The sequence below is a fragment of the Paracoccus sp. C2R09 genome, from assembly GCF_018860625.1.
In the GTDB taxonomy this organism is placed as follows: Bacteria; Pseudomonadota; Alphaproteobacteria; order Rhodobacterales; family Rhodobacteraceae; genus Paracoccus.
On record NZ_JAHKQB010000007.1, the window covers coordinates 333,536 to 389,826 of the forward strand.

A 56,291-nucleotide genomic window follows, 5' to 3' on the forward strand; every position below is an offset into this window, starting at 1 on the left:
GCGTCTCGGCCTTCTTGGCACGCGACCGGCGCTTGGGCTTCGGTGCCTCCTCGGTCGGTGCGGCCTCGGCTGCGGGCGTGTCGGATGCAGGCTCGGCCTCGACCGCCGGTGCTGCGGGCGCTTCGACAGCTGCCTCAACAGGCGCTTCCGGGGTTGCCTCGGTGGTCTGCTCCGCTGCCTTCTCCTCGGACTTCGACGAGGATTTGCTGCGGCTTCTGCTGCGGCTGCGCTTGGGCTTCGGGGCTTCGGCCTCGGGGGCCGGGACCGAGGCCGGGGCTTCGGCGGCGGTTTCGGTCTCGACCTCGTCCTCGGCGGTCACGCCGGCCTTGGGCCACAGATCGACCAGCATGAATTGCGGGACGTGATCGCCCATGCCCTTGACCGGAGCGCCGCGATCGCGGCCGCCCTCGCGGCGGTTGCCGCCACGGCCGTTGTCGCGATTGCTGTCGCGGCGGTCGTCACGACCGTTGCCGCGGCCATTGTCGCGGCCGTTGTCGCGATTGCTCTCGCGGGGTTCCTCGCGGCGCTCGGCGGCCTGCGGCTTGGGCTGTTCCTCGGCGCGGTCCTGCTTCTGCTCGGGCTGCTCGTCGCGGCGGCTGCCACGGCGGCGGCTGCGCGTGCCGCCGGACTTGCGCTCTTCCTGGCGATCCTCGGATCGTGCGTCGCGCACGGGTGCGGACGAGGTCTGGAAGCCTTCGGGGGTCTCGGCACGGGGCAGGGTCATCTTCACCAGCGATTCAATGGCGGTCAGGTATTTCTCGTCCGAGGGCGTCGCGATGCTGTAGGCGGTGCCCAGACGACCGGCGCGGCCCGTGCGGCCGATGCGGTGGACATAGTCCTCGGCATGGCTGGGCAGGTCGTAGTTGAAGACATGGCTGACGGCCGGAATGTCCAGCCCGCGTGCGGCCACGTCCGATGCGATCAGCAGGCGCAGCCCGCCGTCGCGGAAGGATTCCAGCGTCCGGGTGCGCTGGCTCTGATCCAGGTCGCCATGGATCGGCGCCGCGTCATAGCCGTATTTCTTCAGCGACTTGGCGACGATGTCCACGTCGGTCTTGCGGTTGCAGAAGATGATGGCGTTAGTCAGCTTCTCGCCCTCGGCGTCGATCAGGGCGCGCAGCAGGTCGCGCTTCTGCTTGGACACCAGGTCGCGGCGCGGGGGCGCCAGTTCGACCAGCCGCTGCGTGATCGTCTCGCTCGTGGTGGCCTGACGGGCGATCTCGATGCGTTCGGGCGCGTGCAGGAAGGTGTTGGTGATGCGCTCGATCTCGGGGGCCATGGTGGCGCTGAAGAACAGCGTCTGGCGCGTGAAGGGCGTCAGCTGGAAGATGCGTTCGATGTCGGGGATGAAGCCCATGTCCAGCATGCGGTCGGCCTCGTCCACGACCATGATCTGCACGCCGGTCAGCAGCAGCTTGCCGCGTTCGAAATGATCCAGCAGGCGGCCCGGCGTCGCGATCAGCACGTCGACGCCGCGGTCGATCAGCTTTTCCTGTTCGCCGAAGCTGACGCCGCCGATCAGCAGCGCCTTGGTCAGGCGGGTATGCTTGGCATAGGTGTCGAAATTCTCGGCCACCTGGGCTGCCAGTTCGCGCGTCGGGCACAGCACCAGGCTGCGCGGCATGCGCGCCCGCGCGCGGCCCCGGCCCAGCATGGTGATCATCGGCAGCGTGAAGCTGGCGGTCTTGCCCGTTCCCGTCTGCGCGATCCCCAGCACGTCGCGGCCTTCCAGCGCGGGCGGGATGGCACCGGCCTGGATCGGCGTCGGCTGCTCATAGCCTGCCTCGGCGATGGCCTTCAGAACCTTGGGGTCGAGCTTGAGATCGGTGAATTTGGTCATTCGGGGCTTTCCACTGGGTCGCACCCGCAGGCGCGTCGCGTTCCATGTCGCGGCGCCGATCCGTTCGAGGCGCCGATCTGATGGGACGCAATTCCGCACGCCCCGCCTTGCTGCCTGTCGGATACAGGCCCGGACCCCCTAGAACAATGTGTCCCAAAGGTCAATCTTTTGCGCCGCATCACGTGACATGAACGCCATTTCGGGAACTTGCCGCGATGATGGTGGTTCCAAGCGGGGCCATTGCTATGATGGTTTGAAACCATGGGGATGAATGCAATGGCGATCGAGATGACCGGTGGGCTGAGCCCGATGCAGGCCTTTGCCGTCGTGGGCGCCGCGGGTGTGGGCGCGCAATGGCTGGCATGGCGATTCCGCATGCCGGCGATCGTGCTGATGCTGGCGGTGGGCCTGCTGCTGGGGCCGGTGACGGGCATCTTCGTGCCCGAACGCGACATCGGCGATCTTGTCGAACCCATGATCGCGCTGGCCGTGGCCGTCATCCTGTTCGAGGGGGGGCTGACGCTCAGCTTCAAGCAGCTGGCGGATGCGCGGCCCGCGGTCAGGCGGCTCGTCTATCTGGGGGCGCCCCTGGGGTGGCTGTTGTCGGCCCTGGCGCTGAAATACGGCGCGGGGCTCAGCTGGGCCAGCGCCGTGGTCTTCGGCGGCATCATGATCGTGACGGGCCCGACCGTCATCGCGCCCCTGCTGCGGCAGGCCAAGCTGATATCCCGCCCCGCGCAGGTCCTGCAATGGGAGGCGATCGTCAACGATCCCCTGGGGGCACTGGCCGCCGTCCTGGCGCTGGAGGTCGTGCTGGTCCTGAACACGGGTCTCGGCTGGGGCGATGCGGTGCTGCAGCTGGGGCTGGGGATCGGTTTCGCGACGATCGTGGGCGGTCTTGCGGGCTGGTTCGTGGCGCGGGCCTTCCGGCTGGGCTGGGTGCCCGAATACATGAAGGTGCCGCTGCTGTTCGTGCTGGTCATCATCGTCTTCGCCGTGTCCGATGCGCTGCTGCACGAATCCGGTCTGCTGGCCGTGACGGTGATGGGCCTCGTGATCGCCAACAGCAATCTGCCCAGCTATCACGAGCTGCACCGCTTCAAGGAACATGCGACGATCCTGCTGGTCAGCGGCGTGTTCATCCTGCTGGCCGCGGGCATCAAGTTCGAGGACATGGCCCTGCTGGGCTGGCGCTCGGCGCTGTTCCTGGGGCTGGTCGTGCTGGTGGCGCGTCCGCTGACGGTGCTCGTGTCGCTGATCGGGACGAACCTGCCGCGCAACGAACGCCTGCTGGTGGCCTTGACCGGCCCGCGCGGGGTGGTGCTGGTATCGGTCGCGGGGATCTTCGGCGAAAGGCTGGTCGCCGCGGGCTTCGAGGATGCGGCCCAGATCGCGCCGCTGGCCTTCCTTCTGGTGCTGGTCACGGTGATCCTGCACGGTTTCGCGCTGAAACCCCTGGCCAAGCGGCTGGACCTGACCTCGGGGGACAAGCCCGGCCTGATGATCGTGGGCGGATCGCTGTTCGCCACCGGCCTTGCCAAGGCGCTGGAGAAGGCCGAGGTCAACGTGCTGGTCACGGACACGAACCGCGACCATCTGCGCACCGCGCGGGCCGCGGGCGTCAGCACCTTCTATGGCGACATCCTGGGCGAGGCGGCCGAGAACAACGTCGAATTCATCGCCTTCTCGGCCATCCTCGCGGCGTCGGACAACGATGCCTACAACACGCTGGTCGCGACCGACCTTGCACCCGAATACGGCCGAGAGGCGATCTGGCAGCTGGCCCGCCACAAGGAGGATCGCGCCCGCCACGCGCTGCCGAACCAGCTGGGCGGGCAGACCGTCCGCGGCAACCGCACGCTGGCGCAGTATCTGGACCTGCTGGCCGAGGGCTTCATCTTCCGCACCACCCGCCTGACCGAGGAATACACGCTGGAGGACTGGCGCGCCGCCCGCCCCGAGGCGATCCCGCTGGTCATGGTCCAGGGCTCCGAGATGTGGTTCATCCACGAGGATGAGGACATGGTCGGCAAGCCCGGCACGCGCATCGTGTCGCTGCTGCCGCAAGAGACCGCCGAAAGGCTGGCGGCCGAGACGGAATCCGCACCGGGCGACAGCGGCCGTGCCGTGGCCCGCGCCGAGGCCGAGGCCGTGCGCCGCGGCGAAGGCAACGGATCGGTCCCCGGCGGCCAGCCCCGCCGCACCGAGGTCGAGGAGGTCGCCGAAGGCGCCAAGGACGATCCCGACCTGATCGAGAGCAGCGAGGACGGCGGCAGCGATGACGGGGGCAGCGAAGACGGTTCCGGCAAGGGCTGAAGGGCCGCGCCGGGCCGCAGGCTGTTGACCTTGGCGGGCGGCAGGCGCTAATCCGCGTGGGTCAATCAGGAAGCCAAGCATGAACCTCTTCACCGATCTCCGCGACCGCGTCATCCAGGCGCTGGACCAGATGGTCGATGCCGGCGAGCTGCCGCAGCACCTCGACTATGCCAACGTGACGGTCGAGCCGCCGCGCGATCCGGCCCATGGGGACATGGCGACCAACGCCGCCATGGTGCTGGCCAAGCCCGCCGGGCTGAAGCCGCGCGACATCGCGGACCGTCTGGCCGCGCGGCTGACCGACGACCGCATCACCTCGGCCGAGGTGGCGGGGCCGGGCTTCCTGAACCTGCGGCTGGCGCCGTCGGTCTGGCAGGGCATCGTGCGCGACGCGCTGGTGCAGGGGGCCGATTACGGGCGTTCGGATATCGGCGCGAAGCAGAAGGTGAATGTCGAATTCGTCAGCGCCAACCCCACCGGCCCGATGCATGTGGGCCATGTGCGCGGCGCGGTCTTCGGCGATGCGCTGGCGAACCTGCTGGATTTCGCGGGCCATGACGTCACGCGGGAATATTACATCAACGACGGCGGCGCGCAGGTCGATGTGCTGGCGCGCTCGGCCTATGAACGCTATCGCGAGGCGAACGGGCTGGAGCCCGAGATCCGCGAGGGGCTCTATCCCGGCGATTACCTGATCCCCGTGGGCGAGGCGCTGAAGGCGAAATACGGCGACAGCCTGCTGGATCGTCCCGAATCCGAATGGCTGGCCGATATCCGCGAATTCGCGACCGAAGCCATGATGGAGGAGATCCGCCAGGATCTTGCGGCACTGGGCGTGCGGATGGACGTCTATTCCAGCGAGAAGGCGCTTTATGGCACCGGCCGCATCGAGGCCGCGATCGAGCGTCTGCGCGGCATGGACCTGATCTATCGCGGGGTGCTGGAGCCGCCGAAGGGCAAGCTGCCCGAGGATTGGGAAGAACGCGAGCAGCTGCTGTTCCGGTCCAGCGCGCATGGCGACGACGTGGACCGTCCGATCCAGAAATCGGACGGGGCATGGACCTATTTTGCGCCCGACATCGCCTATCACTGGGACAAGATCGACCGCGGTTTCGACCAGCTGATCGACGTGTTCGGCGCCGATCACGGCGGTTACGTCAAGCGCATGAACGCCGCCGTCAAGGCGCTGTCGAACGGTCGCGTGCCGCTGGACGTCAAGCTGATCCAGCTGGTCAAGCTGTTCAAGAACGGCGAGCCGTTCAAGATGTCCAAGCGTGCCGGCACCTTCGTGACCCTGCGCGACGTGGTCGAGGAAGCGGGCGCCGACGTCACCCGCTTCATCATGCTGACCCGCAAGAACGACGCGGCGCTGGATTTCGACTTTGCCAAGGTGCTGGAACAGTCGAAGGACAACCCCGTCTGGTATGTGCAATACGCAAGCGCCCGCGTGAATTCGGTGCTGCGCCGCGCCGCCGAGGCCGGGATCGAGGCGGGCGATGCGACGCTGATCGATGCCGATCTGTCCGTCCTGTCGCATCCGGCCGAACTGGACCTTGCCCGCAAAATCGCCGAATGGCCGCGGCTGGTGGAACATGCCGCCCGCGCACACGAGCCGCACCGGGTTGCATTCTTCCTGTATGAGATCGCCTCCGAGCTGCATTCGCTGTGGAATCGCGGCAATGACGACACGTCGTTGCGCTTCCTGCAGGAAGGCGACGTGGCGACCAGCCAGGGAAAAATTGCGCTGGCGCGGGCCGTCGGCGTTGTGATTTCGGGCGGTCTCGCTATTCTTGGCGTCAGTCCGGCGGAAGAAATGCGCTGAGGAACAGCCTCCGCCGCCGGTCTTACCAAGGCAGTCAATGAAATCCGGGCAAACCGGCAGGCAGGCAGACATGGCAGTGATGGATTTCCGCGAAGGCGGCTATGTGTTCTCGCGCCACAAGGTGAAGCGCGAATTTTCCTACGACCAGGCGAACTGGCGGGGCGACGGGGCGGCAGGCGATGCGGAATATCCCGCAGGCGCTGGCCCCGACGGCATCGGCACCCGGGTGGCGCGGCTGACGCATTATGTCGGCGCGGTGGCATCCGTCGGGCTGATGATCGGCCTCATGGCCTGGGGTTGGGAACTGGTTTCGCGCGACGTTTCGGGCGTGCCGGTCATCCGTGCCATCCAAGGCGAATCGCGCACCACGCCGGAAAATCCGGGCGGCCAGCTGACGAATCACACCGGGCTTGCCGTCAATTCGGTCGCAGCCGGCGAGCAGGCCGGCGCGCCCTCGCAGGTGGCGATCGCGCCTGCCGCCACCGATCTGGCCGAGGATGATGTTGCCATGGGGCAACTGGGTGCCACGGCCCGAGAGCCCGCGAACCCGTCCGAGACCCAGCTGAACTTCGACGGCGAACCCGTCGTGCCGATGTCCGATGCCGAAGCCCGCGCCCTGGCCCAGGCCGAGGCCGCGCAGGCCGCCGAACGCGCATTGGCCGATCAGGCCGTGAACGAGGCCGCGATCATCGACGCGCCCGCATCCGAAGGCCCCGTGACCGCCGTCGTCACCGACGAGACCGGCGCCCCCGCGCAGGCCACCGCCATCGCCGAGGCGCTTGCCCAGGCGCAGGCCGAGGCCAGCCCCGGCGTGCTTGTCGCTTCGACCCGGCCCGCACCGCGTCCGCGCACCACCCGCGTTGCCGCGGTGACCCCGACCACCCGCACCGACGCATCCCCCGCACCGGCACCTGCCGTCGCCGCCGAGCGCCCCGCGCCGGAACCCGCCGCCCAGCCGGTCGCCGCGGCAACGGCCAGCGGTCCGGTCGTTCAGGTCGGCGCATTCGACAGCGATGCGATCGCGCAGGGCGAATGGCAGCGTCTGGCGGGCCGTAACTCGGGCCTCTTTTCCGGCAAGTCGCCGGTGATCCAGCAGCACCAGTCGAACGGCCGCACCTTCTGGCGTCTGCGCGTGGCGGGCTTCGGGTCGCTGTCGCAGGCACGAGAGTTCTGCTCGGCGCTGAAATCGTCGGGGACCGACTGCCTGGCGCTGAACTGATCCGATGACCAGCGCCACGATCCTGGGCGGCATCGCCGGCACGACACTGACCGCCGACGAGGCCGCCTTCTTCCGCGAGGCCGACCCCTGGGGCTTCATCCTGTTCGGCCGCAATGTCGAAAGCCCCGATCAGCTGCGCGCCCTGACTGCCGCCCTGCGCGACGCGGTGGGTCGCGAGGCCGTGATCACCGTCGATCAGGAAGGTGGCCGCGTCCAGCGCCTGCGCGCGCCACATTGGCGCAACTGGCCCGCGCCGCTGACCCAAGCCGATGCCGGGCCGCGCGCGATGTGGCTGCGGTATCACCTCATGGGGCAGGAACTGCGCGCAGTCGGGATCGATTCGAACTGCGCGCCGACGCTGGATGTCGCGCAGGATGCGACCCACCCCTTCCTTCTGGATCGCTGCCTGGGGTCGGACCCTGCCGTGATCGCGGGGCTGGGTCGCGCGGCGGCCCAGGGGCTGCTGGATGCGGGCGTCCTGCCCGTGGTCAAGCACATGCCCGGCCATGGACGTGCGCAGGCCGACAGCCATCACGACCTGCCCGTGGTGGATGCGGATGCCGACGACCTGTCCGGCCTCGATTTCGCCCCCTTCCGCGCGCTTGCCGACCTGCCCATGGGCATGACCGCGCATATCCGTTTCACCGCGCTGGACGACCGGCCCGCGACATCCTCGGCCAAGGTGGTCGATCTGATCCGACGCGATATCGGCTTCGACGGCCTGCTGCTGACGGATGACATCACCATGAATGCGCTGCCGGGCAGCCATGCCGACCGCGCCCGTGCCTCGATCGAGGCGGGCTGCGACATCGTCCTGCACTGCAATGGCGACGTGGCGCAGATGACGCCGGTGGTGGAGGCTGCCGGCCCGATGGGCCCCGATGCCCGCCGCCGCGCCGATGCCGCGCTGGCGCTGCGCCACGCCCCGCAAAGGGCCGACATTCCCGCCCTTCTGGCCGAGTGGCAGTCGCTGACCGGCGCCATCGCTTGACAGAAGGGGCGCGGGGGCGGGACGCTTCTGACCGTCCCGCCCCGCGCCTTGCAAGGATCGTTCATTGCCCCGACCCCGCGTCCCCCATCTGCGTCCGGTTCCGGACCCCGATCACGACCCCGATGCCGTCGCGCAACGCCGCGCGGACGAGGCGCTGATCGTTGATGTCGAGGGTTACGAGGGGCCGCTGGATCTGTTGCTGACCATGGCACGGACCCAGAAGGTGGACCTGCTGAAGATCAGCGTCCTGAACTTGGCCGAACAATACCTGACCTTCGTCGAGGAAGCCCGCGCCCTGCGGATCGAACTGGCGGCGGATTACCTGGTGATGGCCGCCTGGCTGGCCTTCCTGAAATCGCGCCTGCTGCTGCCCCCCGACCCCGAGGCCGACGGCCCCTCGGCCGAGGATATGGCCGCGCATCTGGCCTTCCAGCTGGAACGGCTTGCGGCGATGCGCCATGCGGCCGAGCGCCTGATGGGGCGCGACCGGCTGGGGCAGACGCGCTTTGCCCGCGGGGCGCCCGAAACGGTGACGCGCGCGCGGCGCACCGAATGGCAGGCCGGGCTGATCGACCTGATGCGCGCCTATGCCCGGCTGAAGACCAAGGACGAATTCCGCCCCTATGCCTTCGACCGTACCGACATCTTCACCATGGAGCAGGCGTTGGAGCGTCTGCGCCGGATGATCGGTTTTGCCGGACAATGGACCGATCTTGCGGTCTTTCTGCCCGATGGCTGGTCGTCGGACCCCGCGCGGCGTCGCAGCGCCACCGCCGCGACCTTCGCGGCTTCGCTGGAACTTGCGCGGCAGGGCCGGTTGGAGATACGCCAGTCCGACACGTTCGCGCCCATATCCTATCGCGAAAGAAGCCATGACGACCGCCCCTGATCCCGCCGATTTCCCGCCGCCGCCCATGGACGAACAGGAACGCATGGTCGAGGCGATCCTCTTTGCCGCCAGCGCGCCCATCTCGATGCGCGAACTCTCTGCGCGCCTGCCGCGGGGCTGCGATGCCCCCGAGGCCGTGGCGGCCCTGCGTCGCAGCTATGCCGGGCGCGGCGTGGTGCTGGAACGAATCGGCGACGGCTATGCCTTCCGCACGGCGGCGGATCTGTCCTTCCTGATGCAGACCGAAACGGTCGAGGCCCGCCGCCTGTCCCGCGCCGCGATCGAGACGCTGGCCATCATCGCCTATCACCAGCCCGTCACCCGCGCCGAGATCGAGGAGATCCGGGGCGTGGCCGTCAGCCGCGGCACGCTGGATCAGCTGATCGAGATGGAATGGGTGCGCATGGGCAGGCGCCGCCAGACGCCGGGACGGCCCGCGACCTTCGTCGTCACCGAAGGCTTTCTCGATCATTTCGGGCTGGATTCGGCGCAGGATCTGCCCGGGTTGTCCGAATTGCGCGCGGCGGGGCTTCTCGAATCCCGCCCACCCTCGGACGGGCTGGCCGCACCCCTTGTTCCGACCGAGGACGAGGACGATATTGAGAACGGTGATCCCGCCGAGGATCTGTTCGAGGATGAGTGAGGGGATGCGCCGATGAACGTGAACCAGCTGGTGAACATGTTCACCAAGATCGTCGCGCGTCGTGCGATGAACTGGGGGATCAACAAGGGCATGAAAGGCCTGTCCCGCAAGGGCGGGGCGCAATCCGGCAACGTCCAGCAGCCGGGTCAGCAGGCCGACCTGAAGAAGCGGATGCGCAGCTTGCGTCGGATGACGCGCCGCTGAGGCTTTGCTTTGCCGCCCGCCCGCGCTAGGGCAGGGTGATGGAGCAGAACGATCTCGAAATCTTCCTGGTGGCGACGCCGGGACTGGAAGCACCGCTTGCCCAAGAGGCGGCGGCGCTTGGCTGGACACCCGAACAGCAACCCGGTGGCGTGACCATCCGCGGCGGCTGGCCCGATGCCTGGCGCGCAAATCTGTGGCTGCGCGGCGCGACGCGCGTTCTGGTGCGCATCGGCGGTTTCCGCGCGATGCATCTGGCGCAGCTGGATAAGCGCGCGCGCAAGTTCCCCTGGGCCGATATCCTGCCCCGCGACCTGCCGATCAAGGTCGAGACGGTCTGCCGCGCCTCGAAGATCTATCACGCGGGGGCCGCCACGCAGCGGATCGAACGCGCGATATCCGAGACGATGAACATGCCCGTCGGTGGCGAAGGCGCGATCGTGGTCAAGGCCCGGATCGAGGATGACCTCGTGACCTTCAGCATCGATTCGACGGGTGAATCGCTGCACAAGCGCGGCCACAAGGAGGCCGTGGCGAAGGCCCCCATGCGCGAGACGATGGCCGCGATGTTCCTGTCTCAGATGGGCTTCGACGGCAGCCAGCCCGTGCTGGATCCGATGTGCGGTTCGGGCACCTTCGTGATCGAGGCCGCCGAGATCGCATCGCGCCTGGCCCCCGGCCGCAGCCGCGGCTTCGCCTTCCAGCGGCTGGCGAATTTCGACGCGGATGCCTGGGCGGCAATGGCCCCGCCCGAGGCGCTCAAGGCACCCCAGCAGTTCTTCGGATCGGACCGCGATGCGGGTGCGATCTGCATGTCGCAGGCCAATGCGGAACGCGCGGGCGTGGCGGGGACGGCTCGTTTCCGCAGCTGTTCCATCGCCGATCTGCAGCGCCCCGATTGCGCGCCGGGCATCGTCATCGTGAACCCGCCCTATGGCGCGCGGATCGGGAACAAGGGGCCGCTGTTCGGCCTGCATGCCGCCATGGGCGAGGTGTTCCGCGAACGATTGCAGGGCTGGCGCATCGGCATCGTCACCAGCGAAGGGGGGCTTGCCAAGGCCACGGGGCTGCCCTTCCAGCCGCCGGGTCCGATCGTGGCCCATGGCGGGTTGAAGATCCGCCTGTGGCAGACGGGCCCGATCTAACGGAACTGCTTGGCCAGCTTCAGACCCTGGCCCTGGTAATTCGAAGCGATGTCCTGACCGTAGAGACGGTCGGGACCCGCCGCCATCCGCTCATAGATCAGCCGGCCGACCACCTGCCCGTGTTCCAGCACGAAGGGGGCCTCGTGGCAGCGCACCTCGAGAACGCCGCGGGCACCGCGTCCCTGTGCCCCGATGCCGAAGCCCGGATCGAAGAATCCCGCGTAATGGACCCGGAATTCGCCCACCATCGCCAGATAGGGGGCCATCTCGGCGGCGAAGCCCGCGGGGATCGCCACCGATTCGCGGCTGACAAGGATATAGAACGCGCCGGGATCCAGGATCAGCCGCCCCTCGGTCGTGCGCAGCTCGTCCCAGAAGTCGCGGGCGTCATAGGCGCCGATGCGGTCCAGGTCGATCACGCCGCTATGGGGACGGGCCCGGTATCCGACCAGATCGCCCGTCGCCGCACGCAGATCGACCGAGAAGCCCAGCCCCTGATCGATCAAGGGCGGCGTATCGCCCGTCAGCGGCTCTTGCGCATGAAGCGCCGCAAGGTCCGCGTCGTCCAGCACCGCCTGTCCCTGACGCAGGCGCAGCTGGTTCAGGCGCATCCCCGGCCTGACCAGGACCGAGAAGCTGCGCGGGCAGATCTCGGCATAGAGCGGGCCGTCATAGCCCTCGGGCAGGCGGTCGAATTCGGTCCCGTCATCGGTCACCAGGCGCGTCAGCAGGTCCAGCCGCCCGGTCGAGGATTTGGCATTCGCCACCGCCTGCACGCCCTTGGGCAGAGTGATCCGTTCCATCAGCGGCACAAGATAGACGCAGCCGCGTTCCAGCACTGCGCCCTCGCTCAGGTCCATCTGATGCATCTGGAAATCGGCCAGCCGCTCCGTGATGCGTCGTCCACGCCCGGCAAGGAAGCTGGCCCGCAGGCGATAGGCCCGCTGGCCCAGCCGCAGGTCCAGCGATGCGGGCTGAATCTGTTCGGGAATGATGGGACGGTCCGCCGTGATGGCGCCGCCATCGATCATGGCGTGTATCTGATGGTCGGGCAGAACACCGTTCATCGGGGGATCCCTTCTTGGCGGAAACGAGAAACGCCCACCCCCGCAAGGGGATGGGCGTTTTCGAAGTGGTCGGGCCGGCGAGATTCGAACTCGCGGCCTTCCGTCCCCCAGACGGACGCGCTAACCAGGCTGCGCCACGGCCCGACGCGCATCGTATAGAGCGATATGAAGGGGATGCACAAGGCCTGCGACGCGGAAATCTTCATCAAAACGTCGAACTTGTTCAGCCAAGCCGGGTCAGCGCCCGATGCGCCTGCCCAAGCGCCTGCGAAAGCCCTGCGTGACGCATTTCCGACGGTCCGATCATGCGCAGCTTGCGGGCCAGATCGCCCAGCCGCGCCAGCCAGACCGGCTGCGCGGCTGCGAGCGCCATTGCGGGCGCCATTGCTGGCGCCGGTTCGAAGAAGTCCTCGGTCGGCTGCGTCGCAATCGGCGCGGCATCGTCGGATTGCACCGGGGTTTCGGGTTCGGGCAGACGCTCGGGTTCCGCTTGGGGCTCAGGTTCGGGCAGGGGGGGCAGGATGCGCAGCGTACCGCGCGCGCGGACGGCCTCGCCCCGGTCCACGGCGATCTGCTTTTTCGCGCCGCGGATCGTCAGCCCGTCGTCGCGCAGCAGCGCGCAGATGCCTGCCGCAAGGGCCACGTCGGCGGGGCGATAATATCGCCGCCCGTCGGCACGCTTCATCGGCTTCAGCTGACTGAACTGGGTTTCCCAATACCGCAGCACATGGGGTGCGACTCCGATCAGGTTGGCGACCTCGCCGATCGAACGGAATGCCTCTGCACCTTTCTGCATGCGGTAATCGCTGCCTTATCGTTTGTTGCCGGCGGCAACGCGGTCCTTCATCAGATGCGAGGGCCTGAAGGACAGCACCCGCCGCGGCGTGATCGGAACCTCTTCCCCGGTCTTGGGGTTGCGGCCGATCCGTTCGTTCTTGTCGCGCACCGAAAAGGTGCCGAAGGAAGAGATCTTGACCTGTTCGCCACGAACCAGCGCATCCGAGACATGGTTCAGCACGCTTTCGACAAGCTGTGCGGATTCGTGACGCGACAGGCCCACCTCGCGGAATACCGCTTCGGCAAGATCCATCCGGGTCAGCGTCTTGTCGCCCATGATCAGTCCTCTTGAGTAGGGGGAAGGATGGTGCTGTTTCGCTTGCCTGTCAACGAGAAGGGCGGGGAAATCGTTCCCCGCCCGATACTTGTCGCTCTATCCGAGGGGGCTCAGCCTGCGCAAGCCTCGATTGCGGCGAGGTCCGGGCCGTTCGGGGTGCGGCCCAGGTTGAACGGGGCCGAGGCATCGCGCCACGAGGAATAGTCCTGCAGATAGCTCAGCTGGCTGGCATAGACCTTGGCCGAAAGCGGGTTCTCGCAGGCCACTTCCTGGATCGTCTCGTTGGCCATCTGCTGAACCTGTTCGAGCGCTGCATCGTCGAGGCGCGTGATCTCGGTCCCGGCTTCCTGGAACTGGGCATAGGCTTCGGTCGCGCGCTTCTCGGTGAAGGCCAGCGACCACAGCAGCGTGGCGTCGGCCGCGATCTGCAGCCGCTCGCGGGTCTCGTCGTCCAGAGCGTCCCATGCGGCCTTGTTGATCATCACCCCGAAGATCGACGACGACTGGTGCCAGCCCGGCGTGGACCAGTATTTCGTGACCTGCTGGAAGCCGCCCGAGAAATCGACATTGGGCGTCGAGAATTCAGACCCGTCAATCACCCCGCGTTCCAGCGACTGATAGATCTCGCCGCCGGCCATGCTGACCTGGTTGCCGCCCAGCTTCTCCAGCAGCTTGCCCTGTTCCAGGCCCGATAGGCGCAAGCGCAGGCCCTGCAGGTCGTCCAGCGTGCGGATCGGCTTGTCCACGGTGCGGAAGCCCGATTCGTTGTTCGTCACGCCATAGGGCAGATAGACCATGCCGAACTTGCCATAGACCTCGTTATAGAGATCCGCGCCGCCCCATTCTTGGATCCAGTTCACGTAATCGACCGCGTTGAACAGGCTGGCCGTGGTGGCCAGGGGCGAAAAGGCGCTGTCGCGGCCCGCCCAGTAGCCCGGCCAGTCGGCGCCCGCCTGGATGGTGCCCGATTCGACGGCGCCGAAGACCTCGCCCGCGGGAACGAGGCTGCCGCCCTCGTAGAACTCGATCGTCAGCTTGTCGTCATCGACCAGCTTGTTGGCCAGATCGACCCAGTGCTTGTCCAGCTCGATCAGTTCGAGGCTGGAGGGCCATGTGGTGGTCATGGTCCAGTTTTCGGACAGGGCAGGCGTGGCGGCGGCCATCGCGATGCCGGCGGCGGTCAGCAGGTGTTTCATCTTTCTCTCCTCCGTTGGTATGTCGTCAGCCGTAGATCGCGGCGGGCAGCCAGGTGACCAGCGCCGGGAACAGGATGATCAGCGCGCACATCAGGATCACGAGGCCGATGAACGGCAGCACGCCCATGATGATGTCGCCGGTGCGCACCTCGGGGGGTGCGATGGCGCGCATGTAGAACAGCGCATAGCCGAATGGCGGGGACAGGAAGCTGGTCTGCAGGACGACGGCCATCAGCACGACGAACCACAGCGGGTCGATCCCCATTTCCCCCACCAGCGGCAGGAAGATCGGGAAGGACAGCAGCACGATCCCGGTCCAGTCGAGGAACATCCCCAGGATGAACACGACCAGCAGCATCACCGCGATCAGCGTATAGGGATCGTCGGCCAGCCCGCGGATCAGGTCCTGGCTGGCGCGCAGCCCGCCCGTGATGTTGAAGACCCCGGTAAAGGCCGTGGCCCCCACGACGATGAACAGGATCATCGCGCTGGTCCGGCCCGTTTCCAGCAGCGCCGAATAGAAGGTCGCCCATTCGAAGCGCCCGCGTCCGATCACGATCAGCAGGGCCAGGACCGCGCCGATGGCGCTGGCCTCGGTCGCGGTGGCGATGCCTGCCAGAAGCGAGCCCAGGATGCCCAGGATCAGGATCAGGGGCGGCACGGCCTCGACCAGCAGCATCCGCCACATGGCGCCGCGGCTGATGCGTTCCTCTTCCGCGATCTTGGGGGCCCATTCGGGTTTGACCCAGGCGATGACGGCGACATAGACGGCATACATGACCCCAAGCGCCAGCCCCGGCATCATCGCCCCCGCGAAAAGCTGCCCGACCGACAGGCCCGGCGCATAGGAGGCCATGAGGATCAGCATGATCGAGGGCGGGATGAGGATGCCCAGGCAGCCCGACGCCCCGATCAGCCCCGTGGCCAGCCGCTTGTCATAGCCGTATTGCAGCATCGGGCGCAGCGCCATCGTCCCCATCACGGTGATGGATGCCCCGATGATGCCCGTGGTCGCGGCCAGCAGGATCGAGATGAAGACGACCGCAAGACCCAGGCCCCCGGTCACGCGGCTCATCAGGTGGCGCAGGGCCTCGAACATGCGATCGGTCACGCCGCTGTCCGACAGGAATCGCGCCATCAGCACGAAGAGGGGGATGGCGATCAGGACGTAATTGTCCAGCACATCCCCGAAGATGCGGTTGATGACGATGCCCAGCACCATCGGCTTGCCCGCGATGAAGGCGCCCAGAACGGCCGTGCCGCCCAGGACGAAGGCCAACGGGTGCCCCAGGAACAGCCCCAGCAGCAGCAGCCCCGACATGACCAGGGCGATGGTTTCACCGGACATCGGGCACCTCGTTCTCGTGGATATGGGGTGCGCGGTCCAGGATCAGCTTCAGCACTTCGGAGATGCCCTGGATCAGCAGCAGGACCGCCGCCACGAACATCGCCATCTTCAGCGGATAGACGGGCAGCTGCACCGCGCCATAGGTAAGTTCCCCCTGGTTCCACGAGGTCATCGCGAAATCCCAGCTGCGGCGCGCGAAGATCCAGGCGAAGGGAAAGAAGAAGATCAGGTATCCCAGAACCTCGGTCCAGCGGCGCAGGCCGGACCCCATGCGCGATGTCAGCAGGTCCACGCGCACATGGGCCTGATGCCGCAGCGCGTATCCGCCCAGCATGATGAAGTAGAAACCGTAGAGCTGCTTGGTGACGTCGAATGCCCAGCGGGTCGGTTGACCCAGCACATAGCGCATGAAGACGTCATAGATGATGATGGCTGCGAAGAGCAGGGCAACAACGGACACCACGCGCCCGACAAGCTCGTTCACGCCGTCGATCAGACGGACAATCGGCAATGTAAGGACCCTCCCCAGAGTCTGCGGCGCCATGCTGCACCTGCATCATCCGCAGTTTTGAGGAAGGGTGATCCTGTGTCAACCGCCCGACTAGCGGAAAATCATTCTGAATGTCGGAAGGATGCCGCGCCTTACCAGCGCAGCACGACCGATCCCCAGCTGAGACCGCCGCCGATGGCCTCGGTCACGATCAGCTGGCCGGGCTTCAGCCGCCCTTCGGCATCTGCGATGGACATGGCCAGCGGGATCGAGGCGGCCGAGGTGTTGCCGTGATCGGCGACTGTCAGCACGACCTTGTCCAGCGGCAGGCTCATCTTCTGGGCGGTGGCGCTGATGATGCGCAGATTGGCCTGATGCGGGATCATCCAATCCACGTCGGACCCGTCCAGCCCGGCCTTCTCCAACGAGGTGTGGGCCGTCTTGGCCAGCTTGTCCACCGCGTGGCGGAAAACCAGGTTGCCCTGCATCCGCAGCTGCCCGGCGGTGCCGGTGCTCGACACGCCGCCATCGACATAGAGCAGTTCGCGATAGGTGCCGTCGCTGTTGAGATCCGAGGACAGGATGCCGCGGTCGGTGTTCTCGCCCGCCGCGTCCTGCGCCTCGAGGATCAGCGCACCCGCGCCGTCGCCGAACAGCACGCAGGTCGAACGGTCCGTCCAGTCCATGATGCGTGAGAACGTCTCGGCCCCCACGACCAGGATGCGGCTTGCAAGGCCCGAACGGATCATCGCGTCCGCATTGGCCAGCGCGAAGACGAAGCCCGCGCAGACGGCTTGCACGTCATATGCGAAGCCGCGCTTCATCCCCAGGCCGGCCTGGACCATCGTCGCCACGGCGGGGAAGGTAAAATCGGGGGTCGAGGTCGCCAGCACGATGCCGTCCAGATCCTCGGCCGTCAGGCCCGCACGTTCCAGCGCGGCCTTGCCAGCGCGGATCGCAAGGTCGCTGGTCGTCTGACCCTCGGCCGCGAAGTGGCGACGTTCGATGCCCGAGCGTGTCCGGATCCATTCGTCCGTCGTGTCCAGCCGTTCCTCGAACCAGCTGTTCTCGACCACGCGTTCGGGAAGATAATGTCCGGTGCCACGGACGACTGAGCGTCGTATCAAGAGGATGCTCCCGTTTCGCCGGTCCCGGTGGCCTGCGCCACGCGGGCGGCAAGACGGTCCTGGAACCCGGATTTCGCCAGCGTGAATGCCAGCTTGATCGCGGCGGATACACCCGTCGCATCGGCCGAGCCGTGCGATTTCACGACCGTGCCGTTCAGCCCCAGGAAGATGCCGCCGTTCACCCGACGCGGATCGATCCGCTTCTGCAGCCGGCGCAGCGACGTCATCGCCAGAACGGCCGCGAATTTCGACATGATCGAATTGGCGAAGGCATCCTTCAGAAGCTCTCCTACCAACTTGGCCGTGCCTTCACCGGTCTTCAAGGCGATATTGCCAGTGAAGCCGTCGGTGACGATCACGTCCACGCGTGTCGAGGGCAGGTCGCCGCCTTCCACGAAGCCCACATATTCGTAATGGGCCTCGGCTGCGGCCTGGCGGATCAGTTCGTCCGCCTGCTTCAGCTCGGTCCGGCCCTTGTGTTCCTCGGTGCCCACGTTCAGCAGGCCGATGCGCGGATGTTCCAGGCCCAGCCCGTTGCGGGCATAGGAGGTTCCCATCAGCGCGTATTGAAGAAGGTCATGGGCATCGGCCCGGATGTCGGCACCGACATCCAGCATGATGTTAAAGCCCTGCGGATTGCGCGAGGGCCACAGGCACGCGATCGCGGGCCTGTTCACGCCCGGCAGCTTGCGCAGGCGCAGCATCGACATCGCCATCAGCGCGCCGGTATTGCCGCAGCTGACCGCGACCATGGCATCGCCCTGGCGCACGGCTTCCAGGGTGGACCACATCGAGGTGTCCTGACCCTTGCGCACCACCTGCGCGGGCTTGTCGTCCATCGTGACGACGCCACCCGCGTGGCGGATGTCGCACCGACCGGCAAGCGATTTGCGCCGCCCGATCAGGCGGCGCAGCTCGGCCTCGTCGCCATGGACGATGAAGCTGATCTCGGGGTTCTTCTCGGCACTTTCCGCCATGCCGGCGACAACTGCGGCAGGGCCGCGGTCGCCGCCCATCGCATCAACCGAAATCACCACGCTGCCCGTCGGAAACGGGCCGCGCGACGCCGATAAGGTCGCGTTGTCGACGGTCATGAGGATGCGCCGCTAACCCGGATCAGGCTGCGTCGTCGTCCAGATCGGTTTCGTTCGCCTGCGCCACGACTTCGCGGCCAGCATAGCTGCCGCAGGACGGGCAGACGTGATGCGGGCGCTTCAGCTCGCCGCATTCAGTGCATTCGTTCGGGTTGCCCGCAACCAGCGAATCATGCGCACGACGCATGCCGCGCTTGGACCGGGTTACGCGATTCTGAGGGACAGCCATGTCACCACCTCGGTTGTCAGGGTGCAGCGCCGCAACGCCTTCGCACCGGTAGATTTGAATTCGTAAATGAACTGCGCAGATACGCCATGAACGGACCGCCCGCAAGCCCTCGTGGCCGGACAGGCGTCGCATTTGCGCGTTGTTTGTCGTCGAATCCCCTGATTCCAGCTTCGAAGGGCCGATGCAAGGGGGCTTTTGCACCCCGATGTTGCATGCGGGCCACGCCGAACTGGCGGAACGTCCGGGGGATTCGCGGGGTCACGAATCCTGTGACTTGCCGCCCAGCAGCTTGTCGAGATCGGCGAAGGGCCTGCGCGTATCGGCGGGCGTTGCGTCCACCACGGCCTCGGGGGCGTCCAGTTCCGCATCGGGTACGCGGGGATATTCCGGCAGCGCAAGGCTGAGCGCCTCGACCATCACGGCCGAGAGGTCGATGAACTGCCCCAGGGGCTCGACCTCCTCGTCGGGCATCTCGACCTCCTCGCCCTCGGGAATGTGAAGATCGGGCGAAAAGCTGATCGCGACAGGGGAATCGATCTCGGTGCGGACGGGTTTCAGCGTCACCACGCAGGGCTGCGTCACGCGCGCGGTCAGCTTGCCGGTCAGGCGCCAGCCCTCGCGGCCCTCGGCGCGGACCTCGCCCCGGAAATCCAGCCGGGACAGCTGATCCAGCGACAATTCGTCGGCGATCGAGGCCCGGACATCGCCATCGGGGCGCAGGTGGAAGGTATTGGCGGCGTTGGGGTTCAGATGGGCCACGCGCAGGCGCTGCGGGTGCGATGCGGGATCGGTCATGGTGCCTCGGGGATTGGCTCGGGGACAGGCGGCGGGGGCCGATCTGTCCGGATTGACATTCTTGAGCGCGGGTGCCGAGTTTGCTAGGCAAGGCCAGCCGCGTCAACCGCCCCAAGGAGAGACCACATCATGCAAGCCATCAGAACCCTGATGACATTGGTATTGGTGGCCCTTCTGGGGCTTGCCGCATGTTCGCCCATCTACACGAACCACGGCTATGTCCCGCCCGAGATCGATCTGGCGCAGGTCCAGGTCGGGCAGACCACCCGCGACGACCTGCAGGGCCTGATCGGCCGCCCGTCGGCCCAGGGTCTTCTGACCGGGTCGGGCTGGTATTACGTCGGGTCGCGCTGGCGCCGTCTGGGCCCCGCCGCCCCGCAAGAGATCGACCGCCAGGTCGTGGCCGTGTCATTCGCGGAATCGGGCGTCGTCAGCAATGTCGAACGCTTTGGGCTGGAACGCGGGCGCGTCGTGTCCCTGTCGCGCCGCGTCACCGATGGCAGCGTGACCGAGATCTCGTTGATCGGTCAGCTTCTGGGCAATCTGGGCAACTTCCAGGCCGGCGATTTCATCGACGAATGAGGCCGGTCAGGCTGCCTCGATCAGCTGCCGCGCAAGGGCGTGCAGTTCGTCGCGGTAGCCGGTCCGCGCCGAGGGTCGATCCGGGTCCGAGGTGATGGCGATGGCCATCGCGTGCCGGGGCCCCGCCGCGGGCAGGACATAGATCATCTGCCCGCCATATCCCCAGCCGAACCGGACGGGGCGTCCGGCCAGTTCGCTCAGGAACCAGCCATAGCCGTATCCCTGCCCGGTAAAGAGCGAACGGGTCCGGCGCTGCCAGCTCTGTTCGATCCAGTCGGCGGGAATGACCTGCCGCCCGCCCGCGATGCCGCCCCGCGCATAGGTGGCCCCGAAGGCCAGCAGCGAACGCGTGCTCATCGCCATCTGGTTGCCGCCAAGATAGATCCCCTGCGGATCGCGGTCCCATCCGGTGATGCGAAAGCCCGGAATCGTTCCCAGCCAGTCGCGCGCCGTTTCCAGCAGCGGGCGTTCGGTCACGCGGGTCAGGATCGCGGCCACCAGGTGGGTCGATGCGGTGGAATACTGCATCCGCGTGCCGGGGTCTTGGACGAAGGGCGCGGCCAGCGCGGCGCGTACCCAGTTGTCGCTGGACACCCAGCGCCCGTAATTCGGACCCGATTGCCGTTCCAGCCCCGCCTGCATCGACAGCAGCTGCCCAAGCGTCAGTTCCATCAGGCGCGGATCGGGGTCTTCGGGCAGGTCGCGGCGCAGAAGCGGCGCAATGGGCTGGTCGGCACCCTCCAGCAGGCCCTTGCCGATGGCGATGCCCGCCAGTGCCGAGATCACCGATTTCGAGGCGGATTTGATGTTCGTCGGATCGTCGGGGCCGAAACCGCCATATCCCTCGGCGGCCATTTCCCTGCCGCCCTGGGCGTCGTCGCACCACATGGCGATCGCGCGCAGCCGGTCCAGCCGCCGCGCCTCCCCCAGAATGGGGCCCGGCCCCGCAAGCGCAAGGCGGGGGGAACACAGGAGGGACGCCGCAGCGGCGCCCGCGATCAGGTTGCGTCTGTTCATGGACGCAATATTCAAACCATTCCGACGCGCGTTGCAATCGCGGCTTGCCCTGACCGGGGCCTGCGGACTAGGGCAGGGCTGAAAAAGGATGACAGGGGGCCGACATGACCGCGCTCGATGATCTTGCAACGACCTCGTTCCACGACGCACCCTCGCCCCTGCGGGCGCGGATGCTGTCGCGGCTGGCGGATACCGAACTGTTCGTCGCGCTGACCGGCGATCCCGAAGGCGACGACATCGAATTGCGGACCTTTCCGCTGGAGGGCGCGCGCGTCGCGCTGGCCTGCGATGCCGAGGATCGGCTGGCGGGCTTCATGGGTGGCCCGGTCGCCTATGCCGCGCTGCCGGGTCGGGTGCTGGCCGATCTGCTGCGCAAGGACGACACCGGCCTTCTGGTCAATCCGGGCCACCCGTCCGAGATGCTGCTGGATGCGGGCCTTCTGGAATGGCTGAGCGGCGCGCTGTCATCGGCCCCCGAGGCCGACGAGGCCCGGCTGCGGCTGACCGCGCCTGCGCCCGTGGTGGTGAAGGCCCTGGTCCAGCCCCTCTCGGAACGGCTGGCCGACATGCGCGGCCTGATCGCGGGGGCCGCGCTTCTGGGTGTCGGCGGCGAGATGGACGGCCCGGCCTCGCATCTGCTGCTGATCGCGGGCGCCCCCGAGGATCGCCAGGCCGCCATCGCCAAATCCCTGGCCGAGACGCTGGCGTTTCTGCCCGAACAGCCGGGGGGCGTGGATATCAGCTTCTCGGACATGGCGCTGCCCGTGTCGGCGCTGCGGTTCGATCTGACCGAACCCGAACCCGAGCCCGACGAGCCGCCCCGGCCCAAGGGGCCGCCGATCCTGCGTTGATCCGCCCCGCGCCGATCCGGTTGCGCCGGGTGGCGCAAGCTGCCACAACATCGCGATGCAGATCCAGACAAAAGCCCTTGCCGTTCATCTTCTGACCGCCACCGGGGCGGTCCTGTCCATGCTTGCCATGCTGGCCGCCGCCGATGGGGAATGGGCGCTGATGTTCCTGTGGCTGGTCTTCGCCTTCGTGGTGGACGGGGTGGATGGCCCGCTGGCACGGCGCTACGACGTCAAGCGCAACTTCGCGGCCTATGACGGCGTGCTGATGGATCTGATCATCGACTATCTGACCTATGTCTTCATCCCCGCCTTCGCGCTGTTCCAGTCGGGATTGCTGTCGGGATGGACGGGCTGGCTGGCGATCGTGGCCATCGTCTATGGCAGTGTCGTCTATTTCGCGGATACCCGGATGAAGACGCTGGACAATTCCTTCGCGGGCTTTCCGGGCTGCTGGAACATGGTCGTCCTGGTGCTGTTCGCCGTGCGTCCGCATTGGGTGATCATCATGGCGATCGTCATCGCCCTGACCGCGGCGATGTTCAGCAACATCAAGTTCGTCCACCCCGTCCGCACCGAACGCTGGCGCGCGATTTCGCTGCCGATGGCGGTCCTGTGGGTGCTGTTCGCGGCCCGTGCGGCCTGGGTCGATTTCCACCCCTCCAGCTGGGCGATCTGGGGTCTCGTGATCACCTCGGTCTGGCTGCTGTTCGCGGGCGCGGCCCAGCAGCTGATCCCCGCACGCCGCTGATCCCTTTCGATCCCTGACGGCCCGACGCGGCAGGCGCCCGCCCTGCGGGGCGATCCTGCAGGCATGCGCGCGTCCCGACCGTGGACCATGAAAGGCCGCGGGCCATGAAAAAGCGCGGGCACCCGTCCGGATGCCCGCGCCATTGGATCAGCTATTCGCGCGATCAGTCGAACTTGCGGATCGCCCCGCTGCGCAGCCGCGCAAGGTAGCTGTTCATCTCGGACTTGACGATCGGCATCAGCGCATAGAGCGCGAGGATGTTCACGACGGCCATCGCGAAGATCGCTGCGTCCGAGAAGTCGATGACAGGGCCCAGATTGGCCGCGGCGCCGATCACGATGAAGCAGCAGAAGATGATCTTGAAGACCAGCTCCTTGGTCTGGCCCTCGCCGAAGAGGAAGGTCCAGGCCTTGAGGCCGTAATAGCTCCAGGAGATCATCGTCGAGAAGGCGAACAGGACCACCGCCAGCACCAGCACATAGCGGAACCAGCCGAAGGCGCTGCTGAACGCGGCCGAGGTCAGCGCCACACCGCTGTCGCCCGACGCCGTCTGGATCTGGGTTCCGGCCTCGTTCAGGATGAACATGCCGGTTTCGGGATCGGTGACCAGCTGGCCCGTGATGATGATGACCAACGCCGTCATGGTGCAGATCACGACCGTGTCGATGAAGGGCTCCAGCAGCGACACGAAGCCCTCGGTCACGGGTTCCTTGGTACGCACCGCGCTGTGCGCGATGGCGGCCGAACCCACGCCCGCCTCGTTCGAGAAGGCGGCGCGGCGGAAGCCCTGGATCAGCGCGCCGATGGCCCCGCCGACCGCGCCGTCCCAGGTGAAGGCACCGCGGAAGATCTGGCCGAAGGCGGTCCCGATCATGTCATAGTTCATCAGGATGATGATCAGCGCCGTCCCGACATAGATGGCGGCCATGAAGGGCACGACCTTCTCGGTCACGCTGGCGATGGATTTCAGACCGCCCACGATCACCAGGAAGACGATGACGGCCATGACGAGCCCGGTGATCCAGCCCGGGAATTCGCCCGCGACATTGACCAGCTGCGCATGGGCCTGGTTCGACTGGAACATGTTGCCGCCGCCGAAGCTGCCCAGGATGCAGAAGATCGCGAAGAGGATCGCAAGGATCTTGCCGCCCGGCAGGCCGCGTTCGGCAAAGCCCTTGGTCATGTAGTACATCGGCCCGCCCGAGACATGCCCGTCGGCGAACTCGTTGCGGTATTTCACGCCCAGGGTGCATTCGGTGAACTTCGTGGCCATGCCCAGAAGACCCGCAAGGATCATCCAGAAGGTCGCGCCCGGGCCGCCGATGCTGACGGCCACCGCGACGCCCGCGATGTTGCCCAGACCCACGGTTCCCGACAGCGCGGTGGTCAGCGCCTGGAAATGGCTGACCTCGCCCGCGTCGTTGGGGTCGCTGTAGGTTCCGCGCACCAGCGCCAGCGCATGGCCGAAGGCGCGGAACTGGATCAGCCCGAAATAGATGGTGAAGATCGTCGCGGCGATGACCAGCCAGCACACGATCCAGGGCACGTTGGTGCCGGGAAAGCTGCTGAAGATCAGGCTGACGAACCAGCCGGTCGAATTGGCGAAGATCTGGTTCACTGTCTCGTCGATGCCCTGCGCCGCGGCGGGCAACGCGCCGCCCGCGCCCAGCAGGCCCGAAACGGCCAGGGTCCTGGTGAATGAATTCATTGTTCTTGTCATCCCTGTTGTTCCTTCACCATGCAGTCAGGGCACGATGGTCACGGGCACGGGCGAAACCTGTGCCAGCGTGGCCGCGACCGATCCGAACAGCCGTGCGGCAATGCCCGATTCGCCCATGCGGCCGATGAAGATCAGCGCCGCGCCCTCGTCCTTGGCGATGCGGCACAGCGTTTCGGCGATATGGCCATAGCGCATGGCCGTGGTGACCGGGACGCCCGCGGACTGGACGCGCTTCATCTCGGGATCGAGGATCGCGGTCTCGGCGCGCTGCAGCTCTTCCTTGCGGCGGCGGTGGCGTTCCTCCAGCTCGGTCTGGGTCAGGAAGCTGTAGGGCGACCATTCCAGCACATGCGCGATGATGATGCTGTCGCCTTGCGCCTTGGCGCGGGTTATCGCGAAGTCCAGCGCACGCCGGGACGCGTCGCTGCCGTCAAATCCGACGACGATCTTGCGTGACATCGTTCCCTCATCTGTTGGTTATCGTTCTTGTTGATGCCCAAAGGATAGCCGGAGGGGGCCGATTGTATCCAGACAAAATGTGCCGTTTCCGTGACAACAATCCGCAGCCGCTTGTCCGGTGGGCGCATTGCATCCCGCAGGGGCGGATTTTTTCGCTTTTCAATCGGGGGCATGGTCGGCATAGTCCGGCGCATGACCCGGATGCATCATATCATCCCCGCCCAGGACGCCGATCATGGCGTTCCGCCGGCCGTGAACCTCCGCGGTCTGCTGCTTCTTACGCTGCGCTGAGCGGGCTGCCCGGGCCACCGCTCAGCAAGGTCAGTGCCCGGGGTGACCCGAACCGACCAGACCCGCCCCGCCGTCAGGGGCCGTAAGAAAGACGCAGAAATGACCGACCAGAACCGCGTGATGATCTTCGACACGACGCTTCGCGATGGCGAACAGTCGCCCGGCGCGACCATGTCCCACGCCGAGAAGCTGGAAATCGCCCAGATGCTGAACGAGATGGGCGTCGACGTGATCGAGGCGGGCTTTCCCATCGCATCCGAAGGCGATTTCGCTGCCGTGTCCGAGATCGCGAAGCTCAGCGATCACAGCATCATCTGCGGGCTTGCCCGTGCGCAGCTGCCCGATATCGACCGCTGCTGGGAGGCCGTGAAACATGCGCGCCGCCCGCGCATCCACACCTTCATCGGCACCTCGCCGCTGCACCGCGCGATTCCGAACCTGGACATGGACCAGATGGCCGAGCGGATCGAGCAGACCGTGACCCATGCCCGCAACCTGTGCGAGGACGTGCAGTGGTCGGCCATGGACGCCACCCGGACCGAGCATGATTACCTGTGCCGCGTGGTCGAGATCGCGATCAAGGCCGGTGCCACGACGATCAACATCCCCGATACCGTCGGCTATACCGCGCCGCGCGAAAGCGCCGAGCTGATCCGCATGCTGCTGGAACGCGTGCCGGGCGCCGATGCGATCACCTTCGCCACGCATTGCCACAACGATCTGGGCATGGCCACGGCCAACGCCCTTGCGGCGGTCGAGGCCGGCGCACGCCAGATCGAATGCACGATCAACGGCCTGGGCGAACGCGCGGGCAACACCGCCCTGGAAGAGGTCGTGATGGCCATGCGGGTCCGCAACGACATCATGCCCTTCCAGACGGGCATCGACACGACCAAGATCATGGGCATCTCGCGTCGCGTGTCGGCGGTGTCGGGCTTTGCGGTGCAGTTCAACAAGGCCATCGTCGGCAAGAATGCCTTCCTGCACGAATCCGGCATCCATCAGGACGGCGTGCTTAAGAATGTCGAGACCTTCGAGATCATGCGCCCCGCCGATATCGGCCTGAACGAGACCAATATCGCGATGGGCAAGCATTCGGGCCGTGCCGCCCTGCGCGCCAAGCTGAAGGATCTAGGCTACGAGGTCGGTGACAACCAGCTCAAGGACATCTTCGTGCGGTTCAAGGCCCTGGCCGACCGCAAGAAGGAGGTCTACGACGAGGATATCGTGGCCCTGGTGCAGGATGCTGCCGCCAATACCGGCGACGATCACCTGCAGGTCAAGCATCTGCGCGTCGTCTGCGGCAGCGACGGCCAGACCGCCGATCTGACCATGATCGTCGATGGCGAGGAGAAGACCGTCCATGCCACGGGCGACGGTCCGGTCGATGCCTGCTTCAACGCGGTCCGCCAGATCTTCCCGCATGACGCGACGCTGAAGCTCTATCAGGTGCATGCCGTGACCGAGGGCACCGATGCCCAGGCCACCGTCAGCGTCCGGATGGAGGAGGACGGCCGCATCGTGAACGGGCAGGCCGCCGATACCGACACCATCCTTGCCAGCACCAAGGCCTATGTCGGCGCGCTGAACCATCTGATCATGCGCCGCGCCCAGGCGGGCCGCGACGGCAAGCAGATCACGATGTATTCGCACTGAAACCTTCGGGGGGCGGGGAAGCCTCCGCCCCTTTTTCGCGCGATATACCGCCATTCCGCGTCAAGGCGGCCATCGGGGCTTTTCCGGTGCCGCCGACCGCTCTATACGGGGCCACGCCCGTTTTCGGGCGATGCAGGGCGTTTGCCCTCAGCTGAACATCAGAATCAGGGGCAGGCCGGGAAAACCGGCGCGAAAGGATACGGGCATGGCATTCGGTGGTCTGTTTTCGACCGACATTGCGATCGACCTCGGGACGGCGAACACGCTGATCTACGTCAAGGGCAAGGGCATCATCCTGAACGAACCGTCGGTCGTGGCCTATCACGTCAAGGACGGCAAGCGTCAGGTCCTGGCCGTGGGCGAGGATGCGAAGCTGATGCTGGGCCGCACGCCCGGCAGCATCGAGGCCATCCGCCCGATGCGCGAAGGCGTGATCGCCGATTTCGACAGCGCCGAGCAGATGATCAAGCATTTCATCAAGAAGGTGTTCAAGCGCACGACCTTCTCGAAGCCGAAGATCATCGTCTGCGTGCCCCATGGCGCGACCCCGGTCGAGAAACGCGCGATCCGCCAGTCGGTCCTGTCCGCCGGTGCCCGCAAGGCCGGCCTGATCGCCGAACCCATCGCGGCGGCCATCGGTGCGGGCATGCCCATCACCGAACCCACCGGCAGCATGGTCGTCGATATCGGCGGCGGCACCACCGAGGTCGCGGTCCTGTCGCTTGGCGATGTCGTCTATGCCCGTTCGGTCCGCATTGGCGGCGACCGCATGGACGAGGCGATCGTGAACTATCTTCGCCGCAACCAGAACATGCTGATCGGTGATTCCACCGCCGAGCGCATCAAGACCAGCATCGGCACCGCCCGCATGCCCGATGACGGGCGCGGAGCCACGCTGATGGTGCGCGGTCGCGATCTTTTGAACGGCATCCCGAAAGAGATCGAGATCAGCCAGGCCATGGTCGCCGAGGCCCTGACCGAGCCGGTCCAGGCCATCTGCGAGGCCGTGATGGTCGCGCTGGAGGCCACGCCCCCGGACCTTGCGGCAGATATCGTCGATCGCGGCGTGATGCTGACCGGTGGCGGCGCGATGCTGGGCGAACTGGATCTGGCGCTGCGCGAGCAGACCGGCCTGTCGATCAGCCTGGCCGACCAGCCCATGAGCTGCGTGGCCCTGGGCACCGGCAAGGCGCTCGAGTTCGAGAAGCAGCTGCGCCACGTCATCGACTACGACAGCTGAAACCGGAACCGGGGGACCCGCCATGTCGCGGACCAAGGGGCCTGATTTCGCAACGCCCGTCCGGCGCATCCTGATCGCGGTCATGGTGCTGCTACTGGTGGCGCTGTTCCTGTTCTGGCGCATCGACAGCCCGCGTGCCGAACGCATGCGGGTCGCGATGATCGACGCCATCGTGCCGCGCATGGAATGGGCGCTGGTGCCCGTTACCCGCGTCAGCGAGATGGTCGCCGGTTTCCAGAGCTATGCCCGCCTGCACCAGCAGAACCAGGAACTGCGCCGCGAATTGCAGCGCATGTCCGCGTGGAAGGAAGCCGCCGTGCAGCTCGAGCAGGAGAACTCGAAGCTGCTGGCGCTGAACAACGTGCGCATCGACCCGGCGCTGACCAGCGTCACGGGCATGGTGATGGTGGACAGCGGCACGGCCTTTCGCCAGTCGGTCCTGCTGAACGTGGGATCGCGCGACGGCGTGATCGAGGGATGGGCCGTGATGGACGGGCTGGGCCTTGTCGGTCGCATTGCGGGCGTGGGTCGTTCGACCAGCCGGGTGGTGCTGCTGACCGATCCGTCCTCGCGCCTGCCGGTCGTGGTGCAGCCCACGGGCGAACGCGCGCTGCTGACGGGGGACAATACCTCGTTGCCGCTGCTCGAATTCATCGAAAGCTCGGACAATGTGCGGCCTGGCGACCGGGTCGTCACCTCGGGCGATGGCGGGGTGTTCCCGGCGGGCCTGCTGGTCGGGCAGGTGGCGCAGGGCAGCGACGGGCGGATGCGCATTCTGATGGCCGCCGATTACGGGCGGCTGGAATTCCTGCGCGTGCTGCGTTCTCATCCGGCCGAGGCCGTGGCCGATACCGCCGCCGTCATCCGCGGCGGGCAGGCCGGTCCCATCGGGCCGCAGCTGCCCGACAGTCCGGTCGAGGCCGCCCGCGCGACCGATCCGCTGGACCCCGGAACGCTGCAATGATCGCCTTGCCGCCGCGCAGCACGGTCGTGGGCCTGGGGCTGTTCTGCCTTGCCTATTCGGTGCTGCTGTTCATCCGCATGCTGCCCCTGGCACCGGGGATGATGGGCTGGCCCGGCCCCGACATGGGGCTGGCGCTGATCCTGGCATGGGTGCTGCGCAGACCCGACCAGCTGCCCGCGCTGGCCATCGTGCTGGTCGTGCTGCTCGAGGATCTGCTGCTGATGCGTCCGCCGGGCCTCTGGGCGATCTTCGTGCTGCTGGGTTCCGAGGCTGCACGTCAACGCGAGCACCGTTGGCGCGACACCGGTTTCATGGTTGAATGGCTGCGCGTGGGCGTGCTTGTCGGATTGATGATGCTGGCCTATCGCATGGTCCTGATCCTGTTCCTGCTGCCGGTCTCGAATCTGGGGCAGGTGATCCTGCAATATCTCGCGACGGTGGCGGCCTATCCGGTCGCGGTCTTCGCCGCACGCTGGCTGCTGGGCCTGCGTCGCATCCGTCATGGCGAAGGCGCCTGAAATCCGGGGGCATCCGATGAAGAAATCTCAACGCGACATCATGGACAGCAGCCGCCAGATCACCCGGCGCGGGCTGATGCTGGCGGGCGTGCAGGTCGCCACCGTGACCACGCTTGCGCTGAAGATGCGGTCGATGCAGCTGGACCACGCCGAGGAATACCGGATGCTGGCCGATGGCAATTCGATCAAGATGCGCCTGCTGCCGCCCGCGCGGGGTCTGATCCTGGACCGCAACGGGATGGTGATCGCCAACAACGAACAGAACTATCGCGTGACGCTGACCCGGGAAGAGGCCGGCGGCGATGTCGAGCCGGTCCTGCAGCGGCTGGCCCAGCTGATCCCCATGAGCGATGCCCGCATGGACGAATTGCGCGACGAATTCGCCAAGCGCAGCGCCGTCACGCCGATCGTCCTGGCCGACCGGCTGTCCTGGGAACAGTTCAGCGCCATCGCCGTGAACGCGCCCTCGCTTCCGGGCGTGATGCCCGAAAGCGCCCTGTCGCGCGCCTATGTGCGGGGCGGCGATTTCGCGCATGTCGTGGGCTATGTCGGGCCGGTCAGCGATTACGACCTGTCGCGGATCGAGGATCCCGATCCGGTCCTGCGCCTGCCCGATTTCCAGCTGGGCAAGATCGGCGTCGAGGGGCGGATGGAGGAGGTCCTGCGCGGCAAGGCGGGCGCCCGCCGGGTCGAGGTGAACAGCACCGGCCGCGAGATGCGCCAGCTGTCCCGGCAGGAGGGCGAGCAAGGCGCGACGGTGCAGCTGACTGTCGATGCGGCGCTTCAGAACTATGCCGCGCAGCGCATGGGCGAGGAAAGCGCTGCCGCCGTCGTCATCGATTGCCGCAGCGGGGATCTCGTCTCGGTCTGTTCTTCGCCCAGCTTCGATCCGAACAAGTTCGTGCGCGGGATCTCCAGCAAGGATTACCGCGCGCTGATGGATCACGATCATCGCCCGCTGGCCGACAAGACGGTGCAGGGCGTCTATCCCCCCGGTTCGACCTTCAAGATGGTCACCCTGCTGGCGGGCCTCGAATCCGGGGTCATCAATGCGGGGTCGCGATACTACTGCCCCGGCTATACCGAGCTGGGGACACGGCGCTTCCATTGCTGGCGCCGGGGCGGTCACGGGTCGGTCGATGCGATCACCAGCCTCGAGCAGAGCTGCGACGTCTATTACTATGAACTGGCGCAGCGGGTGGGCATCGACCGGATCGCTGCCATGGCGCGCAAGCTGGGGCTGGGGCAGCGCCACGACCTGCCCATGTCGGCGGTGTCCGAAGGCATCGCGCCCGACCGCGCATGGAAGAAGGCCAGATACGATCAGGCATGGCAGATCGGCGACAGCCTGAACGCCTCGATCGGGCAGGGCTATGTCCTGGCATCGCCCATGCAGCTGGCGGTGATGACGGCGCGGATCGCGACGGGGCGGCAGGTGTCGCCCGCGCTGATCAGGTCGATCGACGGGGTCCGGCAGGACCCGGCCGAGGCGCCGCCGCTCGACATCTCGGACAGCTCGCTCAGGATCGCGCGGATGGGGATGGAGGCCGTGATGAATTCCAGCCGCGGCACCGCCCGGTCGTCACGGATCACGCGCGAGGATTGGCACATGGCCGGCAAGACCGGAACCAGCCAGGTCCGCAACATCACCGCCGCCGAACGCGCGCGGGGCGTCGTGTCGAACGACCAGCTGCCCTGGAACCGCCGCGACCACGCGCTGTTCGTCTGCTTCGCGCCATATGACGCGCCGCGATACGCGGTGTCGGTCGTGGTCGAACATGGCGGCGGCGGCTCGACCGTGGCGGCGCCCATCGCCCGCGACATCCTGCTGTTCGCGCTGAACGGCGGCCTGCCGCCGCTGGATGCCGTGCCATCGGACCAGCGGGCCGCGATGCAGGCCCGGCACGAGGCGATGACGCTCTATACCCCGGACGCCCCGCGCCCTTCCCGCAGCAGAGCCTGATCCCATGTCCTATCTCGATTACAAGGTCGCGCAGGTCCCGACCGGCTTTCGCAAGGTGCTGTATATCAACTGGCCGCTGGTCCTGCTGATCACGGCGGTCTGCTGCATCGGGTTCCTGATGCTCTATTCCGTGGCGGGCGGCAGGCTGGAGACCTGGGCCCAGCCGCAGATGTACCGATTTGCCGTGGGCATGGTGATCATGCTGACCCTGGCATTCGTGCCGATGTGGTTCTGGCGGGGCATCTCGGTCGCGGCCTATGTCGCCTGTTTCCTGATGCTGGTCGCGGTGGACCTGTTCGGCGTGGTCGGCATGGGCGCACAGCGCTGGATCGATATCGGCCCCATCCGCATCCAGCCATCCGAGCTGATGAAGATCGCGCTCGTGCTGCTTCTGGCGGCCTATTACGACTGGCTGGACCTGTCCAAGGTCTCGCGGCCCTTCTGGGTTCTGCTGCCGGTGATGATGATCCTTGCGCCGACCGGGCTGGTACTGATGCAGCCCGATCTGGGAACCTCGATCATGCTGATCACCGGGGGCGGGATCGTGATGTTCGCGGCGGGCGTGTCGCTGTGGTATTTCGGCGCGGTGATCGGGGCGGCGGTCGGTCTCGTCTATGCGGTGATGGTCAGCCGCGGCACCGAATGGCAGCTGCTCAAGGATTACCAGTTCCGCCGCATCGACACCTTCCTCGATCCCGGCGCGGACCCTCTGGGGGCGGGCTACAACATCATCCAGAGCCAGATCGCCCTGGGATCGGGCGGATGGTCCGGTCGCGGCTTCATGCAGGGCACCCAGTCGCGGCTGAACTTCCTGCCCGAGAAGCATACCGACTTCATCTTCACCGTCCTGGCCGAGGAATTCGGCTTCATCGGGGCGTCGTCGCTGCTGATCCTGTACATGCTGATCCTGGGCTTCTGCCTGTATTCCGCGCTGTCGAATCGGGACCGCTTCGCCAGCCTTATCACCATCGGGATCAGCGCGACCTTCTTCCTGTACTTCTCGATCAACATGGCGACCGTGATGGGCCTGCTGCCGGCCAAGGGTTCGCCCTTGCCGCTGGTCAGCTATGGCGGCACGTCGCTGATGATCCTGATGCTGGGCTTCGGCCTTGTCCAATCCGCCCATGTCCACAGACCGAGGTGATCCGATGCGCGCAAGGTTTTCTGCAAGCGACGAGGCATGGGCGGCCTGGCAGGGGCCGCTGCGCGAGGCCTGTCCCGGGGTGGAATTCGCGCGCGACGGCGATCCGGCGGGCTTCGATGCGATCATCTATGCGCCCGGCGGGGATATCGAGGATTTCACGCCCTATCGCAACGTGGGCCTGGTCCAGAGCCTCTGGGCAGGGGTCGAACGCATCGTCACGAACCGCACCCTGACCCAGCCGCTGGCGCGGATGGTCGATCCGGGCCTGGCACGGGGCATGGCCGAATATTGCACGGGCTGGGCGATGCGGGCCCATCTGGGGATGGACCGCTATGCGCAGGACGGCGTCTGGCGGAACGGGCAGATCCCGCCCCTGGCCACGCAGCGCCCGGTGACGGTGCTGGGCATGGGAGAGCTGGGCCGCGCCGTGGCCGCGATGCTGCAGGGCGTGGGGTTTCCCGTGACAGGCGTCAGCCATTCGGGCCGCCCGGTCGAGGGCGCGACCATGCATGGGGTCGCGGATCTGGACGCGGTCCTGCCGGGCTCGGACATCCTGATCTGCCTGCTGCCCGACACGCCCCGGACGCGGAATCTGCTGGATGCGCGCAGGCTTGCACTACTGCCGGAAGGGGCCTGGCTGATCAATCCGGGTCGCGGCACGCTGATCGACGACACCGCCCTTGTATCGGCGTTGGACGGCGGGCTGGGGCATGCGGTTCTCGATGTCTTCAGATCCGAACCCCTGGCCCCCGATCATCCCTTCTGGGCGCATCGGCAGGTCACCGTCACGCCCCATATCGCCGCGGAAACCCGCCCCCGGACCGCGGCCCCTGTCGTGGCCGAGAACCTGCGCCGCCTGCGGGACGGACGGGCGCCCATGTTCCTCGTGGATCGCGACCGGGGCTACTGATCGCCCTTGGACCGCCTGCGGGCCGAGCTTTCGGTGAATTTGGCGATGCGCAGGGCCATGCGTTTCTCGCGTCGCTTCTGATAGGCGATGAAGATCGGGACGGTCATGTAATGGGTGGCGACCGATACGCCCAGACCCATGATCGACCCGCCCACGACATAGGGCCAGAAGATCTGGACGAAGAAATCCGCCAGCCTGTGCCAATGCGCGACCTCGGGGCCGAAGATCGCATTGATGTTGTGCCAGATCTCGGTCGTCGCCTGAGAGAATTCGCGAAAGATGAAATGCGGCGGCATCCGGCCCGGCAGGCCCAGGATTTCCCGCCCGAAGCCCACCGATGCCAGCGCGATGAAGGGCAGGGTGACCGGGTTGCCCACGAAGGTCGCCAGCAGCGCCGCAAGGATGTTGCCGCGGATGATCCACGCGACTGCGGCGGCCGACAGGAAGTGGAACCCGAAAAGCGGCGTGAAGGACACGAAGACCCCCGCCGCGACCCCGCGCCCGATCCGATGCGGGCGGTCCGGCAGGCGGCGCAGCCGGTGCATGACATAGGTCCCGGCGCGGCGCCAACCGCCGCGGGGATAGATCATCTCGCTGGCGATCTGGCCATAGCTGCGCGGCTTGCGTCGTTTGAACACGGATGCCCCATCCGAAGGTGGTCGAGGCCCGGACGATAGGCCCGCTGCCTCAGGGTTTCAACGAGGGATCCCGGATCCGGGAGACTTGCGCGACGTCGCTTTCCGCTTCCAGCGCGGTCAGCAGGTTGTGCAGATGTTCGCGGTCGCGCAGTTCGACCACCACCTCGAGCCGGTAGAAGTCGGGCTTTCTCTCGATGAACTCGAGATTCGAGATATTGGCCCCCTGCGCGCCGACCAGCGTGCAGATGCGGCCCAGCACGCCCGCATCGTGCCGGATGGTCAGCGACAGCACCGTCGAATAGGCCGCAGGGTGACGCCCCGCGCGCCATTGCAGGTCCACCCAACGGTCGGGGCTGTCCTCGTATTCCGCAAGGACCGGGCAGTCGATCGCATGGATGACCACGCCCGCGCCGCGATAGGTGATGCCGATGATGCGTTCGCCCGGCAGCGGGTTGCAGCAGGGCGCGCGCTTGAAGTTCGCATCCGCCTCGAGGCCCGCGATGGGGCGGCGGCTGTCGATCTCGTCCTGCTTATCGGCCAGTTCGGGATAGAGGACGGCCAGGACCTCCTTGGCCGAATTCTCGGCGCTGCCGATCCGGGCCAGCAGTTCCTCGGGGGTGGGAATGCCCATCTGGCGCGCGGCGGTGCGGATGGCCTTGTCGGTGACCTTGCGGCCCACATGCTCGAAGCTGACGCGGACCAGTTCGCGGCCCAGGCGCATGAAGCGGTCGCGATCTTCCTCGCGCAGGGACCGCCGGATCGCGGCCTTGGCGCGGCCGGTGACGACGATGTCCAGCCAGGTCGCCTGCGGGCGCTGCCCCGACGCGGCGATGATCTCGACCGACTGGCCGTTCTTCAGCCGCGTCCACAGCGGCACGCGGATGCCGTCGATCTTGCCGCCGACGCAGGAATTGCCCAGCCGCGTATGGACCGCATAGGCGAAATCGAGCGGCGTCGCGCCTTTCGGAAGCTGCAGCACGTCGCCCTTGGGCGTGAAGCAGAAGACCTGGTCCTGATACATCTCCAGCTTGACGTGTTCGAGGAACTCGTTGTGATCCTCGCTGTCGAAGCGGTCGGTCAGGCTGGCGACCCAATGCGCGGGATCGACCGCGAAGGGGTTTTCCGTCCGCACGCCGTCGCGATAGGCCCAATGCGCGGCGACGCCGGCCTCGTTGACCTCGTGCATCTGGCGGGTGCGGATCTGCACCTCGACCCGCTTGCCGTCGCGGCCCGACACGGTCGTGTGGATCGACCGATAGCCGTTCGACTTGGGCTGGCTGATGTAATCCTTGAACCGCCCCGGCACCGCGCGCCAGCGATGATGGATCACGCCCAGGGCGCGATAGCAGTCCATCTCGCATTTGGTGATGATGCGGAAACCGTAGATGTCGGACAGACGAGAGAAGGCAAGCTGCTTCTCCTGCATCTTGCGCCAGACGCTGAAGGGCTTCTTGGCGCGGCCGAAGACGTCGGCCTCGATCCCCTCGCGTTCCAGCTCGGCGCGGATATCCGCGGTGATCTGGCCGATCACGTCGCCCGTGTCGCGCTGCATGGCGACGAAACGGCGGATGATCGAGCTGCGGGCCTCGGGATTGATGACCTTGAAGGCCAGATCCTCGAGCTCTTCGCGCATCCACTGCATGCCCATGCGACCGGCCAGCGGCGCATAGATGTCCATCGTCTCGCGGGCCTTCTTGACCTGCTTGTCGGGGCGCATGGACCGGATGGTGCGCATGTTGTGCAGCCGGTCCGCCAGCTTGACCAGGATGACGCGCAGGTCGCGCGACATGGCCATGAACAGCTTGCGGAAATTCTCGGCCTGCTTGGACTGCGCACTGGAGAGTTCGAGATTGGTCAGCTTGGTCACGCCATCGACCAGCTCGGCGATCTCGGGGCTGAACATCGCAGACACCTCGTCCTTGGTGGAACGGGTATCCTCGATCGTGTCGTGCAGGAGGGCGGTGACGATGGTCGCATCGTCCAGGCGCATCTCGGTCAGGATCGCGGCGACCGCGACGGGATGCGTGAAATAGGGCTCACCCGAATGGCGGAACTGGCCCTCGTGCATGCGCATGCCGTATTCGTAGGCATCGCGCAGCAGGTCCGCGTTGCAGCGGGGGTTGTAGTTGCGCACCAGCGCAAGAAGGTCTTCGACGTCGATCATGATGTCCTGCCGAAGACCCTTTCGTGCTTCATCGAACGGCTCAGCCGCGCTGGTTGGCTTCCAGCATCATGCGCAGCATGCGCTCTTCGGATTCCTCGTCCGCGGGCTTGGGCTTGTCGGCCTCGGCACCCAGAAGCAGCGCCATCGCGTCTTCCTCGGGCTCGTCCACCTCGATCTGGGTCTGGGTGGATTCGATCATCCGCTCGCGCAGATCGTCGACGGGCTGGGTTTCCTCGGCAATCTCGCGGAGCGAGACGACGGGGTTCTTGTCGTTGTCGCGATCGACCGTCGGCTGGCTTCCGGCCGCGATCTCGCGTGCGCGATGGGAGGCCAGCAGAACCAGATCAAACCGGTTGGGAACCTTGTCGACGCAGTCTTCGACCGTAACGCGGGCCATGAATCACCTGTGGGTTGCGAATCGGATATCCGGGGCGAAATCGGACCTTTGATCAGAAATGGCCGAAATGTCAAGCGAAGGCGCGATCTTCGGACATGGAAAAGGGCTGCATTCCGGCCAATGCGGCGGGCGGCAGATCGGCCAGCATCGCGGAGACATCGCGGCCCGTCAGGGGGTGGCGCCAGGCGGGCGCGATCTCGGCCAGGGGGGCCAGGACGAAGCCGCGATCCTGCAGGCGCGGATGGGGCAGCAGCAGGCGGTCGGGCGTGCGGCGCGACTGTTCGGCAAAGGGCAGGTCGATCCATCCTTGCAAGGTCGCGGCGTCTGGGAGTACCGTGTCGTCCAGCGCGATCAGATCCAGATCGAGGACGCGAGCCGACCACCGCCCGGTGGTCCTGTCACGTCCGAAATCGGCCTCGATCCGGTGCAGCGCAGCCAGCAATTCGGGCGCCCGGAGCGAGGTCCGGATCGTCGCCGTCGCATTCACGAAATCGGGCCCCGATCCCGCCGGGATCGCCGGGGTGCGCCAGAAACGGCTTACGGCGCTTATTGTAATGCCCGGTTCACTGTGCAGAATATTCAGCGTCCGGCGCAGGCCGGCCCGGAGTTCCTGCCCGTGCAGGGGCAGGTTGGCGCCCAGGGCGACGATACCAAAAGACAGGTTAACCACGCTTTCTCCTTTGTCCTAAAAGCATGTTTCATGCCGAAAAAGACTTTGTCAGGTCCCTCACCCTGATGCCGTCCGGGATGGGGAAGGCTCTTTTCAGCAAAGGCAACGACCCGATGTTCTACAAGGATGACAGATTGGCGCTCTTCATAGACGGCGCCAATCTCTATGCGGCTTCGAAGGCCTTGGGCTTCGACATAGATTACAAGCTGCTTCGACAGGAATTCGACCGCCGGGGCAAGCTGACGCGGGCCTACTACTATACCGCGCTGCTCGAGGGAGAGGAATATTCCCCGATCCGCCCGCTGGTGGACTGGCTGCATTACAACGGCTTCTGCGTGGTGACGAAACCCGCGCGCGAATATACCGACGCGATGGGCCGCCGGAAGGTCAAGGGCAACATGGATATCGAGCTGACGGTCGATGCCATGCAGCTTGCCCCGCATCTGGACCATGTTGTCCTGTTTTCGGGGGATGGCGATTTCCGTCCCCTGGTCGAGGCGCTTCAGCGGCAGGGCGTGCGCGTGTCGGTCGTGTCCACCATCCGCAGCCAGCCGCCGATGATCGCCGACGACCTGCGCCGCCAGGCCGACAATTTCATCGAGCTGGACGCCCTGCGCGACATCATCGGACGCCCGCCGCGCGACGCGCAGCAAGGGGGCGAATAAATGATGCCGACCCCCGCGCAGGGGCGCTGGTCCGCATTGGCGCTGATCTGCGCAGGGGTCATCGGGGCCATGGCGTGCTGGTTCTCGACCACCGCCATCGGGCCCGAACTCGCGCGCATCTGGGCGCTGGAGCCCGCGCAGGCGGCATGGCTGACCAACGCGGTCCAGCTGGGCTTCGTGGCGGGGGCGCTGGCATCCTCGGCGCTGAACCTGCCCGACATCATGCCGATGACGCGGCTGATCACCATCTCGGCCCTGCTGGCGGCGCTGGCCAATGGCGCGGTGCTGCTGCAACCGGATTTCGCGGGCCTGATGCTGGCGCGGCTGATGACGGGGGTGGCACTGGCCGGGGTCTATCCGCCCGCGCTGAAGCTTATGGCCACCTGGTTCGTCGCGGGACGGGGCTTTGCGATGGGCCTGCTGGTCGGCGCGCTGACCCTGGGATCGGCGCTGCCGCATCTGCTGCGCGCGCTTGGCGGCGGGCCCGACTGGCGGCTGGTCGTGGCGGGCGCAAGCACAGGCGCACTGGTATCGGCGGCTATCTTCGGGCTGGCCGTCCGCGAGGGGCCGCACGGCTTCGCGCGCACGCGCTTCGACCCGCAGCAGACGCTGGCCGTGCTGCGCGACCGTCCGCTGCGCTTGGCCAATCTGGGCTATTTCGGACATATGTGGGAACTGTACGCCATGTGGGCCTGGCTGCTGGCCTGGCTGACAGCCGCGGCGCAGGCCGGGCCGTTGCCCATGGGCGTGTCCCCGCTGACCTTCGGGGTGATTGCCTCGGGCGTGATCGGTTGCGCGCTTGGCGGCTGGCTGTCGGACCGCATCGGGCGCTGCCTGACCACGGCGGGGATGATGGCCGTGTCGGGGGCCTCTGCGGCGCTGATCGGGCTGGCATGGGGCGGGCCGGAATGGCTGCTGATCGTCATCGCGATCATCTGGGGCATCACCATCATCGGCGACAGCGCACAATTCTCGGCTGCGGCATCCGAACTGGCAGACCCGCGCCTGGTCGGCACTGCGCTGACGCTGCAGTTGGCCTTCGGCTTTGCGCTGACGGTGATCGCGATCTGGCTGGTGCCGGTGGTGGCCGCCGCCCTGGGGGGCTGGCGATGGGCCTTCCTGATCCTGCTGCCGGGGCCGGTCGTGGGCGTCTGGGCAATGATGCGGCTGCGCGGGCTGCCGCAGGCGCGCCAACTGGCCGGCGGTCGCCGGTAATGGGGGCCGGTAAAAGGGGGGATGGTGCGGACGGCGGGACTCGAACCCGCACTTCCTGAGGAAAACAGATTTTCGTACCACTTCGGCTTTCGCCGCCGGGGTGGCCCCGTTCGTGGTCTGGACTATCCCTTCGCCCTGGCCCCGCATGGGGCTGTAGGCGCCGCCCGTCTAGTCTCTACACCTTCCCCCGCCGGCGGGGGCTTGGCTCGGGATTGGCACGGGATCTTGCGCATCCGCGCGTGACCGATCCCAAGCGTTCCCCGAATTTGAGCGGTTCTGCACCGGGCGTTTCCGCACGGGCACTCCGATTGTCAAAGTCTGCTGCGTCTACCGATTTCGCCACGTCCGCATCCGCCCCCTGAATAGGCGAGGGCCGTTCCCCCGGCAAGGCCATACATTATCAACGGAACCCCCCGGCATGTCCCCCGGTTATCGCCCCATGCGCCAGCAAGAGGAGGACAGCATGTCCGAGGTCAGCCAGAAACCCGGTAACGGCGGCGAGACGCACCAGCAGGGCGGTCAGACATTGACCACCAACCAGGGCGTCGCCATCAGCGACAACCAGAACAGCCTGAAGGCCGGGGATCGCGGTCCGACCCTGCTCGAGGACTTCATCCTCCGCGAAAAGATTTTCCATTTCGACCACGAACGCATCCCGGAGCGGATCGTCCATGCCCGCGGCTCGGGCGCGCACGGCTATTTCGAATGCACCGATCCGATCCCGGAACTGACCACCGCCAAGTTCCTGTCGCAAGCGGGGCGCATCCCGGTCTTCGCGCGGTTCTCGACCGTGGCGGGCGGTGCAGGCAGCGTGGACACGCCCCGCGACGTGCGCGGCTTTGCGGTCAAGTTCTATACCGAGGAGGGCAATTTCGACCTTGTCGGCAACAACATCCCGGTCTTCTTCATTCAGGACGCGATCAAGTTTCCCGACCTGATCCATGCCGTGAAGATGGAGGCCGATCGCGGTTATCCGCAGGCCGCCAGTGCGCATGACACCTTCTGGGATTTCGTGTCCCTGATGCCCGAATCGCTGCACATGATCATGTGGGCCATGTCGGACCGCGCCCTGCCGCGCAGCGTGCGCATGATCGAGGGCTTCGGCGTCCATACCTTCCGTCTGGTCAATGCCGAGGGCAAGTCGACCTTCATCAAGTGGCACTGGAAGCCCAAGCTGGGGCTGCAGAGCCAGGTCTGGAACGAGGCGGTCAAGACCGCGGGCGCCAACAGCGACTATCACCGCCAGGACCTGTTCGAGGCCATCCAGTCGGGCGATTTCCCGGAATGGGAACTGGGCATCCAGACCTTCGATGCCGAATGGGCTGCGAAGCAGCCCTATGACGTGCTGGACGCCACCAAGCTGATCCCCGAAGAGGAGATCCCCGTCCGCATCGTCGGCCGCATGGTCCTGGACCGGAACCCCGACAACTTCTTCGCCGAAACCGAGCAGGTGGCTTTCTGCCCGTCCCATGTCGTGCCGGGGATCGATTTCACCGACGATCCGCTGCTGCAGGGGCGTCTGTTCAGCTATCTCGACACGCAGAAGTCGCGTCTGGGCACGGCGAATTTCCACCAGTTGCCGATCAACGCGCCCAAATGCCCCTTCCACAACTTCCAGCGTGACGGGCAGATGCAGATGCATGTCCCGAAGGGCCGGGCGAATTACGAACCCAACAGCCTGGGGCAGGCGGGCGAGGATCCCGGCCCGCGCGAGACCGAGGCGGGCTTCAAGACCTATCGCAGCATGTCCGACCTGGACAACACGCCCGACGAGAAGCTGCGGCGCAGGGCCGAACTGTTCGGCGACCATTACAGCCAGGCGACGATGTTCTATCGCAGCCAGACCGAGACCGAGCAGCGCCATATCGCGGATGCCATCGTGTTCGAGCTGTCGAAGGTCGGCATCGACCATGTCATCAAGCGCATCCTGGCGCATCTGCGGGTGATCGACGAAGGCCTGGCCGCCGCCGTGGCCGAGGGCCTGGCCGAGGATCTGCCCGAAGCGGCGACCCCCTTCCGCGAGCCGGTCGAGATGCCGATTTCGGACGCGCTGTCGATCGCCAAGAACCACCCGAACACGCTGAAGGGCCGCAAGGTGGGCATTCTGATCGGCGAGAATGGCGACCTGTCCAAGGCCGATGCGATCCGCAAGGCGGTCGAGGCCGATGGCGGCATGGCCGTGATGATCGCCAAGAAGCGCGGCATGGCCGAGGCGCAACTGGCCGGCACGCCCTCGGTGCTGGTCGATGCCATCGCACTGGCCCTGACCGAGGAGGACGCGACGAAGCTGGCGAAATACAAGCCCGCCATCGATTTCGTGTCCGACGCCTTCGCACATCTGAAGGCGATCGCCGCCGACGATTGCTGCCAGGCGCTGCTGGATGCCGCCGGGGTCGAGCGTGACGAGGGCGTCACCACCACCGATCCCGACGCCTTCGTGAAGGCTGCGAGGATGCGCTTCTACGACCGCGAGACGAAACTCTGGTAAGATCGAAGGGGGCCGCGATGGCCCCCTTCTTCATGCGGCGGGCCTGCCCGACCGCGTTCGGTTCGTGACCGGTCAGCCGTAGCTGCGCGTGGGCCTGTCGAAGACCTTGCGCCCCATCAGGCTGCCGACCAAATCGACCATCAGCCGCGCGGTGCGTCCGCGTTCATCCAGGAACGGGTTCAGCTCGACCAGGTCCAGCGATGTGACCAGCCCGGATTCGTGCAGCAGCTCCATCACCAGATGCGCCTCGCGGAAGGTGGCGCCGCCCGGAACGGTGGTGCCCACGGCAGGCGCGATGGTCGGGTCCAGGAAATCCACGTCCAGGCTGACATGTAGCAACCCGTTCGCCGCCCGGACCCGGTCGAGGAAATCGCGCAAGGGGGCCACGATCCCCTGTTCATCTAGCACGCGCATGTCGTTCACGGTGATATCCGTCAGCTGCATCGCGGAATATTCCGCCGGATCGACGCTGCGAATGCCGAACATGCAGATGTTTTCGCCCGGAATGGGGTTCGGGAAGGGCGGGAAGGGCGCGAACCCGTCTAACCCGTTGGCATAGGCCATCGGCGTTCCATGCAGGTTCCCCGAGGTGGTCGTCCGCACGGTGTGGAAATCGCTATGCGCATCCAGCCAGATCACGAATTGCGGGCGGCCCGCATTCGCCGCATGGGCCGCGACCCCCGCAACCGACCCGAGCGCCAGCGAATGATCCCCGCCCATGATGATGGGCATCCCATGCGGCAGCGCGTCGCGCGTGGCAGCCGACAGCGCGCGGGTCCAGGCGATGGTTTCGGGCAGATGGTGAACGGCGGCGTTGTCGCAGGTCTCGTTCCCCAGGGGGGCGGGGGTGACGTCGCCGCGATCCTCGACCGTGTGGCCAAGCGCGGACAGTGTGGCGGCCAGCCCCGCGGTCCGATAGGCGGCGGGGCCCATCAGGCAGCCGGGGCGGCGCTGCCCCTCGTCCACGGGGGCTCCGATCAGGATGCAATGGGTCATCGCGGTCTCCGGGCTAAGGTCCTGTCAAAGACCTAGCGGGTGACGCGACCTGCGTCCACACCATGCGCGGAATGCCTGGGGGCGGCGGCCAGAGGGATATGAGAGAGAGGGCCGCGTGCCTGGGTGGGATCGCCATACTGCGACCCCGCCCGGCATGCAAGATGGCTCAGGCCCGGACGCCCTTGAAGCGTTCGGCCCATTCCTCGCGGCTCTCGTCGCTGATCTTGGCGAAGAGCACCTCGGGGACGGTGAAGGCATGGCCTGCGGGCAGCGCGGTCAGGGCCGAGCCCGCATCCTGCGGCCAGTCGCGCAGGTCGGTCTGCATGGCCGACAGCATGGAATCCGCCGCGAACGGGATGAAGGGCTGGGACAGGACCGCATACATGCGGATCAGGTTCAGACCCAGGCGCACCTGCATCGCGGCCTTTTCCGGGTCGGTCTTGAAGGTGGACCAGGGTGCCGCCGATTGCAGGTATTCGTTGCCCAGAACCCAGATCGCGCGCAGCTCGGACGCCGATTTGCGCACGTCGGTGCGCGCCATCGCGGCGTCATAGGACGCGATGCGGGTGTTCAGATCCGCGATCAGCTGCTGTTCGACCTCGCCGCATTCGCCGCCTTCGGGGATCACCTCGCCGAACTTGGAACGGCAGAACTTGGTGATGCGGCTGACGAAGTTGCCCAGAACGTCGGCCAGATCCTTGTTCACCGATTGCTGGAAATTCTCCCAGGTGAACTCGCTGTCGCCGGATTCGGGGGCGTGGGACAGCAGCCACCAGCGCCAGTAGTCGGCGGGCAGGATTTCCAGCGCGTGATCCATGAACACGCCGCGCCCCTGGCTGGTCGAGAACTGCCCGCCATCATAGGTCAGGTAGTTGAAGGACTTGATGTAATCGACCATCTTCCACGGCTCGCCCGAGCCGATCATCGTGGCCGGGAAGGACAGCGTGTGGAAGGGGACGTTGTCCTTGCCCATGAACTGGGTATAGGTCACGTCGTCCGCGCCCTCGTCGGTGCGCCACCAGCTGCGCCATTCGGCGTCGCCGCGCCCGTTCGCATCCGCCCATTCGGCCGTCGCCGCGATGTATTCGATGGGTGCATCGAACCAGACATAGAAGACCTTGCCCTCCATCCCCGGCCAATCCTCGGTGCCGCGCTTGACCGGAACGCCCCAGGCCAGGTCGCGCGTGATGCCGCGGTCCTGCAGCCCGTCGCCGTCGTTCAGCCATTTGCGGGCGATGGATGTCGTCAGGATCGGCCAGTCGGTCTTGCTGTCGATCCAGGCGGCGATATCGCCCTTCAGCGCGGACTGGCGCAGATAGAGGTGCTTGGTCTCGCGCACCTCCAGGTCGGTGCTGCCGGAAATGGCGCTGCGCGGGTCGATCAGGTCGGTCGGGTCCAGCTGCTTGGTGCAGTTCTCGCACTGGTCGCCGCGAGCCTTGTCGTAACCGCAATTGGGGCAGGTCCCCTCGATATAGCGGTCGGGCAGGAAGCGGCCGTCGGCATTGGAATAGACCTGCTTCTCACTGACTTCGCGGATGAAGCCGTTCTCGGCCAGCTTGCCCGCCAGATGCTGGGTCAGGACGTGGTTGCGCTGGCTGGAGGACCGCCCGTAATGGTCGAAGGACAGCCCGAAGCCGCGCGCCAGTTCGGCCTGTTCGCCATGCATCCGCGCGCAGTAATCGGCCACGGGTTCGCCCGTCTTGGCGGCGGCCAGTTCGGCGGGCGTGCCATGTTCGTCGGTCGCGCAGATGAACATCACCTCGTTGCCCCGTGCCCGAAGGTACCGGGCATAGAGGTCGGCGGGAAGCTGAGAGCCGACGAGGTTCCCCAGATGCTTGATGCCGTTGATATAGGGCAGGGCAGAGGTAATGAGATGGCGGGCCATGAATTGCGTCCTTTCCGGTCGGCGTATCTCTAGCCTCTGGCAGGGATGAAGGAAAGTGCGCGGCGGCGGTTGCATCCGCTGCAATTCTGCTGCATTGCGCCGGCCTTCAACATGACAGCCAGGTGACACCATGCCCGGATACAGGCGCAGCGGGATTCCGCGCCCGTCCACCATCTTCGCGATCAGCAGCGCCATCACGCTTTTGGTGCTGCTGGCGGGGCTGGTGGTGACGAACGACACCCATGCGCTGTTCGCCGAAGGCGGCCCGATCGAAGGGATGTCGGCGATCTTCCTGGGAACCTCGGCGCTGTGGGTCAGCGTCGATATCGTCCTGCAGCGCCGCTGGCGATCCTGGCATATCGCGGTCCTTCTGTGGGCGGCGACGATGCGCGAGCTGGACATGGACAAGGCCTATACGACCGAAGGGATCCTGCAGCTCCGGCTCTATTCGGGGGATGCGCCCATCCTTGAGAAGCTGATCGGCGGGGCCATCGTCGGGCTGCTGACCTGGGCGGGGCTGCGGCTTCTGGCGCGGAACATGCCGCGCTTCATCCGGCGGCTGCGCAGGCTGCGGGCGCAGGAATGGCTGCTGGTGCTGGGACTGGCGCTGATTTTCCTGGCCAAGACCATCGACGGGCTGGGGCGCAAGCTGGCCCCCCTGGGGATCGAGATCAGCGACCGGCTGGGCAGCTTCGCCGGACGCGCCGAAGAGGCGATGGAGCTGATCGCCACGATCCTGATCCTGCAGGTCGTGGCCCTGATCCACGCGCGTCGCAGGACCTGAGGGGCCGCACAGCCGCGACCGGAAACGCAAAAGGCCGCCCGTCCGGGGCGGCCTTCGCGCATGAATGGGGGGATGGCGTCAGCGACGACGGTCGCGACGCGAGCTCATGGGCTGGAAGGCCACGCTGACATGGGTCTCGCAATAGGGCTTGCCCGAAGCCGAGGGCAGGCCGCAGAACCAGAACTTGTCGGTCGCCGGGTCGCCGATGGGCCATTTGCAGGTCCGCTCGGTCAGTTCCATCAGCGACAGCTTGCGCGCGCGCTTCTCGACCTCGCGGGCCGAGGCCAGCGTCTCGGGGCTGATCTCGTTGGCCGAGGGCTGCGGCGGCAGCGGCTGACCCGCGGTCACGACGGGGCGACGCGGCGTCGGGCTGAAGGGCACCGGCTGGGTGGCGGCCTCGGGCTCGGGTTCCGCCTGCGGTTCGGGGGCGGGCTGCGCCGCGGGGCGTGCCGCGGCGGGCTTCTTTTCGGGGGCCGGTGCGGGTTCGGGGGCCGGGGCGGGCTGCGCGGGTGCCGCGGCCTCTTCCTCGGTCCGGTTCGACAGGCCCAGGCGATGCACCTTGCCGATGACCGCGTTGCGCGTCACGCCGCCCAGCTCCTTCGCGATGGCGCTGGCCGACTGACCCTCGGACCACATGCGCTTGAGCGTCTCGACTCTTTCATCCGTCCAGGACATGTCTGCCTTTCCGCGCGGGTCGGGGCCCGCCGCCCATCTTGAAACCTGCGATTGGTCCCGTCAGAAACGGGATGCCGAGATTTAGCCGCCGATGCGCAGAAATTCAAGGACCGCAAAATGACCCCGAGGATGAATCCCGACAGTCCCGCGATGGGCGTGCGCCGTTTCGGCCGCATCAACTGGCTGGGCATGCGCACGCTTGCCACCCGAGAGGTGTGCCGCTTCATGGCGGTCTGGCAGCAGACCATCTTCGCGCCGCTGATGACGGCGGGGCTGTTCGTGCTGGTCTTCGCGCTGGCCCTGGGCCAGGGACGAGGAGAGGTCATGGGCCTGCCATACCTGGTGTTCCTGGGGCCGGGCATCCTGATGATGACGGTGATCCAGAACTCGTTCGCGAACACGTCCAGCTCGATCACCTCGGCCAAGGTGCAGGGCAATATCGTGGACACGCTGATGCCGCCCTTGTCGGCGGGTGAACTGCTGGCCGGATACCTGGCGGGGTCGGTCGTGCGCGCGGGACTTGTCGCAACCGTGATCGGGACTGGCATGGTGATCGTCACGGGGCAGGGGATCACCCATCCCGCGCTGGCCGCGCTGTTCGTGCTGCTGGCGGCGCTGCTGCTGGGGGGCCTGGGCATCCTGGCGGGGATCATGGCGCAGAAGTTCGACCAGATGGCCGCGATCACGAACTTCATCATCACGCCGCTGTCCTTCCTGTCGGGGACCTTCTATTCGGTGCAGACCCTGCCCGAGCCCTTCCGCACGCTGTCGCACTGGAACCCGATCTTCTATCTGATCGACGGGGCGCGTTTCGGCGTCACCGGCATCAGCGATGCGCCCGTGCTGCGGGGTGCCGCGATCTGCATCCTTGCGGTGGCGGGCGTGCTGACACTTGCGTGGCACTGGCTGCGCATCGGGTACCGGATGAAGGCGTGATCGGCGATTGAGGCTTGCGCGCAGGATTTTCTGCGCGCATCTTCCCCGCCATGAGCATGCGACGCGCCCGTATCATCCGACGCTGATGCGACCCCATAAGGTCAGCATCCCCTTTCGCCTGCCATGTCCACATCCCTGATATTTCGAAGGTTCAGTCCCATGATCCCGCATGTCCTGCCGACCTATAACCGTGCCCCCCTGTCGTTCGAACGCGGCGAGGGCGCCTGGGCCATCACGGCGGACGGAAGCCGATATCTGGATCTGGGGGCGGGGATCGCGGTGAACGTGCTGGGCCATGCGAACCCCGATCTGGTCGCGGCGCTGACCGAACAGGCGGGCCGGATCTGGCATGTGTCGAACCTCTACCAGATCCCGCAGCAGGAACGGCTGGCGGGCATGCTGGTCGACAACACCTTCGCCGATACGGTCTTCTTCACCAATTCCGGCACCGAGGCCGCCGAGCTTGCGATCAAGATGGTCCGCAAGTTCTGGGACCACGCGGGCGATCCTGACCGGATCGAGATCATCACCTTCGAGGGCGCCTTCCACGGGCGTTCCACCGGGGCCATCGCCGCATCGGGGGCCGAGAAGATGGTCAAGGGCTTTGGGCCCCTGATGCCGGGCTTCCGCACGCTGCCTTGGGGCGATATCGACGCGCTGGAGGCCGCGGTGACCGACCGCACCGCCGCCGTGATGCTGGAACCCCTGCAGGGCGAAGGCGGCATCCGCCCGATCGCGGACGAGGATCTACGTCGCATCCGCGAGATCTGCGACCGGACCGGCGCGCTGCTGGTCCTGGACGAGGTGCAATGCGGCGTGGGTCGGACCGGCCGGCTGTTCGCGCATGAATATGCCGGTGTCACCCCCGACGTGATGATGGTCGCCAAGGGCATCGGCGGGGGCTTCCCCCTGGGTGCGGTGCTGGCGACCGAGGCCGCGGCGGCCGGGATGGTCGCGGGCACGCATGGATCGACCTATGGCGGCAACCCGCTGGCCTGCGCCGTCGGCTGCCGCGTCATGGAGATCGTGGCCGATCCCGATTTCCTGGCCGAGGTGAACCGCAAGGGCGCGCTGTTCCGCCAGAAGCTGGAGGGGCTGGTCGCCTCGCATCCCGACATCTTCGAAGGGGTGCGCGGTCACGGCCTGATGCTGGGGCTGAAATGCAAGGCCGCGCCTGCGGACCTGGTCCGGGCGGGCTATGACGAGGGGATCCTGACGGTGCCCGCCGCCGACAGCACGCTGCGACTTCTGCCGCCGCTGAACATCGCGGACGAGGAAATCGCCGAGGCCGTGGCGCGGCTGGACCGCGCCGCTGCCCGTCTGGCGGACTGATCCGGCCACAGCAGGGGGCATCGCCCCCTTTTTCCCGCCCGCGCACTTGACCCTGCGGGGCCCAGAGGGCTTGCTGGCGGAAACCCGTTGAAAGACAGACCCATGACCCACTTCCTGGATATCCACAAGACCGACGCCGGACAGCTGCGCGGCATCATCGACAATGCCCGCGCCATGAAGATCGCCCGAAACGACCGCCCCAAGGGCATGGCCGACGACGACCAGCCGCTGGCCGGTCGCATGGTCGCGCTGATCTTCGAGAAGCCCTCGACCCGGACGCGCGTCAGCTTCGACGTTGGCGTGCGCCAGATGGGCGGCCAGACGATGGTCCTGTCGGGGTCCGAGATGCAGCTGGGTCACGGAGAGACGATCGCGGACACCGCCCGCGTTCTGTCGCGCTATGTCGATCTGATCATGATCCGCACCTTCGAGGAGGCGACCCTGCTGGAGATGGCGGAACATGCCACGGTGCCGGTCATCAACGGGCTGACGAACCGCACCCATCCCTGCCAGATCATGGCCGACATCATGACCTTCGAGGAGCATCGCGGCCCCATCGCGGGGCGCAAGGTGGTCTGGTCGGGCGACGGCAACAACGTCTTTGCCAGCTTTGCCCATGCAGCGGGGCAGTTCGGCTTCGACCTGACCTTCACCGGGCCGCAGACGCTGGACCCGGAACGCGAGTGGATGGACTATGCCGCCGCGATGGGTCGTCCCATCACGATCGAGCGCGATCCGAACAAGGCGGTCGAGGGGGCCGACCTAGTCGTCACCGATACCTGGGTCAGCATGCACGATCCCCAATCCGCGAAGGAACGCCGCCACAACCAGCTGCGCGGGTATCAGGTCAATTCCGAGCTGATGGCGCGGGCGAAACCCGATGCGCTGTTCATGCACTGCCTGCCCGCGCATCGCGACGACGAGGCCACAAGCGAGGTCATGGACGGTCCGCATTCGGTGATCTTCGACGAGGCCGAGAACCGTCTGCATGCGCAGAAGGCCATCATGCGGCACTGCCTGGGCCTCTGATCCGCCTTGGTCGGTGTTCCGCTCGGGCCCGTGATCCGAATGACGGCGGACCTGCGGTCCACCGAAGACATGCGAAAGGGCCGCGTCATGGACGCGGCCCTTTCCGTTTGCTGCGGCGCGATCAGCCGATGGCAGCCGCCCGGACATCCTCGTCGATGCCGTCGAGATACTGGGCGAAGTTGTCACTGAACATCTGCACCAGCTTGGCGGCCTGACGGTCATAGGCCGCCGTGTCGTCCCAGGTGCGGCGCGGGTCCAGCAACACGTCCGACACGCCCGCGACGCTGACTGGCACGTCGAAGCCGAAATTCGGGTCGCGGCGGAACTGCGCGTCGTTCAGGCTGCCGTCCAGCGCCGCGGTCAGCAATGCGCGGGTCGCGCGGATCGGCATGCGCGAGCCCGTTCCGAAGGCGCCGCCGGTCCAGCCGGTATTCACCAGCCAGCAATTCGCGCCATGGCGGGCGATCTTGTCGGCCAGCAGCTTGCCGTAGACCTCGGGGCGGCGGGGCATGAAGGGCGCGCCGAAGCAGGTCGAGAAGGTCGGGATCGGCTCGGTCACGCCGACCTCGGTGCCGGGGGTCTTGGCGGTGAAGCCCGACAGGAAGTGGTACATCGCCTGCGCGGGCGTCAGTCGCGCGATGGGCGGCAGCACGCCATAGGCATCGCAGGTCAGCATGATCACGTTCCGCGGGCTGCCGCCGATGCTGGTCGTCGATGCGTTCGAGATCGCATCCAGCGGGTAGGCGCAGCGCATGTTGTCGGTGATCGAGTTGTCCTCGAAATCCAGTTCCAGCGTGTCGGGGTCGAAGACCATGTTCTCGATCACGGTGCCGAAGCGCGAGGTGGTGGCGAAGATCTCGGGTTCGGCCTGCGCGGACAGGTTGATCGTCTTGGCGTAGCAGCCGCCCTCGAAGTTGAAGATGCCGTTGTCGGACCAGCCGTGTTCGTCATCGCCGATCAGCACGCGCGAGGGATCGGCCGACAGCGTCGTCTTGCCCGTCCCCGAAAGGCCGAAGAAGATCGCGCTATCGTCCGGATCGCCCGGCGCGTGGTTGGCACTGCAATGCATCGGCATGATGCCCTTTTCGGGCAGCAGGTAGTTCAGCAGCGTGAAGACCGACTTCTTGTTCTCGCCCGCATAGGCGGTGCCGCCGATCAGGATCAGCTTCGCATCGAGGTTCAGCGCGATGACCGTCCCGCTGCGGCAGCCGTGACGTTCGGGGTCGGCAGTGAAATCGGGGCAGTTGATGATGGTGAATTCGGGGGTGAAGTTCGCCAGTTCCTCGGCCTCGGGGCGGCGCAGCAGGTGGCGGATGAACAACCCGTGCCAAGCCAGCTCGGTCACGACGCGCACGTCCAGGCGATGTTCTGGGTCGGCTCCGCCGAACAGGTCCTGCACGAAGTAGTCGCGGCCCTTCATATGCGCCAGCATGTCCGCGTGCAGGCGATCGAAGGCATCGGGGGTCATCGGGGTGTTGTTTTCCCACCAGATCGTGTCCTCGACCGACGGGGTGCGGACGACGAACTTGTCCTTGGGCGACCGGCCCGTATGTGCGCCGGTGGTCACGAGAAAGGTGCCGCCCTTGCCGATCCGGCCCTCGCAGCGGGTGACGGCCTCGTTCATCAGCGCGGGTTCCAGCAGGTTGTAATAGACCCGGCCCAGCCCCTCGATGCCCTGATCTTCAAGACGGCAGTTGGGGTTTACGCGTGTGCTCATGTTCCTCTGGCTCCGGTATGAGGGTTCGGGTCCGGGGCGCGATCGTGCCCCCTCATCCGGCTATAGCAGCGGTTGAATCGCGCGAAACCGGGCAGCGCTAACCGTTAGCGGCAACAGTAAATGTTATCGCCATCATGGCGATTTTCGTCCCGATCTGGCCTTCGAACACCCTGCTGAGGCAGGTTGGCGGCGACGATTTTGCGACAAGGTGATTCGGATGCAGCTTCATGCGACCACGGTGGCCATCGCGGGGCGGGGTCTGGTGATCATCGGCCCTTCGGGATCGGGCAAGTCCAGCCTGGCGCTGGAGCTGATGGCCACGGGAGGGATGCTGGTCGCCGACGATCGGACCGACCTGCGCTGCGATGACGGCAGGCTGATCGCCAGCGCCCCGGACGCCCTGCGGGGGCGGATCGAGGCGCGCGGGATCGGCATTCTTGCCGCCCACACGCATGGCCCGGTCGAGGTCGTCTGGGCCTGCGATCTGGGGGCCCCCGAGGCGGCACGACTGCCACAGCGACAATCCGTCCGGTGGCTGGGGGTGACGGTTTCGCTTGTGTCCGGGCCGTGGCGGCCACATCTTCACGCTGCATTGCGGCAGTTGATGATGGGGGGCCGGGTTGACTGATGCCCCCGCCAAGGGGGTTCCCGTGACCGAGCAGCAGGGCGATACGGACATGCAGAGGGTGGTGCTGGTCACCGGCCCGTCGGGGGCGGGGCGATCCACCGCGATCAACGTCCTCGAGGATCTGGGCTTCGAGGCGATCGACAACCTGCCGCTGTCGCTGATCCCGCGGCTTCTGGACGGGCCCGCGCGCCCCGAACCGCTGGCCCTGGGTCTGGATGTGCGCAACCGCGACTTCTCCGCCTCGAACGTGATCGAGCTGATCGACCGTTTGACGCGCAGGCCCGATTTCGGGCTCGAGGTTCTCTATCTGGATTGCGCGACGGATGTCCTCGTGCGCCGCTACAACGAGACGCGCAGGCGTCACCCCCTCAGCCCGGACGAGGCCCCCAATGCCGGGGTCGAGGCCGAGACGGACCTGCTGGTGCCCATCAAGGCGCGCGCCGATGTCCTGGTCGACACGTCGGACCTGTCCCCGCACGATCTGAAGGCCGAGCTGACGCGCTGGTTCGACAACGATGCGCGCAGCCGTCTGGGCGTCTCGTTGCATTCCTTCAGCTACAAGCGCGGCGTTCCGCGCGGTCTGGACCTGATGTTCGACTGCCGTTTCCTTGCGAACCCGCATTGGGAACCCGATCTGCGTCCCTTGGACGGTCGAGAGGCGGCCGTGCAGGACCACGTCACCGCCGATCCGCGATTCGCGGAGTTTTTCCTGCGAACTCGCGAATTGGTGGAATTCCTGCTGCCTGCGCATATGGAAGAAGGGAAATCGCACCTGTCGGTGGGGTTCGGATGCACCGGAGGCAAACATCGTTCCGTCACAATGGTGGAAAAGATGGCGCTTGCGCTTGCGGATGCGGGCTGGCCGGTGTCAATAAGACATAGAGAACTCGAGCGTCGTCTGGCGGCGTTGCACGGTGGATCGGAAAGCCAGCCCGTCGGCGCGGCAGATCCGTCCAAGGTGCAGGCGCAATGACGAGGCATATCTTTGAACCTGGTGAGGCGCGTTGATCGGAATAGTCATCGTGGCACATGGCGGTCTGGCGCGGGAATATCTTTCCGCGGTCGAACATGTCGTGGGGCCCCAGACAGGCATTGCCGCCGTCGCGATCGAGGATGATCACGACCGCGCTGCCAAGATGGCCGAGATCCAGGCCGCCGCCGATGCCGTCGACCTGGGCGACGGCGTCGTTCTGGTGACGGATCTGTTCGGGGGATCGCCTTCGAACCTGGCGCTGCCCGCCTGCGCGGTCCAGGATCGCACGATCCTTTACGGGGCGAACCTTCCGATGCTGGTCAAGCTGGCGAAATCGCGCCATCTTCGGGTGGGCGATGCGGTGGCCTTCGCGAAAGAGGCCGGCCGCAAATACATCAACAGCTACAACGTCCCCCCCGAGGCCGCGTTGGGCGCGGCAAGGCGGCATCTGGGATGAGCGATCCGGTCACCAGGGATTTCGAGATCATCAACGTGAAGGGCCTGCACGCGCGGGCCAGCGCGAAATTCGTCGATGTGGTCGAACGCTTCGATGCCGAGGCCACCGTGGAAAAGGACGGCATGTCCGTATCCGGCGACAGCATCATGGGCCTTCTGATGCTGACCGCGCCGCGCGGCAGCCAGATCCGCGTGACGACGAAGGGCGCGCAGGCGCAGGAATTGTCGGACGCGTTGCAGGAACTGGTCGCGGATTATTTCGGCGAAGGCATGTAAGGGCCCAGTTTTGCCCGATCGCAAGACCTATCACCATGGCAATCTGCGGCAGGCGCTGGTCGATGCGACCGCCTTGCTGGTCGAGGCGCAGGGCCCGCAGGCATTCACCCTGACCGAGGCCGCGCGCCGCGCAGGCGTCTCTGCCGCCGCCCCCTATCGCCATTTCAAGAACCGAGAGGATCTGCTGGAGGAAGTCGCCCGGCAGGGGTTCGAGGAATTCGCCAAGCGGCTGGAGAAGGCCTTCGATGGCGGGGTGCCGCAACCGTTGACGGCATTCCTGCGCATGGGTCAGGCCTATCTCGACTTCGCGGCGGACCGGCCCGGCTTCTACATGGCGATGTTCGAAAGCGGGATCTCGATCGCGGGGAACGCCGAATTGGCAGCCGCCTCGGAGCGCGCGCAGGGCGTCCTCGTGGCGGCGGCAGATGCGCTGTCGCAGCGCCTGCCGGACGGGAACCGCCCGCCCGCGCGGATGGTCGCGAACCATATCTGGGCCATGAGCCATGGCGTGGTCGAGCTGTTTTCCCGAGGCAAGCCGGGCGCGCGCAGTCCCGTCGCTCCGTCCGAGATGTTGGAGAGCGGTGCCATCATCTATCTTCGTGGGCTGGGCCTGATCCCTTCCTGAAAATCGACGACGAAGATCTTGACCCCGGCGCTTTCGCTCCCATCTATGTAAATGTGATTAACATTAACATTGGAGAGAGAGATGGAAACCGCCACCTTGGCACATGCTTCGGCCCCCAGGTCGCGTTCGCGGCTGAGCGAGGCCATGACCGGCGCGCGCGACTGGCTGGATGCCCGGGGTCGCCTTGCATGGATCGCGGCGATGGTCCTGGGGTTCATCGCCTTCTGGCCCGCGGGCCTCGCCCTTCTGACCTACATGATCTGGAGCAATCGCATGTTCGGATGCAGCAAACGCACGACCCGCAGCCTGCGCTACAGCGCACCTTCGACCGGCAACAGCGCCTTCGACGCCTATCGCGAGCAGACGCTGAAGCGGCTCGAGGACGAGCACGCCGAATTCCTGAACTTTCTGGAAAAGCTGCGCGAGGCGAAGGACAAGGCCGAGTTCGACCAGTTCATGGACAGCCGTCGCCCGAAAGAGGATGCCTGAGCATCACCGGCGCGGGGCCGCATCGGCCCCGCGACCCGATCAGCGGGTCGGGACGGGCGTCTCGCCGCGATAATCGTAGAAGCCGCGCCCGGTCTTGCGACCCAGCCAACCGGCTTCGACATATTTCGTCAGCAGGGGGCAGGGGCGGTATTTCGTGTCGGCCAGCCCGTCATGCAGCACGTTCATGATCGCGAGGCAGGTGTCCAGCCCGATGAAATCGGCCAGTTCCAGCGGCCCCATCGGATGGTTCGTGCCCAGTTTCATCGCCTTGTCGATGCTGTCGACCGAACCGACGCCTTCATACAGCGTGTAGACCGCCTCGTTGATCATCGGCATCAGGATGCGGTTGACGATGAAGGCGGGGAAATCCTCGGCGCTGGCGGCGGTCTTGCCCAGCGATTCCACAACGGCCAGCAGCGACTTGTAGGTCGGTTCGTCCGTGGCGATGCCGCGGATCAGTTCGACCAGCTGCATCACCGGCACGGGGTTCATGAAATGGAAGCCCATGAACTTCTCGGGGCGGTCCGTGCGGCTTGCAAGCCGCGTGATCGAGATCGACGAGGTGTTCGAGGTCAGGATCGTCTCGGGGCGCAGATGCGGCACCAGATCCTCGAAGATGGCCTGCTTGACGCTCTCGCGTTCGGTCGCGGCCTCGATCACCAGATCGGTCTGCCCCAGATCGGCCAGCTTCATGGTGGTTCGGATGCGCGACATGGCGGCGGCCTTGATCTCGGCCGAGATCTTGTCGCGCGAGACCTGGCGTTCCAGGTTGCGGTCGATCTGCGCCACCGCCGCGTTCAGCGCGTCCTGGCTGATGTCGTTCAGCAGAACGTCATATCCCGACAGGGCGAAGACATGGGCGATCCCGTTGCCCATCTGGCCCGCACCGATCACGCTTACGGTCTGAATGCTCATTCCATGCCACCTTCTGCCTTGTGCCCGCGACGATATGGCGGGCCATGTGATGCCGCAACGCAAAACCGCCCCCGATGGGGGCGGTTCCGAACGCTGCCTGACGGATCAGAGCTTCTCGGTCATTTCGGGCACGATCTGGAACAAATCGCCCACCAGACCGTAATCCGCGACCTGGAAGATCGGAGCTTCCTCGTCCTTGTTGATCGCGACGATGACCTTGCTGTCCTTCATGCCGGCAAGGTGCTGGATCGCACCCGAGATGCCCACCGCGACATAGAGATCGGGTGCCACGACCTTGCCGGTCTGACCCACCTGCCAGTCGTTCGGGGCATAGCCCGAATCGACCGCGGCGCGCGATGCGCCGACGGCGGCGCCCAGCTTGTCGGCCAGCTTCTCGATCAGCTCGAACTGCTCCTTGGAGCCGAGCGCCCGACCGCCCGACACGACGCGCCCGGCCGAGGTCAGCTCGGGGCGGTCGCTTTCGGCGACCTCGTCGGCCACCCAGGACGACAGCGCCGGATCGTCGGCCAGCGTCGCATCCTCGACCGGGGCGCCGGCGCCATCGCCCGCCGCGTCGAAGCTGGCGGTGCGGATGGTCATGACCTTCTTGGGGTCGGCCGATTTCACGGTCTGGATCGCATTGCCGGCATAGACCGGACGCTCGAACGTGTCGGCGTCGATCACCGCGGACACGTCCGAGATGACCATGACATCCAGCAGCGCCGCGACGCGGGGCATGATGTTCTTGG

General features: G+C 66.4%; 54 protein-coding genes, 1 tRNA gene and 1 pseudogene (1 of these 56 cut by a window edge). 31 read left to right on the forward strand and 25 right to left on the reverse strand.

The window, feature by feature from the left end; all coding sequences use genetic code 11:
• Window positions 1-241: 241 nt before the first annotated feature.
• A pseudogene (locus KO490_RS02155) lies at window positions 242-1,840 on the reverse strand (DEAD/DEAH box helicase); the annotation flags it as partial.
• Window positions 1,841-2,116: 276 nt separating this feature from the next.
• Here KO490_RS02155 and KO490_RS02160 point away from each other — a divergent pair.
• The 8 genes from KO490_RS02160 (at window position 2,117) to KO490_RS02195 (ending at window position 11,066) form a co-directional block, all read left to right on the forward strand.
• Window positions 2,117-4,156: a sodium:proton antiporter gene (locus KO490_RS02160; RefSeq protein ID WP_216017822.1), complete on the forward strand. Its 2,040-nt coding sequence runs from the start codon at window positions 2,117-2,119 to the stop codon at window positions 4,154-4,156.
• 79 nt (window positions 4,157-4,235) lie between these two features.
• The gene (gene argS, locus KO490_RS02165) at window positions 4,236-5,978 is read left to right on the forward strand and encodes an arginine--tRNA ligase (RefSeq protein ID WP_216017735.1); all 1,743 of its coding nucleotides are present in this window, start codon (window positions 4,236-4,238) and stop codon (window positions 5,976-5,978) included.
• A gap of 70 nt (window positions 5,979-6,048) precedes the next feature.
• Window positions 6,049-7,197, forward strand: coding sequence for an SPOR domain-containing protein (locus KO490_RS16590; protein WP_216017736.1), 1,149 nt, complete (start codon window positions 6,049-6,051; stop codon window positions 7,195-7,197).
• 4 nt (window positions 7,198-7,201) lie between these two features.
• Window positions 7,202-8,188: a beta-N-acetylhexosaminidase gene (nagZ, locus tag KO490_RS02175; RefSeq protein ID WP_216017737.1), complete on the forward strand. Its 987-nt coding sequence runs from the start codon at window positions 7,202-7,204 to the stop codon at window positions 8,186-8,188.
• 64 nt (window positions 8,189-8,252) lie between these two features.
• Window positions 8,253-9,077 (forward strand): ScpA family protein, encoded by an 825-nt coding sequence (locus KO490_RS02180; RefSeq protein WP_252726950.1) that lies wholly within the window; start codon window positions 8,253-8,255, stop codon window positions 9,075-9,077.
• Window positions 9,061-9,720 (forward strand): SMC-Scp complex subunit ScpB, encoded by a 660-nt coding sequence (gene scpB, locus KO490_RS02185; protein WP_216017738.1) that lies wholly within the window; start codon window positions 9,061-9,063, stop codon window positions 9,718-9,720. Before KO490_RS02180 ends, scpB begins: the two co-directional genes overlap by 17 nt.
• Window positions 9,721-9,732: 12 nt before the next feature.
• Window positions 9,733-9,924 carry a hypothetical protein gene (locus KO490_RS02190; protein WP_216017739.1) on the forward strand — a complete coding sequence of 64 codons (192 nt, stop codon included), beginning with the start codon at window positions 9,733-9,735 and terminating at the stop codon, window positions 9,922-9,924.
• 38 nt (window positions 9,925-9,962) lie between these two features.
• On the forward strand, window positions 9,963-11,066 hold the full coding sequence (locus tag KO490_RS02195) for a class I SAM-dependent RNA methyltransferase (RefSeq protein ID WP_216017740.1): 1,104 nt from the start codon (window positions 9,963-9,965) through the stop codon (window positions 11,064-11,066).
• On the opposite strand, the gene KO490_RS02200 is transcribed toward KO490_RS02195, so the two are convergent.
• The 11 genes from KO490_RS02200 to KO490_RS02250 form a co-directional block, all read right to left on the reverse strand.
• Complete coding sequence (locus KO490_RS02200; protein WP_216017741.1) at window positions 11,063-12,133, reverse strand: 2'-deoxycytidine 5'-triphosphate deaminase; 1,071 nt, start codon at window positions 12,131-12,133, stop codon at window positions 11,063-11,065. The two genes, KO490_RS02195 and KO490_RS02200, sit on opposite strands and share 4 nt — an antisense overlap.
• Before the next feature lie 66 nt (window positions 12,134-12,199).
• Window positions 12,200-12,277: transfer RNA gene (locus KO490_RS02205), tRNA-Pro, on the reverse strand.
• Between the two features lie 79 nt (window positions 12,278-12,356).
• Window positions 12,357-12,929: a MerR family transcriptional regulator gene (locus KO490_RS02210; RefSeq protein WP_216017742.1), complete on the reverse strand. Its 573-nt coding sequence runs from the start codon at window positions 12,927-12,929 to the stop codon at window positions 12,357-12,359.
• 15 nt (window positions 12,930-12,944) lie between these two features.
• Window positions 12,945-13,247, reverse strand: a complete 303-nt coding sequence (gene ihfA, locus KO490_RS02215; protein WP_022707177.1) for an integration host factor subunit alpha — start codon at window positions 13,245-13,247, stop codon at window positions 12,945-12,947.
• A 110-nt stretch (window positions 13,248-13,357) separates the two neighbouring features.
• Window positions 13,358-14,443, reverse strand: coding sequence for a TRAP transporter substrate-binding protein DctP (dctP, locus tag KO490_RS02220; RefSeq protein ID WP_216017743.1), 1,086 nt, complete (start codon window positions 14,441-14,443; stop codon window positions 13,358-13,360).
• 25 nt (window positions 14,444-14,468) lie between these two features.
• The gene (locus KO490_RS02225) at window positions 14,469-15,791 is read right to left on the reverse strand and encodes a TRAP transporter large permease subunit (RefSeq protein WP_216017744.1); all 1,323 of its coding nucleotides are present in this window, start codon (window positions 15,789-15,791) and stop codon (window positions 14,469-14,471) included.
• Window positions 15,781-16,302: a TRAP transporter small permease subunit gene (locus KO490_RS02230; protein WP_252726951.1), complete on the reverse strand. Its 522-nt coding sequence runs from the start codon at window positions 16,300-16,302 to the stop codon at window positions 15,781-15,783. The genes KO490_RS02225 and KO490_RS02230 overlap by 11 nt, the downstream gene beginning before the upstream one ends.
• Before the next feature lie 131 nt (window positions 16,303-16,433).
• The gene (locus KO490_RS02235) at window positions 16,434-17,408 is read right to left on the reverse strand and encodes a beta-ketoacyl-ACP synthase III (protein WP_216017746.1); all 975 of its coding nucleotides are present in this window, start codon (window positions 17,406-17,408) and stop codon (window positions 16,434-16,436) included.
• Complete coding sequence (plsX, locus tag KO490_RS02240; RefSeq protein WP_216017747.1) at window positions 17,405-18,502, reverse strand: phosphate acyltransferase PlsX; 1,098 nt, start codon at window positions 18,500-18,502, stop codon at window positions 17,405-17,407. The genes KO490_RS02235 and plsX overlap by 4 nt, the downstream gene beginning before the upstream one ends.
• Window positions 18,503-18,524: 22 nt before the next feature.
• Entirely contained in the window at window positions 18,525-18,731 is a 207-nt protein-coding gene (gene rpmF / locus KO490_RS02245) for a 50S ribosomal protein L32 (RefSeq protein ID WP_216017748.1), read from the reverse strand.
• Between the two features lie 258 nt (window positions 18,732-18,989).
• On the reverse strand, window positions 18,990-19,526 hold the full coding sequence (locus KO490_RS02250; protein WP_216017749.1) for a DUF177 domain-containing protein: 537 nt from the start codon (window positions 19,524-19,526) through the stop codon (window positions 18,990-18,992).
• Window positions 19,527-19,655: 129 nt separating this feature from the next.
• Between KO490_RS02250 and KO490_RS02255 the strand changes: the two genes are divergently transcribed.
• Complete coding sequence (locus KO490_RS02255) at window positions 19,656-20,108, forward strand: outer membrane protein assembly factor BamE (protein ID WP_252726952.1); 453 nt, start codon at window positions 19,656-19,658, stop codon at window positions 20,106-20,108.
• Window positions 20,109-20,114: 6 nt separating this feature from the next.
• On the opposite strand, the gene KO490_RS02260 is transcribed toward KO490_RS02255, so the two are convergent.
• Complete coding sequence (locus tag KO490_RS02260; RefSeq protein ID WP_216017750.1) at window positions 20,115-21,125, reverse strand: serine hydrolase; 1,011 nt, start codon at window positions 21,123-21,125, stop codon at window positions 20,115-20,117.
• A 104-nt stretch (window positions 21,126-21,229) separates the two neighbouring features.
• Here KO490_RS02260 and KO490_RS02265 point away from each other — a divergent pair, with 104 nt between their 5' ends.
• Both KO490_RS02265 and KO490_RS02270 read left to right on the forward strand, forming a co-directional pair.
• Window positions 21,230-21,976 carry an SseB family protein gene (locus KO490_RS02265; protein ID WP_216017751.1) on the forward strand — a complete coding sequence of 249 codons (747 nt, stop codon included), beginning with the start codon at window positions 21,230-21,232 and terminating at the stop codon, window positions 21,974-21,976.
• Window positions 21,977-22,031: 55 nt separating this feature from the next.
• Window positions 22,032-22,724, forward strand: a complete 693-nt coding sequence (locus KO490_RS02270; protein WP_216017752.1) for a phosphatidylcholine/phosphatidylserine synthase — start codon at window positions 22,032-22,034, stop codon at window positions 22,722-22,724.
• Window positions 22,725-22,887: 163 nt separating this feature from the next.
• Here KO490_RS02270 and KO490_RS02275 read toward each other — a convergent pair whose 3' ends face one another.
• Window positions 22,888-24,432 carry a sodium:alanine symporter family protein gene (locus KO490_RS02275; protein WP_216017753.1) on the reverse strand — a complete coding sequence of 515 codons (1,545 nt, stop codon included), beginning with the start codon at window positions 24,430-24,432 and terminating at the stop codon, window positions 22,888-22,890.
• Window positions 24,433-24,468: 36 nt separating this feature from the next.
• Complete coding sequence (locus KO490_RS02280) at window positions 24,469-24,903, reverse strand: universal stress protein (RefSeq protein ID WP_216017754.1); 435 nt, start codon at window positions 24,901-24,903, stop codon at window positions 24,469-24,471.
• 390 nt (window positions 24,904-25,293) lie between these two features.
• Here KO490_RS02280 and KO490_RS02285 point away from each other — a divergent pair, with 390 nt between their 5' ends.
• The 7 genes from KO490_RS02285 to KO490_RS02315 all read left to right on the forward strand — a co-directional run bounded on the left by KO490_RS02285 (window position 25,294) and on the right by KO490_RS02315 (window position 33,589).
• Window positions 25,294-26,850, forward strand: coding sequence for a 2-isopropylmalate synthase (locus tag KO490_RS02285; protein ID WP_216017755.1), 1,557 nt, complete (start codon window positions 25,294-25,296; stop codon window positions 26,848-26,850).
• A gap of 205 nt (window positions 26,851-27,055) precedes the next feature.
• Window positions 27,056-28,090 carry a rod shape-determining protein gene (locus KO490_RS02290; RefSeq protein WP_022707159.1) on the forward strand — a complete coding sequence of 345 codons (1,035 nt, stop codon included), beginning with the start codon at window positions 27,056-27,058 and terminating at the stop codon, window positions 28,088-28,090.
• Between the two features lie 22 nt (window positions 28,091-28,112).
• Window positions 28,113-29,054 (forward strand): rod shape-determining protein MreC, encoded by a 942-nt coding sequence (gene mreC / locus KO490_RS02295; protein WP_216017756.1) that lies wholly within the window; start codon window positions 28,113-28,115, stop codon window positions 29,052-29,054.
• Window positions 29,051-29,572 carry a rod shape-determining protein MreD gene (locus KO490_RS02300; protein WP_216017757.1) on the forward strand — a complete coding sequence of 174 codons (522 nt, stop codon included), beginning with the start codon at window positions 29,051-29,053 and terminating at the stop codon, window positions 29,570-29,572. Before mreC ends, KO490_RS02300 begins: the two co-directional genes overlap by 4 nt.
• A 16-nt stretch (window positions 29,573-29,588) precedes the next feature.
• Window positions 29,589-31,535, forward strand: coding sequence for a penicillin-binding protein 2 (gene mrdA / locus KO490_RS02305; protein ID WP_216017758.1), 1,947 nt, complete (start codon window positions 29,589-29,591; stop codon window positions 31,533-31,535).
• 4 nt (window positions 31,536-31,539) lie between these two features.
• Window positions 31,540-32,679 (forward strand): rod shape-determining protein RodA, encoded by a 1,140-nt coding sequence (gene rodA, locus KO490_RS02310; RefSeq protein ID WP_216017759.1) that lies wholly within the window; start codon window positions 31,540-31,542, stop codon window positions 32,677-32,679.
• Window positions 32,680-32,683: 4 nt separating this feature from the next.
• Entirely contained in the window at window positions 32,684-33,589 is a 906-nt protein-coding gene (locus KO490_RS02315) for a glyoxylate/hydroxypyruvate reductase A (RefSeq protein WP_216017760.1), read from the forward strand.
• Here KO490_RS02315 and KO490_RS02320 read toward each other — a convergent pair.
• From KO490_RS02320 to folK, 4 genes are all read right to left on the reverse strand, one after another.
• A complete protein-coding gene (locus tag KO490_RS02320; protein WP_303463125.1) occupies window positions 33,583-34,227 on the reverse strand; it encodes a DUF2062 domain-containing protein in 645 nt (214 codons plus the stop codon). The two genes, KO490_RS02315 and KO490_RS02320, sit on opposite strands and share 7 nt — an antisense overlap.
• Before the next feature lie 49 nt (window positions 34,228-34,276).
• Complete coding sequence (locus KO490_RS02325) at window positions 34,277-36,391, reverse strand: bifunctional (p)ppGpp synthetase/guanosine-3',5'-bis(diphosphate) 3'-pyrophosphohydrolase (protein ID WP_216017761.1); 2,115 nt, start codon at window positions 36,389-36,391, stop codon at window positions 34,277-34,279.
• A 40-nt stretch (window positions 36,392-36,431) separates the two neighbouring features.
• Window positions 36,432-36,788, reverse strand: a complete 357-nt coding sequence (rpoZ, locus tag KO490_RS02330; RefSeq protein ID WP_216017762.1) for a DNA-directed RNA polymerase subunit omega — start codon at window positions 36,786-36,788, stop codon at window positions 36,432-36,434.
• Between the two features lie 70 nt (window positions 36,789-36,858).
• A complete protein-coding gene (gene folK, locus KO490_RS02335) occupies window positions 36,859-37,458 on the reverse strand; it encodes a 2-amino-4-hydroxy-6-hydroxymethyldihydropteridine diphosphokinase (RefSeq protein WP_216017763.1) in 600 nt (199 codons plus the stop codon).
• A 113-nt stretch (window positions 37,459-37,571) separates the two neighbouring features.
• Here folK and KO490_RS02340 point away from each other — a divergent pair, with 113 nt between their 5' ends.
• The 3 genes from KO490_RS02340 (at window position 37,572) to KO490_RS02350 (ending at window position 41,826) form a co-directional block, all read left to right on the forward strand.
• On the forward strand, window positions 37,572-38,123 hold the full coding sequence (locus tag KO490_RS02340; RefSeq protein WP_216017764.1) for an NYN domain-containing protein: 552 nt from the start codon (window positions 37,572-37,574) through the stop codon (window positions 38,121-38,123).
• Window positions 38,124-39,338, forward strand: coding sequence for a nitrate/nitrite transporter (locus tag KO490_RS02345; RefSeq protein WP_216017765.1), 1,215 nt, complete (start codon window positions 38,124-38,126; stop codon window positions 39,336-39,338). It abuts the gene before it with no gap.
• A 439-nt stretch (window positions 39,339-39,777) separates the two neighbouring features.
• Window positions 39,778-41,826, forward strand: a complete 2,049-nt coding sequence (locus KO490_RS02350; RefSeq protein WP_216017826.1) for a catalase — start codon at window positions 39,778-39,780, stop codon at window positions 41,824-41,826.
• Window positions 41,827-41,898: 72 nt separating this feature from the next.
• Here KO490_RS02350 and rocF read toward each other — a convergent pair whose 3' ends face one another.
• Together rocF and metG are read right to left on the reverse strand one after the other, a co-directional pair.
• Window positions 41,899-42,822, reverse strand: coding sequence for an arginase (gene rocF / locus KO490_RS02355; protein WP_216017766.1), 924 nt, complete (start codon window positions 42,820-42,822; stop codon window positions 41,899-41,901).
• 166 nt (window positions 42,823-42,988) lie between these two features.
• A complete protein-coding gene (gene metG / locus KO490_RS02360) occupies window positions 42,989-44,707 on the reverse strand; it encodes a methionine--tRNA ligase (RefSeq protein WP_216017767.1) in 1,719 nt (572 codons plus the stop codon).
• A 130-nt stretch (window positions 44,708-44,837) separates the two neighbouring features.
• On the opposite strand from metG, the gene KO490_RS02365 reads away from it, so the two are divergent.
• Entirely contained in the window at window positions 44,838-45,491 is a 654-nt protein-coding gene (locus tag KO490_RS02365) for a hypothetical protein (protein WP_216017768.1), read from the forward strand.
• Between the two features lie 78 nt (window positions 45,492-45,569).
• Here KO490_RS02365 and KO490_RS02370 read toward each other — a convergent pair whose 3' ends face one another.
• A complete protein-coding gene (locus tag KO490_RS02370) occupies window positions 45,570-46,166 on the reverse strand; it encodes a GcrA family cell cycle regulator (RefSeq protein WP_216017769.1) in 597 nt (198 codons plus the stop codon).
• Window positions 46,167-46,283: 117 nt separating this feature from the next.
• Here KO490_RS02370 and KO490_RS02375 point away from each other — a divergent pair, with 117 nt between their 5' ends.
• The 3 genes from KO490_RS02375 to argF all read left to right on the forward strand — a co-directional run bounded on the left by KO490_RS02375 (window position 46,284) and on the right by argF (window position 49,463).
• The gene (locus KO490_RS02375; RefSeq protein ID WP_252726953.1) at window positions 46,284-47,102 is read left to right on the forward strand and encodes an ABC transporter permease; all 819 of its coding nucleotides are present in this window, start codon (window positions 46,284-46,286) and stop codon (window positions 47,100-47,102) included.
• A gap of 159 nt (window positions 47,103-47,261) precedes the next feature.
• Window positions 47,262-48,434 carry an aspartate aminotransferase family protein gene (locus tag KO490_RS02380; protein ID WP_216017770.1) on the forward strand — a complete coding sequence of 391 codons (1,173 nt, stop codon included), beginning with the start codon at window positions 47,262-47,264 and terminating at the stop codon, window positions 48,432-48,434.
• Between the two features lie 102 nt (window positions 48,435-48,536).
• Complete coding sequence (gene argF, locus KO490_RS02385; RefSeq protein ID WP_216017771.1) at window positions 48,537-49,463, forward strand: ornithine carbamoyltransferase; 927 nt, start codon at window positions 48,537-48,539, stop codon at window positions 49,461-49,463.
• 121 nt (window positions 49,464-49,584) lie between these two features.
• Here the strand turns inward: argF and KO490_RS02390 are convergent, their stop codons facing one another.
• A complete protein-coding gene (locus KO490_RS02390) occupies window positions 49,585-51,180 on the reverse strand; it encodes a phosphoenolpyruvate carboxykinase (protein WP_216017772.1) in 1,596 nt (531 codons plus the stop codon).
• A 217-nt stretch (window positions 51,181-51,397) separates the two neighbouring features.
• Between KO490_RS02390 and KO490_RS02395 the strand changes: the two genes are divergently transcribed.
• The 6 genes from KO490_RS02395 (at window position 51,398) to KO490_RS02420 (ending at window position 54,627) form a co-directional block, all read left to right on the forward strand.
• A complete protein-coding gene (locus KO490_RS02395; RefSeq protein ID WP_216017773.1) occupies window positions 51,398-51,808 on the forward strand; it encodes an HPr kinase/phosphorylase in 411 nt (136 codons plus the stop codon).
• 49 nt (window positions 51,809-51,857) lie between these two features.
• Window positions 51,858-52,781, forward strand: coding sequence for an RNase adapter RapZ (gene rapZ / locus KO490_RS02400; protein WP_216017828.1), 924 nt, complete (start codon window positions 51,858-51,860; stop codon window positions 52,779-52,781).
• Window positions 52,782-52,812: 31 nt separating this feature from the next.
• Complete coding sequence (locus KO490_RS02405; RefSeq protein WP_216017774.1) at window positions 52,813-53,238, forward strand: PTS sugar transporter subunit IIA; 426 nt, start codon at window positions 52,813-52,815, stop codon at window positions 53,236-53,238.
• On the forward strand, window positions 53,235-53,513 hold the full coding sequence (locus KO490_RS02410) for an HPr family phosphocarrier protein (RefSeq protein WP_216017775.1): 279 nt from the start codon (window positions 53,235-53,237) through the stop codon (window positions 53,511-53,513). Before KO490_RS02405 ends, KO490_RS02410 begins: the two co-directional genes overlap by 4 nt.
• Window positions 53,514-53,523: 10 nt before the next feature.
• A complete protein-coding gene (locus KO490_RS02415; protein WP_216017776.1) occupies window positions 53,524-54,138 on the forward strand; it encodes a TetR/AcrR family transcriptional regulator in 615 nt (204 codons plus the stop codon).
• Between the two features lie 81 nt (window positions 54,139-54,219).
• A complete protein-coding gene (locus KO490_RS02420) occupies window positions 54,220-54,627 on the forward strand; it encodes a DUF2852 domain-containing protein (RefSeq protein ID WP_216017777.1) in 408 nt (135 codons plus the stop codon).
• A gap of 39 nt (window positions 54,628-54,666) precedes the next feature.
• On the opposite strand, the gene KO490_RS02425 is transcribed toward KO490_RS02420, so the two are convergent.
• Entirely contained in the window at window positions 54,667-55,542 is an 876-nt protein-coding gene (locus tag KO490_RS02425; protein ID WP_216017778.1) for a 3-hydroxybutyryl-CoA dehydrogenase, read from the reverse strand.
• A 105-nt stretch (window positions 55,543-55,647) separates the two neighbouring features.
• A protein-coding gene (locus KO490_RS02430) for an electron transfer flavoprotein subunit alpha/FixB family protein (RefSeq protein WP_216017779.1) crosses the window boundary here: on the reverse strand, window positions 55,648-56,291 show its 3' portion. Its footprint extends 283 nt past the window's final position; the window shows 644 of its 927 coding nt (coding positions 284-927); its start codon lies off the right edge, out of view; its stop codon occupies window positions 55,648-55,650.

Excerpts from the sequence above, each read along its gene's own strand:
- KO490_RS02160 (WP_216017822.1), top strand. The coding sequence starts at position 2,117 with ATGGCGATCGAGATGACCGGTGGGCTGAGCCCGATGCAGGCCTTTGCC.
- argS (WP_216017735.1), top strand. The coding sequence starts at position 4,236 with ATGAACCTCTTCACCGATCTCCGCGACCGCGTCATCCAGGCGCTGGAC.
- KO490_RS16590 (WP_216017736.1), top strand. The coding sequence starts at position 6,049 with ATGGCAGTGATGGATTTCCGCGAAGGCGGCTATGTGTTCTCGCGCCAC.
- nagZ (WP_216017737.1), top strand. The coding sequence starts at position 7,202 with ATGACCAGCGCCACGATCCTGGGCGGCATCGCCGGCACGACACTGACC.
- scpB (WP_216017738.1), top strand. The coding sequence starts at position 9,061 with ATGACGACCGCCCCTGATCCCGCCGATTTCCCGCCGCCGCCCATGGAC.
- KO490_RS02190 (WP_216017739.1), top strand. The coding sequence starts at position 9,733 with ATGAACGTGAACCAGCTGGTGAACATGTTCACCAAGATCGTCGCGCGT.
- KO490_RS02195 (WP_216017740.1), top strand. The coding sequence starts at position 9,963 with ATGGAGCAGAACGATCTCGAAATCTTCCTGGTGGCGACGCCGGGACTG.
- KO490_RS02200 (WP_216017741.1), bottom strand. The coding sequence starts at position 12,133 with ATGAACGGTGTTCTGCCCGACCATCAGATACACGCCATGATCGATGGC.
- KO490_RS02210 (WP_216017742.1), bottom strand. The coding sequence starts at position 12,929 with ATGCAGAAAGGTGCAGAGGCATTCCGTTCGATCGGCGAGGTCGCCAAC.
- ihfA (WP_022707177.1), bottom strand. The coding sequence starts at position 13,247 with ATGGGCGACAAGACGCTGACCCGGATGGATCTTGCCGAAGCGGTATTC.
- dctP (WP_216017743.1), bottom strand. The coding sequence starts at position 14,443 with ATGAAACACCTGCTGACCGCCGCCGGCATCGCGATGGCCGCCGCCACG.
- KO490_RS02225 (WP_216017744.1), bottom strand. The coding sequence starts at position 15,791 with ATGTCCGGTGAAACCATCGCCCTGGTCATGTCGGGGCTGCTGCTGCTG.
- plsX (WP_216017747.1), bottom strand. The coding sequence starts at position 18,502 with ATGACCGTCGACAACGCGACCTTATCGGCGTCGCGCGGCCCGTTTCCG.
- rpmF (WP_216017748.1), bottom strand. The coding sequence starts at position 18,731 with ATGGCTGTCCCTCAGAATCGCGTAACCCGGTCCAAGCGCGGCATGCGT.
- KO490_RS02250 (WP_216017749.1), bottom strand. The coding sequence starts at position 19,526 with ATGACCGATCCCGCATCGCACCCGCAGCGCCTGCGCGTGGCCCATCTG.
- KO490_RS02255 (WP_252726952.1), top strand. The coding sequence starts at position 19,656 with ATGCAAGCCATCAGAACCCTGATGACATTGGTATTGGTGGCCCTTCTG.
- KO490_RS02260 (WP_216017750.1), bottom strand. The coding sequence starts at position 21,125 with ATGAACAGACGCAACCTGATCGCGGGCGCCGCTGCGGCGTCCCTCCTG.
- KO490_RS02265 (WP_216017751.1), top strand. The coding sequence starts at position 21,230 with ATGACCGCGCTCGATGATCTTGCAACGACCTCGTTCCACGACGCACCC.
- KO490_RS02270 (WP_216017752.1), top strand. The coding sequence starts at position 22,032 with ATGCAGATCCAGACAAAAGCCCTTGCCGTTCATCTTCTGACCGCCACC.
- KO490_RS02275 (WP_216017753.1), bottom strand. The coding sequence starts at position 24,432 with ATGAATTCATTCACCAGGACCCTGGCCGTTTCGGGCCTGCTGGGCGCG.
- KO490_RS02280 (WP_216017754.1), bottom strand. The coding sequence starts at position 24,903 with ATGTCACGCAAGATCGTCGTCGGATTTGACGGCAGCGACGCGTCCCGG.
- KO490_RS02285 (WP_216017755.1), top strand. The coding sequence starts at position 25,294 with ATGACCGACCAGAACCGCGTGATGATCTTCGACACGACGCTTCGCGAT.
- KO490_RS02290 (WP_022707159.1), top strand. The coding sequence starts at position 27,056 with ATGGCATTCGGTGGTCTGTTTTCGACCGACATTGCGATCGACCTCGGG.
- mreC (WP_216017756.1), top strand. The coding sequence starts at position 28,113 with ATGTCGCGGACCAAGGGGCCTGATTTCGCAACGCCCGTCCGGCGCATC.
- KO490_RS02300 (WP_216017757.1), top strand. The coding sequence starts at position 29,051 with ATGATCGCCTTGCCGCCGCGCAGCACGGTCGTGGGCCTGGGGCTGTTC.
- mrdA (WP_216017758.1), top strand. The coding sequence starts at position 29,589 with ATGAAGAAATCTCAACGCGACATCATGGACAGCAGCCGCCAGATCACC.
- rodA (WP_216017759.1), top strand. The coding sequence starts at position 31,540 with ATGTCCTATCTCGATTACAAGGTCGCGCAGGTCCCGACCGGCTTTCGC.
- KO490_RS02315 (WP_216017760.1), top strand. The coding sequence starts at position 32,684 with ATGCGCGCAAGGTTTTCTGCAAGCGACGAGGCATGGGCGGCCTGGCAG.
- KO490_RS02325 (WP_216017761.1), bottom strand. The coding sequence starts at position 36,391 with ATGATCGACGTCGAAGACCTTCTTGCGCTGGTGCGCAACTACAACCCC.
- rpoZ (WP_216017762.1), bottom strand. The coding sequence starts at position 36,788 with ATGGCCCGCGTTACGGTCGAAGACTGCGTCGACAAGGTTCCCAACCGG.
- KO490_RS02340 (WP_216017764.1), top strand. The coding sequence starts at position 37,572 with ATGTTCTACAAGGATGACAGATTGGCGCTCTTCATAGACGGCGCCAAT.
- KO490_RS02345 (WP_216017765.1), top strand. The coding sequence starts at position 38,124 with ATGATGCCGACCCCCGCGCAGGGGCGCTGGTCCGCATTGGCGCTGATC.
- KO490_RS02350 (WP_216017826.1), top strand. The coding sequence starts at position 39,778 with ATGCGCCAGCAAGAGGAGGACAGCATGTCCGAGGTCAGCCAGAAACCC.
- rocF (WP_216017766.1), bottom strand. The coding sequence starts at position 42,822 with ATGACCCATTGCATCCTGATCGGAGCCCCCGTGGACGAGGGGCAGCGC.
- metG (WP_216017767.1), bottom strand. The coding sequence starts at position 44,707 with ATGGCCCGCCATCTCATTACCTCTGCCCTGCCCTATATCAACGGCATC.
- KO490_RS02365 (WP_216017768.1), top strand. The coding sequence starts at position 44,838 with ATGCCCGGATACAGGCGCAGCGGGATTCCGCGCCCGTCCACCATCTTC.
- KO490_RS02370 (WP_216017769.1), bottom strand. The coding sequence starts at position 46,166 with ATGTCCTGGACGGATGAAAGAGTCGAGACGCTCAAGCGCATGTGGTCC.
- KO490_RS02375 (WP_252726953.1), top strand. The coding sequence starts at position 46,284 with ATGACCCCGAGGATGAATCCCGACAGTCCCGCGATGGGCGTGCGCCGT.
- KO490_RS02380 (WP_216017770.1), top strand. The coding sequence starts at position 47,262 with ATGATCCCGCATGTCCTGCCGACCTATAACCGTGCCCCCCTGTCGTTC.
- argF (WP_216017771.1), top strand. The coding sequence starts at position 48,537 with ATGACCCACTTCCTGGATATCCACAAGACCGACGCCGGACAGCTGCGC.
- KO490_RS02390 (WP_216017772.1), bottom strand. The coding sequence starts at position 51,180 with ATGAGCACACGCGTAAACCCCAACTGCCGTCTTGAAGATCAGGGCATC.
- KO490_RS02395 (WP_216017773.1), top strand. The coding sequence starts at position 51,398 with ATGCAGCTTCATGCGACCACGGTGGCCATCGCGGGGCGGGGTCTGGTG.
- rapZ (WP_216017828.1), top strand. The coding sequence starts at position 51,858 with ATGCAGAGGGTGGTGCTGGTCACCGGCCCGTCGGGGGCGGGGCGATCC.
- KO490_RS02410 (WP_216017775.1), top strand. The coding sequence starts at position 53,235 with ATGAGCGATCCGGTCACCAGGGATTTCGAGATCATCAACGTGAAGGGC.
- KO490_RS02420 (WP_216017777.1), top strand. The coding sequence starts at position 54,220 with ATGGAAACCGCCACCTTGGCACATGCTTCGGCCCCCAGGTCGCGTTCG.
- KO490_RS02425 (WP_216017778.1), bottom strand. The coding sequence starts at position 55,542 with ATGAGCATTCAGACCGTAAGCGTGATCGGTGCGGGCCAGATGGGCAAC.